This window comes from Paenibacillus sp. PsM32 (genome assembly GCF_030433815.1).
GTDB classification, from domain to species: domain Bacteria; phylum Bacillota; class Bacilli; order Paenibacillales; family Paenibacillaceae; genus Saccharibacillus; species Saccharibacillus kyungheensis.
In genome coordinates this window covers 1-57,671 of the sequence record NZ_JARUWY010000011.1, presented here as the reverse complement: position 1 = coordinate 57,671, position 57,671 = coordinate 1, and the positions used below count along the sequence as shown (strand labels likewise).

Sequence of the window (57,671 nt, the reverse complement as noted above, 5' to 3'; positions counted from 1 at the left end):
TAGTGGGCTGCCTTCCTTGACCTCATAGATAAATTGCGTAAGCTTTTCCTTCGTAAATCCCAGATATTCCAGCACATCTTCATGACTGCCCCCATACTTCGGCCACTGCTCATTCGGGGTAAACGAATACACCTGCTTATGGGGTAACAACAGACTAAGATAAGAACCGACACTGCCTGACTGACGATGTTCTTCAATAACAATAATTTGTGCTGCGCTATTTTCTATTTTTTTCAAATTTGAGATCAATGACTGTTTATCTACATAACACAGATGTAGATGGTTGAGATGGGGTTGCTCTTTTTTCAATTGGATCGCCATTTCAGTCGCTTGTTCACCGATAGAAATGAGGGCAATAGGTGCATCTTCGATCCATGCACCGTCTACAGTATATTGATCTCCTTGCGCAATCGAAGGTAGACTGTCAAATGACTCGTTACGAGAAAGCCGAATATAATACGGTTGCTCTGATATTGCCGCTTCCCGAATCACACGTCTTGTTTCTTCTTCTCCATGCGGACAAGCGATTTTAATATTTTGAAAAGTCTGAATCACAGCAATATCTTCTAATGAATGATGGGTTGTACCAAACCAGCCGCCTGATACACCGCCATAACAGCTCACAATATTGATATTTTTGTGCATATAACCCATTGCTAGCTTGATATTTTCGGCACAGCGCAAAGCAACAAACGGAGCAAACGTTGAAAAGAATGGCTTAAATCCACCTTCTGCCAGACCCGCACAGAGATCGACCGATGTCATTTCAGCAATCCCTAGATTGAAAAAGCGGTCAGGAAACTGCTGTGCAAATTGATGCTTTTTGCCGCCTAGATCGGCTTCAATAGCGACAATGGTCTGATCCTGTTCGGCAAGCAATGTCAGTTCATCTTTGTACGCATCTCTTCCTGAAAGACTCATCTTAACGCCTCCTTCCATTTGTAAGCTTGTGCTTTACTAATTTTGGCATAATGTGCGCTTGGATTGCCTTCCATCGCTTGGATTCCTTTACCTTTAATCGTATTCGCCAGAATAACAAGCGGTTGATCTCCTTTGGATTCCAAAGCTTGTGTAATCTGTTCGATATCATGACCATCAATCTCCTGTACATCAAATCCAAAAGCACGGAAGCGATCTTCCAGATGAATTAATGGGGAAATATCTTGCACCAGACCATCATTTTGTCCACCATTTACATCGATAATATAGATAAAGTTAGTAATCTGTTTGGAAGCAATCACTTGCATCGCTTCCCAGCAACTCCCTTCTTGAAGTTCACCATCCCCACTAATTACAATACTGAGTCCCGATTCTTGCTTGAGCTGTTGGGATAGCGCCCATCCTGCTCCATACGCTGGCCCATGTCCCAGACTCCCTGTCGCAAAAGAGATATGGGGAAGCAGATAATTAGGATGCCCTGTAAATAGCGAATCTTTGGCTCCATAGCTATCCGCAGGATTATCTTCGATCAGATCTAACACATATAACGTGCTATACAGCGCTGCCGCCGCATGCCCTTTACTCAAAATAATCTGGTTACGGTCATCTTTTCCATATAAAAAATAGCTAGTTAACAAAAGATCGATCACAGACAGACTGCCTCCGATATGACATCCTACTTCGGTTGCCGCAATATCTATAATCAGCTTGCGGGCTTGAATCGTATGTTCATGTAACTTGCTCTGTGTTAAGGGCATATACATTCTCCTTACTTTTCGAAGAGATCAAAGAAAACCATGTCTCAATGCTCTGACGTAATACTTTGCGACTTAACCGTACTTCTTCGATATCCAGAAATTCTTGATCGGTATGATCCAGGCTGGCATCTCCCGGCCCAAAAGCAACCATCGGAATATCTGTCCATGTAGTTGCCAGTGTATTCATATCACTGGTTCCTTTTTTCATCAAAAAGGTAAGTTTCTCAGCCAGTACTGTACTTGATCCACGTACAAAAGATTTGACCAATAGATCTTTGCGCGAATTCTGATACCCCGGTGTATTCCGCAAGATCTCTACAGTGCTATCCGCCCATTCTAATGAATGAATGTCCTCTATATATCCGGCACGAGCTTGAGGCGATATTCTAAAATTCAACGTCGCTGAAGCACTGTAATGACCTCCACTATTCTCTGCTTCAATATCTACGATGGCTGATAAATGATCATGATCATATTGAGCAATAATTTCTCGTAAATGAGTCGCCAATTGATACACTTTGTCGATCGAACTGACACTGTCTTTGCCTGCGGAATGCTGTTGCTTTTGCACAACATGTAATTGTAATTTGAGCAGGCCATAATAGCCGAGGGTTAGATTATGTGTTCCGCTGGGTTCACCGATAATTACCGCATCAGCCTGTACATGATCTCGCACATAAAATGCACCTGCGGAAGAAGAAACTTCTTCTTCCACTGCTCCGATCACGACTAAACGGGCATGATCGGGAACATCTATCGTGCGCAATACCTCTACAAAGTTGATCAGGCTTCCTTTGGCATCTACACTTCCCCGTCCAGAGACACGTTGCTCATGAACAGCGCTTTGCCAGACATAAGGAACCGTATCGATATGACCGAGTAGCAGTAACGTATGTTCACCACTACCTTTGGTCAACACAATATTGCCTGCTGGATCAATCTCTGCATCAATCTCAGCCGAACTGACTCTTTCTTGCAAAAATTGAGCAAGTACTGCTTCGTCTTTGGACACCGAAGGGATACTGATGGCTTGATGAAGCAGTTCAATATCTGGAGGAATATGTTGTCCCCTCCAGAACCATGTTTTTCCTGCTCCATACAGTGTATGAGGACCTGTGATTGCAATATCAGCGATCCCTTGATCGAGAGCAAGTTCTGCGGCTCTTAATTTCTGCTTCATTCTGCCTGTGACTACAATCTGTTCGGCTTGCGGATAAATATCACGGATCGTTGAAGACGGATTGGCAATATCGCTTAATATGCCTGCGGTGCTGGTTACAAAGCGCAAATGACTTGCTTCTAGCGCAATCGCTAAATGTGCCGCCAACATATCTGCATCAATATTGATATACTGCCCGATCTCTGGATCATAAATAGGAGGAGACAAGCAGACCACATCATACGTATGTAGCAGTTGAGTCAAAAGCTGTTGATTGGCTGATCCATAACTTCCATATAAGGAATCCCGTACAATCACTTTTTTGTCACCTTTACGTACTTTCAAAGGTTTACCTTGCTTGCCTTGTACCCATCCATGATCACCTGCACATTGAGTCAGCACCGATAATCCATAAGCTTGTAGCTGTTGTTGGACAGGTTCAAAAATATACTCTGCATACGCTTGTCTAATCGTATTCATCGCTTCTGGTGGACAATAGCGGACTTGATCACCATTATCTAGCGTCAGAAATTGGACTTCTTTTTGCAGATCAGCAAATTTGCGTTCGATGGCATCAGCTCCACCGCTAATGAGTAGGATTTTGGCTCCTTGTTTAGAAAGAGCCGCAATTTCTGCAAAAATCGTTTCACTTTTACCAATAGTGCTACTGCCTAACTTGATCACATGCAGATTGTTAATCACGGCCATAACCCCTCACTTTCGGTCGTCAAACCCGTTGACTCTGGAATTCCGTAGTAGATATTGGCTGCTTGAATCGCTTGTCCGGCAGCCCCTTTGATTAAGTTATCGATAGACACAAGACTCAGACATTTGCCATCTCGTACAACAAAGCCTGTTTCTGCATAGTTGGTTCCATGCACCGTTTTGATCATTGGTCCGGGTGAAGCTTGACCGGAGTAACGGATAAACGGCTTAGATTTATACGCTTGAAAAAAAGCTTTTTTTACATCGGATTCATCGACAGACGGTTTGAGTACTGAATAAGCGCTGACAAATATGCCACGTGCCACATCCAGACTGAACGCAGCAAATGAAATATCGACAGGATGTTCGCTGTATGTTTTGGCAATATGATCAATCTCAGGAAGATGACGATGCTCGAATCCTTTGTGCAATCTAAAATTATTAACGCGATCAGCATGCGTTTCTTTACTGCTTTTACCTGCTCCACTAGAGCCTGTTTTGGCATCAATAAAGACATGCCCTTCGATTAACGAATGAAGCACCAACGGATAGATCGCATAGATCGAAGCAACCGCCATACATCCAGGCAGATTGATGACTTTAGCATCGGGATCAACTGTCGATATTTCGGGAATATAATAATGACTTTCCGCTTGTACAGATGTTGCCAAAGACGCAGGATAGTAACGTTCCAACACGTTGTTATCCGTAAAACGATAATCACCACTAATATTAAAAATCTGCTTCGTATGATCCAGTACATCGGATAGGTGACGGGGCAAGATACCTGTTGGCAACGCCGAGAAAATAAAATCGCATTCGTCGGTGAGATCAGCCATTTTTTGATAGGTTAATTTCGGGTTCACTTTGCGATACAGAAAAGCTTTATGTGTTTTTTCGACCGGTATGCCTGCTTTGGATTCGGAAGAAATAAAAACCACTTCAAAATACGGATGAGCGCTCAATAAGCGGTATAATTCTCCACCGACAAATCCATTTCCACCCAGTATGCCTACTTTATACGTCTTCATCCTAAGCGGGCATCTCTTTCATAAGGTGGCTGAACATTCAGAGTACGCGCAAACGTAGCGATTTTTTCGATATTTTGATCCAACTTTTTGAATGCCAGCTCATAGGATAACAACTTTTCGTATTCGACAGGAGAGCGCAATTCCCGGCAAATCGCAAGTGTAGTATTCAGCATTTCCAGTGTATTGGGAAAGTGTTCTAATCCATAAGGTAATTCATCTTCTTGATATAGACTAAACGGATATTGATTACCGAATCCTTTTTGATTGATAAAAGGAAGATGACGAGGGATCGGCACATTTTGCCATTCTCTTGCAAACACGCCTTCTTCCATCAAAATCGTCTGAATCGCTTCTTTCACCTGATAAGGAGGAATTCCGGCAAAAGCAGGCAGATTCACATCGATCTGAAGACGGAACATATTGAAGCTGTGCTTATACCCTTCTGGAATATAAGGACCTTGAAATAAAGTGGTCTGATTCAATGTACGGATCAAATGTTGAGCATTGCGCTGACGAATCGCATCGTAATAAGGAAGTCGCTCCAATTGACTGATCCCGAACGCCGCTGCGATCCATGAGATATCATAATCGATCCCTGAATCTTGCAGAAAATTCAAAGCACGCTGATAATCTTCTTCTTTTTTGAAAAAGGCGATCCCGCCTTCGCCACCTACAGGGAAGTTTTTGTCTGCCATCAGACTTTGCCCTGCGGTATCGCCCAAAGAACCGCATAACTGACCATTGATCGAAGCGGAATGAGCATGAGAGGCATCTTCCACCAGCTTCAACTGATACTGATTGCAGATCTGCTGGATCGCTTCAATATTGGCAGGCAGACCGTGAACATGCACAGGCATAATCACTTTGGTACGTGGTGTAATCAATTTCTCAATCTGGGTCACATCCAGGCAATACGTCTGTGGATCAACATCAGCGAAGATAGGAATACCTTTGGCGGCAACGACAGCTTGAGCAGTTGCGATAAACGTAAAAGCAGGTAGAATCACTTCATCTCCTGGCTCTATCCCTGCGCCGATCAGTGCCAAATGTAGACTGGATGTGCCGCTCGCTGTCGAGATCGCATAATTAGCGCCTACATACTGACGGTATTGATCGGTAAATTCTTGAATCACTTCTTCCGGTTGCTTTTGAATCGAGATTAACATTTGTAGCACATCTTCTTTGGTAATATTCGGAAAAGTTGTTTTGCGACCTTCACGTGGCAACACCGCTCGACCGCCATCAATCGCTAATTCTTCATAAGCCCATGTTTCTTCAGGAATATCCAGTAAATAATGATTAAAATCAGTCTTCATCTTGTTTATCCCTCCGTAACAGTGACAGTTTCACACAAGCGCCTACCAGCGGACTGAGGCGATAATTAAATTGCACCCCAGGCTGAATTTCAAATTCTTGCTCGGTCTGTGTCCACATTGTTCTCAAGTCAAAGGCTCCAAATATTTTTAATCGTTCTGACTTTTTATACAGCGGTTCTTCATTGGTGAGTAGAGTAGCCACAGGGCCAAACGATAGTCCTGTAAAATTCACTACGATCGCTTTGTCCTGACTATGCTGCTTCAGCAATGTATCGATATCTTTTAGATTTTGCCAATCAATATCAATAACGGTGTACGCCTGATCTAATCCCTCAATCAATTCAATCCCTAACCATTGCGCAAATTTTCTTTCCTGCGAAGCCGCTGAATGAGCAAGTGTAGCCTGGCTACCATGCACAATATCCTGTCCCCAGAGCGCCCCATGAATAGCGGCTGTGAAGCTGTTGTATAATGTGACATACTTTTTACCAGACAGCTTGGATAATGTACTTTCTAAGCCTTTCAGTTCTTTTTCATTTTTTTCGATACTCATAATAATTCCGGTGTTAAGTACACGAGCTAATACAAACGAGATTGAAAAATAATCTTTTTGAGACACTTTTTGCGGTGCTTGTTCAGATATTTTGGCTAAAGACATTAATCATTCTCCTTTTACACAGCATCGATCACGATTATCAATAGATATAGATATGATCGTCATCGTATCTTTATGGTTATACTGATGATTTGACGTGTATCCATTCTGGCTGGACATTCAGGCAAGACTCAGCGATAGCTTTGGCAACATCCACTTTATGAATCAACCACGATTTGGCGAACTCTGGGTTCTGATTCACTTCACAGACCATATAGATATTACGGGTATGATCGTAAAATAAATCCAGTCCATAGATACCTTCTCCGATAGCATCAATCAGTTGTTTGCTGATTTCTTGTATCGGTTGACTCACCTTAATGACATCAATCTCGGCTCCCAGATGCGTATTGGTCAACCAATTATCGTTGGAGACACGTTTGAAAGCAACAATCGGTTGACGATCTACAATAACGACACGAATATCATAGTTCCCTTTATCTACATATTCCTGTACCAGTACCGGTAAAGCTTTACCTTGAGGGTCAAGCGATTCTCTAGCCGAGATCCATGCATCCAACGCAAATTTACTATTGATTAAAGTTACGCCTCTTCCCCATGATGAACTGACAGGCTTAATCACAAAGCGTCCATCAAATCGTTCCAGATATTCGTATAGCTTTTCAAACGTAAACGCAATCGCAAAGTCCGGTTGCGCGATTTGGTTTTGCTTAAAAATGATGGCTTGAAAAGCTTTATTGGTACAAATTTTGATCGCTTCATACGAGTTCAATGTTTTGACTCCGGCTAACTCAATATATTGCGCCCGCTCTAACGCTTTGCTCTGCGACAAGCAACGAATAAGAGCGACATCGTAACGCCGAATATTTTCGAGTTCTAATTGCATCGAGTCTGTACATACATCAACTTCTATTCCAGCCTGTAGCAAATAATCATAAATTCGACGCTCTTCTTCACGCATTTTGGTTACGCAAAACAGCAATTTTTTACGAGGATATGAATTTGACATTATTCACCCCAATCTTCTTCTACTTCCGGAGCAAACACTAGATTAGGTTGCTCATTGATCCATTGAAATTCATGTTCTTGCCCGCATTCCTGGCATTCTACAATTTCTCCAGTTACGGTCTGTTGATCCACTTCAACTTCGGCATTGCATGTTAAGCATTTGGCTGCACTCATTGTACACTCTCCTTAATATGTTGTAGTTGTTGATTGATTTGTTTGGCTTGATCCAGTGCAATATGGTCTTGCAAAATATCATCAGGCTTATTGCCAATCCCGATAAGATGACCTTGTAGATCAAGTTCTAGAAATTCAGCAATATATTCAAATTGTTGTACTATTGGCAACCCTTTGCGATAAGGATCATCGCCACCGACAATAATCAGAAATACTTTTTTGTGCTTAATCTTCGTTTGAAAATCCGGTACAATTCTCATGGATTCTGACCAGCGATCGATAAAAGCTTTGAGTTGAGCAGACAAACCATACCAATAAATGGGTGAACTAAAAACAACATAATCCGCTTCTAAAAAAGTAGGTAATAAACGATCATAATCATCACCTAAAGGTACAAATCCTTGCTCACTATGACGCTCATCCGTGATCAATTGAATCTGATAATCACGCAAAGCGATTTCTTCAAACGGTAGATCTTGTAACAAATATTTCGCCAGTGTAGAAGCATTCCCATCTTCTCTTGAGCTTCCATCAATATGCAGAAATTTCATAATTCCCTCCTTTGTTCAGATCATCATCACAGTAATTTTATCCTTCTAATCGATACTCAAAAAGGATAAATAGGATTTCCTAATTGCGACTATTCACAGTATCTTACTATGGTATATGTTTGTCAACTATTAATACTTTTTACTTTTTTTTACTTTATTTCATTGTTAATATAAGTTATTTCGCTTCTTTAATTCGGATAACAACGGTTTAAAGTCATCTATAAATAATGATAGATTTTTTCTATAATTGCTATTTTTGTCGGTTTATCAGTGAAATTGTAAAACAAAAAACAGTCTTCTCTATAGAAGACTGTTTACCTATGGAATATTCTATAAGACGATCTAATCTTAAATTCGTTTGGATTATTTTCCTAAAAACTCCCTTGTAAATCGAAGCCATTCGCGTGCGGCAAAGGAGAGATAGCGATCTTGATGCCAGATCATGCCTAGTTGCCAGGGGATCGAGGGGTTCACCAGTGGCAAGATGTGCACATGATCCCGGCTAATCTGCTGACAGATCGTTTCGGGTAACAAAGCGACTCCTAATCCTGCTCCCACCATTTCACTAATCAGATCCCATTGCGAACTTTCATAGATCACTTTCGGCTGGAAGCCTGCCCGTATACAAGCATCTATAATACGACCATGAAGTGTAAAATCCTCACTGAAAATAATAAATGAATCTTCTGCCAGTGCACTAAGTTCAGCGCAATCTTGCTGTGCAAATCGGTGATGATTAGGCACTAACAGATTCAGCTTTTCCTCAGTAAACGAAAAATGATTTAACACATTCTCGGTTACAGGCAATACGGTGACTCCAATATCCAGCGCACCATTGGCTACATCTTGCTCAACTTTTTTTCCACCATTTTCAAAAAGCTGGATCGTTACATCAGGATACAACTGATGGAACTTACCGATAATCTGCGGAAAAAATCGTGATCCGATCATCGGTGGTAATCCAATGCGCAGATGCCCTGTTTTGAGATTACGCAGATCGTCCAACTCAGAAGATAGATTTTGAAAAGACTTTACAATAATCCGAGCCTGATGCTGGATTACTTTGCCTGCATCGGTTAATTCCACTGTACGCCCGATCCGATTGAACAGCTTGGCGCCTAATTCATCTTCTAATGAACGAATCGTTTTGCTGATCGTTGGCTGTGTAATAAATAGCGCTTCTGCCGCTTTGGTAAAGCTTCCTAGTCTGGCGACTTCCATAAAATATTGTAAATGCCGAATATCCATGTCACTTTCCTCCTATAGACAGATGGAATACATTTCATGCCATATATGAATTTTACCTATGAAAGAAACAGATGTAAAATTTTCATATAAACAATCATTGGTAGTCAATTAAGAGAGAAGGTTTTATATAGATGAAGAATATCATGAAAGGAATACTTCAGGTTGCTGTGCTGATGGGATTTTCTGAACTGTTAAATGTGTTAGTGCGCTGGTTGCATCTACCTGTTCCGGGTAGCATTATCGGTATTGCGCTTGTATTTATACTGCTACAGACCAAAGTCATTAAGCTCGAATGGGTAGAAATTGGGGCGAACTGGTTGCTTGCTGAACTGTTATTATTCTTTATTCCTTCAGCGGTCGGTATTATGAATTATATCCCGATGTTAGAACATGATGGGGTACGGATTGTCGTTATTGTTATACTCAGCACCATATTAGTGATGGTCAGTTCAGGGTTACTTGCTGGAACGATGGCTAAGCGGAAGGAGCGTCACGCAGGATGAATACTATATTATTTTTATTACTAACATTGTTAATCTATATGGTCACCAAACGAATATATCGCCGTTTTCCGCGTGTCTATCTGTCTCCACTGTTGATTACACCGCTCGTTCTGGTGATTCTTTTGCTCACTATTCATGTACCATATACAGCTTATAATCAGGGTGGACAATGGTTATCCCGGTTATTACAGCCTGCTACAATCGCTTTTGCTATTCCTTTGTACAAAAATATTCAAACGCTTAAAAAGCATGCGGTTGAGATTGTATCCAGTGTTCTATTCGGTTCGATTGTAGCAGTGACTTCTTCTGCATTATTAGCGAAACTGTTGCATCTGGATAACGGTCTGATGAGCAGCATTATTCCGCGCTCGATTACAACACCAATTGCGATGAATGTGTCTCAAGCTATCGGCGGTGTTCCTACCGTAACAGCAGTATTTGTGATTATGACCGGATTGATCGGTACGATTGTAGGTCCTTTTATTGTAAAATGGTTACGAATCGATGGCGAGATTGCACGAGGAATTTTGTTCGGTACAGCAGCACATGGTACAGGAACTTCCAAAGCATTTGAGCTTAGTTCTTTAACCGGTACAATTTCTAGTATTTCGATGATTTTAGCAGCACTATTCACACTCGCCGCTACTCCTGTATTAATGATGATGATGCTACCTTAAAAGGTAGCTTTTTTTGTATTTTATATGTTTATAGTGTTATATTAATGATAGAAGTTTGAATCTATGTACAGATCGGTGTATGATAACAAAGTAAAGGCTACTTATTTTTTTTGTAACCTTCCTGTCAATCGATAAGCAGGATAAATTCGCTCAAAATGATTCCTAATATGAAGATAAACAATTATATATTTAAATGAATTTTTATACAATAATTTCAAATTTTATATTTCACTGTGTATTTGCTTTTACATTAAAAACACTCTATTTTGTTGAACTTTGCTATGAAAAATTTTATTTTCAAGTTAGAAAATAAGCATCTTAAACTGTTTTAATGCATAATTATGTAGTTAACTAAATATCAGAACTATATTTTTTATGTTAAATTTGTTCCTTATCTGTACATTCGATGTTACTATTACTGTATGCAAATCAGTTATTAGAAAGTAAGCACACTTACTTTTCTAATTACTTTTAATTTCTCTCTCATAAATTTGACCAAGCGGAGGAACTTCTCATGAAAAAAACCGGTATGGTCCGTCAGCTGGACAGTCTAGGACGAATCGTTATTCCGAAAGAAATACGGGACACTATGGAAATTGGTGTAAGCGATCCTATGGAATTCTTTATTACAGAAAAAGAAATTATTTTTCGGAAACATAAAGGAATTCAATGTATCTTTTGCGGAACATTTGACGATCTAATCTATTACAAAGATCAATTTATTTGTGGAGATTGTACAGAGCAAATGGGGGATGAATCTCAACATATCGCACTCGAAGATATGCCTAGTGCGCCAACACCTAATCGTAACTTACAATCTTCTTTACGCAAATCACGTAGTAAACGGGGGGAAATGCTGACTAAAGTGGAAGATACGATGAAAGCTAATCCAGAAGCGACGCAAAATGAATTGGCTCGTATTCTAGGTATTTCTCAAAGCCGTATCTGCCAGATCCAAAAAGAACTACGGGCAAAATAAATACCAAAACCCTCTCTGTAATCTAGAATGCAGAGAGGGTTTTTTATTGTGTTATATCGCTTATTACAAGTCTAACTACTACAAAAATGAACTGAGGATATAGATACATAACGAGCACTTATTGCTTCACCCAGTACTGACTTCCATCATCTAACCGATCCATAAATCCATACTCAATCATATAACGGCGTAATGTAACATAATCGGCATACGAACGCTTCAGAACCGCATTCACTTCTTTTTCTGTATACTTTGTACCCGGATTGAATCCGTTCATGAGATGACGTAAAATCACAATTTTGCGCTTTTCTTTACGCGGAAACTCTGATAATGGCCCATCTAATCCTTCTTTGAAATATTGCTTCAAAATGTCCTGACTTTCTTTCTCTGTTACTGCATAACGTTCATCCACCATCGTAGCGGTGCGATGTACAGATACCAATGGAGCTGGATCATTTTGCTGTTCTTCTAACAACTCCATAATCGCTAAAAATACTTTGGCTTGTTTTGTTTTCTCCCTTAATGCAAAGCGATGATTACGAATAGTCGATTTACTACCTCCGACTTCCGCTACAATTTCAGTATCTGAACGCCCTTGATAAAAAGATTGCACCATTCCACTTTGAATTTCTGTCATACCTGTCCACTTTTTATCCAGCTCTACCAAGTACGAAAACATCGACGTATGGTGTTGTTGAATATAGTGTTGCATATAACGTTCTGCTTCGTAAAAGACACCTTCTTCCTGGTAAATGACTCCTTTCTCACATACCATCCCATCGATCAGACAGATAAACCGACCTAATGAATGATTATCTTCTTCTAGCACATACCCTCGCTTCAAATCGGTTAATGAAGCTTGCCAGAACCGATCTGATATTTCTTGATTTTTTTCCATTGTCTAGTCTCCTTCTAGATAAATCTTATTTTCGTCTACTTATTACATAGATATTATATGATTACGTTTATATAAAAGCAAACATTATTTAGTTTTGTCTATATTTTTTTGTTTATGTATATTCAATAATTTTAGATCATTATCATTTATATCTATGTACACAATAAAAAAGCTACCTGTATACAACGAAGGTAGCTTTGCGGGATATATCACAAAATCATGTTAAAAGTATACTTAGGATCACCCTGAAATCTATTTGTTATTTGCCCATTCTGATATTTTTCACTGTTCGTTGTTCTAGCGAAAAATTGGAGTAGATTCTTTCTCCACCTTGACCTGTAGGCGCTTGTGGCAATAAGCCCACTTTTACTTGCTGATCGACAGGTAAATAAAAGAAACGCACCATATCAAATCGCACTCCATCTAATGAATAGTGAAAAGCAAAAGATTGTCCAACACGTGCGATCTGAAGCCATGCAGTATTGCCTTCTACATTATTTCCGTTGGCATCATCTGAGAATGTATTGGTGATTACACTGACGATAGAATGCGTATAAAAATCAGTATATTCAAAACATAATTTCGCCCAGAGATCTACATCTTGCATCACCATAATCGAAGCAGAGTCATATACATCTTGAAAATCATGTTCTACTTGAACACGCATCACAAAATCACCGGATACTTCAGTAAAAAAGAAAGGCGCATTCGTAAGCGATTCAGGCGTAATGCCTTCTTCCGATACCCCGCCATGGTTACAAAAGAAATCACTTTGTGCAGGTGCATGCAAAATCACCTTTTCTTCTTCAAAACGTATACTACTTTCATTCAGCCAATTGAAGTTGGCGAAATTGGTCTTTGGCATCGTAGTCTCCTTTTGATATGTATTGTTTTTCCATAGCATAAGATAGCATTGTCTATAGCTACTGTCACTGTATTTTTGTACACACAGCTCTTTATTCCCATGCTTATAATAACCAAAAAACACCGACACGATCATAGACGCAGATCGTGTCGGTGTTTATATACAGCAGATAAATCGAATAACAAATGAAGATGCTACATCCTAATATAGATATTAGCGGGTAATGGTATTCGCTACATTGCGAGCTCTTACCGGTTTGGATAATAGATAGAATAATGCAATTCCGAAAGCAACTACGATAATTCCGCCACCTACCCAAGCGTTGATAGCGATATTACCTGTATTTTTGATCAATACGCCACCCATCGCTGAACCGACAGCAATACCGATTTGTAATGCTGAGAAGTTAAAGCTTTGTTGGATATCAGAAGATTCCGGTGCATATTGAATCAAATAACTTTGTTGAGCCGGAGCAAGAGCCCAGCTTAGTGCTCCCCAGATAAACAATGCAATTGGGAAGATATACACGTATTGACTAGCCATTGGTAAAGTAAACATAATCACAGCGAATACGCTGACAACGAGCAAAATACTTTTTTTACTACCCAGACGATCTGATAATGCTCCACCGATCATCCCACCGCTTACAGCTGCAATTCCGAATACAAAGTATACGATACTGATCCAGTTCGAGTTAAGGCCCATCATCGTTTCAAGGAAAGGTGTAAGGTACGCATATAATGTATAGTGCCCTGCTAATGTAAGCATCGTTACGAGATGAGCACTAATGATTTTGATATCTTTGAGTGAAGCCAGTTGTTGCTTCAATGTCTGCATACGTTCTAAAGGAACATGATCCATAAACAGATGCACAACCACCATTGCGACTAATGTTAAAACAGCAATGGCTAAGAACAATACACGCCAGCCAAATGCTTCTTCAGCCAGTACGCCGAAAGGCAAGCCCAGTACGATCGAAGAACTAATACCCATAGAAATAATACCGATAACACGTGCCCGGTATTCGGGAGCAACGATTTTTACTGCAATCGTTAAAGACAGGGTTACAATCAGCGAACCACTTGCCGCTGTAATAATACGAGATAAGAACAAGACACCATACGTCGGGCTCCAAAAAGCAACCAGACTACCCAGTGTAAATACTAACATCGACCAGAGGTATAACTTTTTCCGTTCCACCTTAGCCGTTAATGCTAGTAATGTTGGTCCAGAGATCGCATAAACAAGCGCATAGATCATAATCAATTGCCCTGCTGTACTTACAGATACATTTAGATCAGAAGCGATCTGTGGCAATACACCACCGATAATCAACTCAATCAGACCAACCGTAAATGTAGCAATCGTCAATATTAAGACTTTGAAATTCATATCTATCTTCTCCTTTGTTCTTGATGTCAGCAAGTGACTTGCGTCTATTCCATCAGTGTCCATAGAAGTTTGAGCTCGTAAAGACGCAAAAAAATCCTGACTACAAAAGATGGGTGCGACGAGCACACTTAATTTTGTAATCAGGATTGTTCGGTTCCTGGTAGAGACCCTCAAACCATATTATTGAGGTTATACATTATACATCAATGAATTTTATTTAGTTAGGGTAAAGCTTACAAACCTATAACAACGTCTACTACTGTAATTGATTATGGAAGAAATTTCAACCCCTATTCTTTAAAATTAAGGCTTTTTTCAAGCTTTTTATGCAAAATATGATGAATAAACTTTATTTTATTGAATAATCCTGTACTTCTGGAAAATATTCGAGATTTTCCGTAAAATATAACCTTGACGATCAATTGTGCTCGTTATATGCTACATAATGAAATCGCATTCAAAAACTTATAACGTTATCGGCGTGTTACCATATAATGGGCATGAGCCAAGCAACGAATACCAGATGCTGTAGAACTTTCTACACGTTTATTATTCGTGACTTGGCTCTTTTTTGCGTGTTCGCTGTTGCTCGATGGAATAGATAAGCGAATAGGGATGTAAAGGAGGCTCACCACATTGAGTAAAGAAAGTATGTTGCTATCGATACAGCGAGTTGTCGGCAACAATATTGTGATGGCTTTTGATGAATCTACAGATATCGAATATGTATTGCTAGGTAAAGGGCTTGGTTTTGCCGCCAAAAATGAAACCACTCTTTCTACTGATGATGATCGTATTGAAAAGCGCTTCCGCTTGGAAGATCGAGAACAATTGATGAATCACCCCAGTTTTTTTGAAGATATCGACCATAAAGCGATGGAAGTCTCTGATCAGATTATCCAAATGATCGAACAGCGATTCAACAAAACATTGCATAACAAAATCTATCTGGCTTTGCCAAGTCATATCCAATTCACTGTGTATCGAGTGCGTCATCAGATGGAGATTACCAATCCTTTTCTATATGAGACTCAAGTCTGTTTTCCGCAAGAATACGAAGTGGCTTTACAAGCTTTGCAGATGATCTGTAGTGCTTTTGATATTAAAATTCCTGAAGACGAAGCAGGCTTTCTCACTTATCATATCCATTCGGCTGTCAGTCATGTGCCTGTAGGACAATTGGTCAAAATGTCTACTTTACTCGGTAAATTACAAGCGATGATCGAACAGGAAAAACAGATTACTTTTCAACAAGGAAGTATGAATCAAGTCCGCTTAATGATCCATCTACGCTTTTCGTTAGAACGGATTGTACAAGGATCATTAGTAGAAAATCTTCTCATTCAGCCGATACGAGAACAGTATGCCGAAGAATATATACTGGCGAATAAAATGAAAGTAGTAATGGAAAAAGAGCTAAATGTCTCGATTCCAGAAGATGAGGTTTGCTTTTTGACGATGCATCTTTATCGGCTTTTTCGTACGTATCAGCCTTAATCTGGCTGCTTATACGATGATAAGTCGCATACTTGCACAGCGAAGATATAGAATCCTTTTCTATTTTGGTTGTGCAGTAGGTATACATGATACATCTATCATATTTATTTAAGGGGGATTACCAATGTTAGGATTTTTGCAAAAGATTGGGCGTTCTTTAATGCTTCCAGTCGCTACACTTCCAGCAGCCGCTATTTTACAAGGTCTAGGATTGTTGAATTATGAGACTGATATTCCATTAGGATCAACAGTCGGAGGATTTATTAATCACTATATCACTCCATTTTTGACAGCAGGAGCAGGAGCCATTTTTAGTAATCTGGCACTTATCTTTGCAATCGGGGTAGCGATCGGAATTGCTCGTGATGCAGTAGCTGCGTTATCGGCAGTAATTTCGTATCTGATCTTAGTCAAAATATTAAGTATTGTACCTACGATATTCGGTTATATTGGCGATGATGTTAAATTAGACATGGGCGTACTCGGCGGAATACTGGTCGGATTATGGTCAGCATATCTATACCAACGCTTTTACAATATCAAATTGCCTGAATGGTTAGGGTTCTTCTCAGGTAAACGTTTTGTACCGATGGTTACTGCATTTACGACTATCATTCTTGCTACATTGTTCGGGATGATCTGGAGTCCTATTCAAGACGGGATCGCGATTTTTGGTACATGGGTTGTAGGGCTTGGCGGTATTGGTGCTTTTATATTCGGTATGGCGAACCGTTTGCTCGTTCCGATCGGACTGCATCATGTATTGAACTCGATCGCTTGGTTCCAGATTGGTGATTATACTAATGCTTCTGGTGAAGTGGTACATGGCGATCTAACACGCTTTTTCGCAGGCGATCCATCAGCAGGAATGTTTATGTCCGGATTCTTCCCAATTATGATGTTTGCTTTACCAGCGGCGGCGTTTGCAATTATTCATACCGCTCGTCCTGAAAAGCGTAAAGCTGTAGCTTCGATCTTTATCGGTTCTGCGATCGCTTCGTTTTTGACAGGGATTACCGAGCCATTAGAATTTGCATTTATGTTTGTAGCACCTGGATTATATCTGGTACATGCTATTTTGACAGGTCTATCTGGTCTGGTTATGTATTTGTTAAATGTTAAATTAGGATTCGGTTTCTCAGCTGGTCTCATTGATTATCTGGTAAATATGAAATTAGCTACCCATCCACTGGTTATGATTCCTGTAGGACTTGCTTTTGCAGTCATCTACTATACATTGTTCCGCTTCTTGATCGTGAAATTCAATCTCAAAACGCCAGGTCGTGAAGATGATGAACCTGTTGCTAATCTGGAAAAAACACCTTCAGATTCGTTGACACCTACTGCGGCGATTAGTGCACAGCCTGAAGTTAATGCAAATGATAGTCAAGCGGCTCAAGTATTGCATCAACTAGGAGGTTCACCAAATATCGAGAGTATCGACGCTTGTATTACTCGTCTGCGTCTGGTGGTCAAAGATGATCGTCAAGTCAATGATGCAGAACTTCGCAAGCTCGGAGCGGCTGGCATCATGCGACTCGGACAAGGCGCTGTACAGGTTATTTTCGGAACCAAATCCGATGCACTTAAAGATGAAATTAAAGACATTATGGGCGACCATTCATAACAGTTTGATCCAAATCATGCACAACAAAAAGCAGATATTCTCTTTGGGAGAGAGTATCTGCTTTTATTATTTTATATGAATTATTTGTCTCTACATTAATGAGTAGAATTAAGCTTCCTTCCTTGAATCGCTGTTACTTCACCTTTTACTTTTTGAATCGAAATGGTTCCAAACATACGGCTATCCATACTATTAGAACGGTTATCTCCTAATACAAAAAAATGATGTTGCGGAATTTTTTTATTTCCACCATTGTAATCGGTGATATTGTATACATGTCCTTCTGCTTTTGCTTTTTTTATAGCTGCTTGTATGTATGGCTCTTTAATAACTTTGTTGTTAATATACAACTGATCCCCTTTGATTTTTATCTTTTCACCGGGTAACCCAACAACACGTTTAACAAAGATCTTCTCATTTTCAGGCGATTGGAAAACAATAATATCTCCACGCTCAATATCTTTTTCGGTCGCTGTGACTACAGTTAAGCGATCTTCCGCATAAATATTCGGTTGCATAGCCGGACCTTCTGCGATATAAGACTGGCTTCCCCCTTGTAACAACATTGTAGATACTACAATATTCCATAACAACGAGCTCATCTCCAACACCTTCCTTTGATCTTATTCTGTCCTAAAATATCCTTTTCGTAAATACATATTAACTGCAAACTGACATAACCGACTATAAATAGGGTAATAGAGAGTTACTTATCTATATAAAGGAGTTCTTAGTATGCCTGAGAAATTTGATTATACGTTAGACTATACGAAGCTAGATCTACGCAAACAGCCTGAATTATATCGAGTCGGTAAAGGCGAGCAAGGTGTTTTAATGGTTGAGCCCTACAAAGGTGAAATTTTACCGCACTGGCGCTTCAAAACGCCTGAGATCGCTACCGAATCGTCCGAGAAAATCTATGCGATGTTTCTGAAATATAAAGAAAAAGACGATTTTATCGGGATGGATATGGCTCGTAAATTTCTACAAATGGGTTATACCCGTGCACGTCGTTACACCAATCACAAAGGTGGTCGCAAATATGATGAAAATGGCGAAATTCTTCCTTATACCGATGATCCGATCAAAGCCGAAGCCGCTCGCATTTTCAAAGTGAAATGGGATGAAGCCAAAGTCGATCCCGATTATATCCGTATGAAAAAAGAACATCAGCAGAAATACGGCTGATGTTCTTCTAAACGTTCATGATATGATGGAGTATAATTTCACACTAAAGGAAGCTGATTTTGTTGAAAATCAATGAATTGTCTAAGCGTCTGGGTATCTCAACACGCACAATCCGCTTTTACGAACAACATGGTCTATTGCCTTCAGTCCAGCGTGAACACAATCAGTATCGTATCTTCGGAGAAGAAGATATCTGGCGCTTACAGACGATTATAGCGCTTCGTGAAGCCGGTATGGCGATCAAGGAGATCAAGCAAGCGTTAGAACCGCAAGGATTACCAGATAGTCAGCGTCTGCGTTATTATCTGGAATTACAGCGTTCACTACTCACAACACAATGGCTAGAAATGAAACGCATGGCAGAAACGACCGAGCAAATGATACATCTATTGCAGACCCAGCAGACTTTGCCCATTCAAGAGATTTATCATCTGGCGGATCAAGCCAAACATTTACGTGAATTGCGCCAGAACTGGCAAGATCAGTGGGACTTCGATCAGCGTGCGATTACTCATGACCATGATGTGCATACTCGTCGTGAAGAATATCCTCATTATGAGCAAGCACTGACCTCTACAGCAACATTTATTCATGCTACAGCCGGTGAACATGGACTTGATCTCGGCATTGGTACAGGTAATCTAGCTGGCAAATTAGTAGCATCAGGTGTGCATATGTCTGGTGTCGATCAATCACAGGAAATGCTCAAGCAGTGCCAGCACAAATTCCCGATGATCGAGACAAGGATAGGCAATATGCTAGCGATTCCTTATCCAGATGATCATTTCCATTTTGTCGTATCTAGCTTTACATTCAGACATTTGAATCAACAACAGCAATTGTTAGCACTGACCGAGATCCATCGTGTACTGAAGCCACATGGACGACTTTGTTTGACAGACCGTCTGATTGTAGATCAAGCGGTTGTAGAAGATTCATTAATTGATTCATCTACTAATGATCTTGAACATCAATCTGCATATCATCAATGGCAACATCTTGCTTTGCAACAGTGGTTTGAAGAACATGGTTATATCACTAAATATCATACGATCGAGCAGGAAGTCGGCTGTGTGCTGGCGGTTTCTTTACATTAAGAAAGCATATCTGCCATATCTGTTGCCGCATCGCCGATTAATTTCAGTCCAAATGTCGATTGCAATACTTCCATCACACCGTCTGAAATAAATTCAGGTGGCTTCGGCCCAATCCGAATATCTTGAATTCCTAGACTGAATAAGCCAAGCAAAATCGCTACTGCTTTTTGTTCAAACCATGATAATACAATGCTGACAGGCAATTCAGCCATCGTACAACCGAATGCTTCAGCAAGTGCCATCGCTATTTTGACAGTGGAACCTGAATTATTACATTGCCCCAAGTCCATATAACGAGGAATGTCTGTGCCAGGTACTGTACCATAATCGATATCATTAAAGCGGAATTTACCACAAGAAGTCGTTAAGATGACGGTGTCTTGCGGAAGTGAGGTTGCAAGCTCACGATAATAATCTCCACCTTTACCCGGTGCATCACAACCTGCGATCACGAAGAAATGACGAATCTTTTTACTTTGAACAGCTTCAATAATCTCCGGTGCTAATCCCAACACATTGGCATGGTGATAGCCTGTGGTCATAACAGCATCAGATTGCATATGTGCTTCAGGTAAAGATAATGCTCTGGCGATTACTTCGCTGAAGTCCTCGGTCTCTATCTTAGTAACCCCTTCTAACCCTGTCACTCCATAAGTGAAAAAGCGATCTGCATAACTGCCTTTAATCGGCATTACACAATTGGTTGTCGCTAAGATAGCTCCGGGGAAATTTTCAAATAAACGGCGCTGATCATACCATGCTTTACCGATGTTGCCTTTAAGATGAGTGTACTTTTTGAGATGAGGGTACCCATGTGCTGGCAACATTTCCGAGTGAGTATAGATATTGATGCCCAGTCCTTCGGTCTGTTGTAATAAAGCTTCTAAAGCAAATAGATTGTGTCCTGTCACAACGATACATTTGCCTTCTACTTGATTCGAACTGACTGTCACTGGCTGAGGAATCCCAAAGCGATCGGTATGTGCTTGATCCAGTGTATCCATAATATGAAGAGTCGCTTGTCCGACTTGCAACGCCATATCGATATGTTCTTGTACATTAAAGTTGGAATTGGTTAACGTTAAATACAATGCTTCATGGGTGATGCGGTCAACTTCTGGATGAGTATATCCTAATTGACGAGCATGTGTAGCGTAAGCCGCTACCCCTTTGAGTCCAAAAATAATCGTATCTTGCAGACTGGCTACTGTCTCATTTTTCCCGCATACGCCGATCACTTTGCAACCACCTGTTGGTGTCTGTTCACATTGATAACAAAACATGATGTGTATCCCCCTTAGTTGTATGTTTCTTTGATTCAAGCATAGACGGATACCCAAAGGGGCAGGGTGATTGTAATCACTTTTTGCAAAATAATCACCAGATGTGACCAAGTGTGTATATACATAAAAATAGAATACAAAAAACCGTTTTAGCACTTTCTACAGAGTGTAGAAAAAGCACTAAAACGGTTTGTACGATATTGTTATCTTTTACCGATCCATCTTAATAATCATATTATACCGATGCAACAGCTGGAACATTGTCTAGTGATTCCGGTTCATCATGCTGAATAAGAGAATGTTTCTCCCATGCTCTGCTCTTCCAGCGGAAGTACATAATAACAGCACGTACCCATTCATCTGCCGCAATCGCTAACCAGATGCCTGCAAGCCCTAGATTCATTTTGAAAACAAATAGATATCCAAGTGGCAAGCTCATGCAGACCATCGAGATCAATCCCATATAGACAGGGAACTTGGCATCTCCTGACGCACGAAGTGAGTTAATAATCACAATATTACAGGTTCGTCCAGTCTCCAGTAAGAAGCTGAGCAATATGACCTGTGATGCCATTCGAATAATTTCAGGATTATCTGTGAACATACCGATCAATGGCACGCGGAAAATGATAATCAAAATATCCATTACCAGTGTAGCCGCCATCGCCCATTTCACACTGGACCATACCCGTTTGTACGCTTGGTCTTTCAGATTCGCTCCAACAAGACGACCGACAATAATCGCTGTTCCCATTCCGATCGCAATACTGAACAAATAGATAAAGGTCGAGATATTGTTAGCATACTGACGGGAAGCCATTGCTTCACTACCTAGATAAGTAACATAGAATACAAATACCAACTGACATAATTGGTAGGTTACTTGTTCTACCGCAGAAGGTACACCGATTTTCAAAATTTGCATAATATATTTCTTAGTCATACGGAAGTAATCTTTAATCTGAATACGTACTTCCATCACACGATACAATAACCAGAAGAAAATCACTGCACAGATTAGACGACTGACAATCGTAGAGATCGCTGCACCTTGTACACCCATTTGTGGCAGACCCCAGTGACCGAAGATCAACAGGTAGTTACCTACCACGTGAATCACGTTCATAAATACCGATACAAACATCGTTTCTTTGGTAAATCCATACGTACGAATCACTGCTGCTAATGTGTTGATCAATGCTTGTAAGAAAATCGCTCCACCAACAATCGCTATATAACTTTCAGCAAGTGCAAGAATCTCACCTTGCAAATGCATTTTCTCCATTAAATGTCCGCCCAACAAAAGGAATGTACCACTGAGCAACAATCCAACTGTTAAATTAAGCGTAATCGCTACTGCTGTAATACGACTAGCTTCTAACACTTTACGAGAACCTATATATTGTGCGACAACGATTGCTGCTCCGTTCCCGATCACTTCCAATACCAGTATTGCAATCGAGATAACCTGATTGGATGTTCCAACAGCAGCGACTGCATTATCCGATACATCACTTAACATTAAAGTATCAACAATTCCCATTAACATGAACAGAAATACTTCTAAAAAGATCGGCCATGTTAACCGGAAAAGGTTAAATTGTTTGTTAATTACTGCGTTGCTTTCATTGGTGGATGTCATAGCGCTCATGAAATCACCTTCCTTTTGTTCGTATTCGGGTGTTACTTATACAGGCTATCAGCCTGTTTATTTTCACGTTTTTACATAACGTTTTTCAAACAATTCCGACGGGTTCCTCTTAAACTCTTGGTATCTTAGCACACTATTTTTGCGAATGCACTACCTATTTTGAAATTTTCTGAAAATTTTACATGTTTTTTGATTCTAATTTGCTCAAAGTGGGTATTGTGAAGCTTTTCTCATGAAAAGGTATCATTTTCAATCATTTTACAGTATCGTTTTCACGCTATGATCAACAAAAAAGCATACGATACCTTGAATAATCACAAGGTCGTATGCTTGATTAGTTGTTTCTATTATTGTTGTACTAAAGTGACTCGAATCTGATTGTAACCTGGAGCTACCGAACGTGGATTGCCTTGAATAGAAACGCCAAATGCATCATCTTTGGTGCCAACCAGACTAAGTGCATCCGGCTGAATACGGTTATTGGATTCTACTACACCTTGCGCACCATAATAAGCTTGATATGCTTTTCCAAGTGTAACGAGATCCATTTGAGTTGCATAGATCATTAACAATTGCTTTTTATCGCCTGCTACCGATTCTCGTAAGCTAATCGATGTCGCATCGGATGGGAAAGGGAAATCCAGTGGCAAATATTTGGTCGTAATCAACGGTGTGTTGACTATGCTCAGTGCTGGATTCACAGGTACAATATTAGTTACTACTTCTGGAGCTGTGCCTGCGGCATCAATACGACCGCTATCATTCGGATTTAATGTTTCTATAGCAGGTGGCGGTGTGGTAGCAGATGGTGTAGATGTATTGATACTAGCTTTATCGGTTACGGTTGGAGTCGTCGTGGCAGTATTGGGAGTCGTTGAAGTGCTGTTTGAAGTGCCTGTTGAAGTGCTAGCAGGTTTGCTAGTAGCACCAGCATTAGACTTGGGTGTGATCAAAATTTTGTTGTTACTTGAATCATAATTCACATCTGTATTTAGTGCTTCACTGATTGAACGCACTGGTAAATAAGTCGTTCCTTGATACACAATCGGAGACAGCGATTCTCCATTGGGTCCAGTCGGCTTATACGCTTTACCACTGATTTCAATATTAAGATTATGATTAAGCGAAGCTGTAATACTTTCGAGTGTAGAACTTGCATAGACGCCAGCTGATCCTGTTAATGCCATAGCCGCTATATAAATAGGAATAATCCACTTCTTTTTAGACATAATTGTTCCCCTCCTGCTGATTACTAATGAAGTTAGTATTAGTAATATCGGTCAGCGGAAGAGAAACAATTATATGTTATAACTGGATTAAAATAGTTTTTATTAATATTATAGTTTCCAGATACTTTGGAGACGATACACTGTTACATTTATGATTTTAATTTCTCCATTTTTGCTATACAAACGCATACCGGTATCCTGTGAATCTGGCAAAATCAGATCAGAAAAAACAACCTGACCATCATTGGCAAATACTTCAACCGAAGAAGCATCGACAAAGATACGTAATTGGACTCGGCGATTGATCGGTTGTAGGATCGCAGATTGCCTTTTCGAAAATAATTCAGCAAAGCTGGTATTGCCTGACAACGATCGATCGATAAATAGTGACTGTTCTGCACTGTTATAGCCGATCTCTGTTTTGTGGTTATTGCCTTTACGCACTTCAAATCCCCAAGCTTGTGCAGGATAGGTTGCCGGCAATTCGATTTCAGCTTCAATCTCATAACTACCTGCTTGCAGATCAGCCAACACATTAGGCGACTGCTCTGAGATCACTTGATTCGTAATCGTCCGTAAAGGTGTGCGTAACGAAGACAGTTCAGTCAACGGTTTTTGGAATAAACGTAACCCTTCTGCTGTATTGCGTAATGATAATTCTCGCGGAATCGTCATTTCACCTTTCCATGCTGTTGTTGGGAAAGCAAATGGATAATCCCAATTGGTCATCCACGCCATCGTTATCCGTCGTCCATCCGGCACATGAGCAAATGACATTGCCGCATAAAACTCTTTTCCCCAGTCTACTTTTAATACTTTACCAGCTGGATTGCTATTGATAAATGTACCCGCAGAAGTGAGATCACCGATAAAGTATTCTGCATCTGAACCTGCTGTTTGCGGATTGGCTCCTGTGCTGATCATCAACACCCATTTGATATGCCCTTGATCGTCTGGTAAAGGAAATAGATCAGGGCATTCCCATACTCCACCTCGAATATAATCGCCATAGCCAAAATTATCTGTCCATGTCCAATCAATCAAATTGGTTGAAGTAAAAAAGCGAATATGATCTCCGCCAGACACCACCATCACCCAGCGTTGATTGGCTTCATCTCTTACTACTTTAGGATCACGGAAGTCCCATCCACCAGCTTCAGTAGCCGTATGACCTGGATTTTGGATAACGATCGGATGGTCTTGTGAATATTGCCATGTGCGTCCTTTATCTGTGCTGTAAGCTAATCCTATTTTCTGATTCCCATTAGGCGCATCAGGATCATAAGAAGTGTAGTAAGCAATCAATCCTTTCCCACCCGAAGAACCAAATAGACCGGAGGCATTCGTAGTATCAGCGATAGCCGATCCTGACCAGATATGCCCTAGGTTGTTCCATTTCAGAGCAAACGGAAGCCTTTTCCAGTGAACAAGATCTGTGCTTACCGAATGCCCCCATTGTCCTCCATCTTGATAAAACAAATGATATTCGCCTTCAAAATACACCATTCCATTTGGATCGCTGATCCAGTTACGTGAAGCAGAATAATGATATTGTGGACGATATTGTTCTGTATAATAATCGGCTGGTGCTGTAACAAACACATCTTGAAAAATAATCTGACCGCCTTGCGCAATCATACCGGTATACCCTTGGGTATAGCTGTTATCTGTTACTGTAATAGCGGCTGGTGTGTATCCATCGACAAAGACCTGAATACGATTTTGGATCATTCGAATTTCTAGATGATGATTACTGCTCGACTGATGCATATAATTTTGAGCAGATTTGGCGATCAGTGTTCCATCTCTTTTTCTCAACTCGACACTGATAGTATTGCCTTGATTGCGTAGATAAGCGATATAACCTGTAGTCGCTTTATCGTTAGCATGGAAAATCAGACCTGCTGTACTGCCCTGTCTATTGTCTGCAAACGAAATATCTGCTTCGGCGATCAGATCGGTTGAACGCAAATTGTATACTTTTATAGACTCTTGCGTTGCAGTGACAATCTTTCCAGAAATATGAGGCATCCATATCCCTGTAGTCAGTAAAGGGGTTTTTAGATTGGTATTGAGGTCGCTAAGAATAACATTTTGAAAAGTTACACTTCCATCCCATACATGCAAGCCCAAATACCCTGAATGATAGGTTGTATCTGTTACTTGCATCACAGGACGATACTGCTTATCCCAATAGACGCTTAACTGAGAGCCGCTGGCTTTGACTTTCAAATGATACGTCTGCCCAGCTTGAACGTCGACCTCATATGACTGTTGCAAAGTACTATTCGTTCCTGAAGCATCTCGAAGCTGAATCTGCCCGGATGTTGGCTTAATCTGTAACCAGTAACCAGCTCCTCCTTCAGCATCAGAGCGAAAAACAAGTGAAGCATCTGTCTGCATATCTTGAATAGTCACATTGGCTTCATAGACAAAATCAGCCGATAATGTCGTTGATATCGCACTGACATTTTCTTTGGTATCTGAAGTTAATACGATCCCTGCTGTACTGTCTCTCATCGTTCCTTTTCCTTTGATCATCCATGAGGAGATATTGGTTTTGGCCTGAGTAATCGTTACTGCACTACTTGATACAAGAGTAGCCTCTGGTGTTGCTGTCGCCTGTGCAGAAGTTATCCCTACCAGACTGAGACTGCATAATATCAGCATGATGACCGCTATCAATCTATACGTGAAGATAGATAAGATACCTGTATGCTTCATCTGTTCTTTCCTCTCTATGCGCCCATGATGATACGAGATTGTTGGATCAAGAAGGCATTAGCTGATAGATATGAAATGATGCCACTGGTAGATTTTGACCAAGTGATTGGATATCTAACCCCTGTGCATCATGATCTGGAAAAATAAGATCGGTGATCACGACTTGTCCATCATTAGCAAACAGTTCAATAGAAGAGCGATCTACATAGATACGTAGCTCAATCACCGATTGATCTTGATGCACGTTGGTTATATGTTTTCCTGCAAAGTCAGGGTGGAAATGATGATCTCCTGAATCGGTGCGATCAATATAAATTTCACCTTTATCTCCCTCATACCCGACAACAGTCGCTTGGTGCTGTGATGTACGTAATTTCAAAGCAAATTGACTATAAATATCAGCTGTCATATGAATCTCATAACTTTCCAACTGTAAAGTGTTCAGCTTGCTCTGAATGTCTGCGATAGTGACGTGTTCTAAAGACAGTATCGTGTTACGCATCGGGAGTAGCTCTTGTACAGGTTGTTGAATAAGGGTTATGCCTTGTGCTCGCTGTTCTAACGTAAGTTCGCGCGGTAGAGACATCGCCCCACGCCACAATTCGGTAGGTGTTAGATTGGCATATTTCCAATTGCTCATCCAGCCGATACATATACGCCGACCATCTTCAGCCGGAATATCTGACCAGCATACACCTGCATAATGATCTCGCCCATAATCAAGCCAGCGCACCTCATAAGAAGAAGCATCTGGTGTAAATGTAGTTCCATCAAAGTCTCCGATAAAATATTGAGTTCGCGACCCTTCGACATATTCATCACTGCTTCCAATACTGACTAACATCACCCATTTGGTGATTGCCGATTGACCATCGACCACTAACGGGAACAGATCAGGGCATTCCCATACCCCATCATGCGAACCTATCCCTTCTCCAAATTCACTAAGAAATGTCCACTCTTTCAAATTCGGTGAACGATACAAATGAACCGTTTGCCCGCAAGCCAGAATCATAATCCACTGTTCCGTAGCTTGATGCCAGAATACTTTGGGATCACGAAAATCGATCAGTTCCTTATGTTCTAATACAGGATTGCCCTGATATTTGATCCATGTTCGACCTGCATCCAGACTGTACGCTAGACTTTGTCTTTGCTGCGCACGATCCAATTCATGGTTATGATCATGATGGGTAAAGATAGCGACTAATCCAGCTTGCCCGCCAAAAAAGCCTGTAGAATCGTGCCAATCGACCACTGCACTGCCCGAGAAAATAGTACCGTACTCATCAGGTGCTAGTGCGATAGATTGTTCCTGCCAGTTCACCAGATCTGAACTGATGGCGTGTCCCCAATGCATCGGTCCCCATGTTGTTCCATCGGGATGGTATTGAAAAAAGAGATGATACTCATCATTAAAATAGACCAATCCATTCGGATCATTGATCCACCCTTGCTGAGGGGTAAAATGATATAGCGGTCGGTATTTTTCTTGTGATTGAATAATCATAATGATAAAGCTCCTTCGGTATCGTTATAGTCACTGTTAATGCTATTGCTGATTGCGGTCATATCCTGATTGTTTGATTTGTAGCCATTCTTGTAATCCCAAGCGATCTAATTCTTGTAGATATGCAGGCCATTCTTCATTCACTTTGCCATTTTGATACCATTCTGTACGTTTGCGTTGGACATAAGCGAACAGATCCGTTTCTATCGTCGATAAGCGATCTAACTCTTCAATCGAAAAGAATACTTTAGGATAAATATGATCAGCTTGCATATGCGGAACCATTACTTTCTTCATTAGTTTTAATCGTGCTGCCGCATCATCAGGCATTGTTGTGTATTTGCCGTAATACTCATTGAGAACTGCTAGCGGGCCAGCGATATTGGTTTTTTGACGTACTTCAACAGGCGCTGATCCTTCTAAAGAAAGATGTTCCAACATGCCTTTCTTTTTATCGAATTTGAAAATATTTTGCTCTTTAGTATCTCCGTACGTTCCCCAGTTATCTTGTACCGATTGTAGTGGCTCGTATAATTGATCGATCCATTTAGCTGTTGCTTCTAATTGTTGATTGGTACTGGTAATGACCATCTTACCGCGATCAAATCCCATTCCATTTGTACGGGTTACATTGATCTGTACATTTGGGCCAGCCAACGGATTCATCAATTCATAATCATCATTAGAACCGGTAATATTGGCTTTGTCCCATGTGAAATACAATCCGTAACGTTTGTCTTTTCCTTTTGCTAGATACGTATTCCAGTCTTGTTGAGAAGATTCCACATCAATCAGACCTTCTTGATACAAGCTATGAATATAATTGATCGCATCTTTGTATCCGTTATCCGATGCGGTAAAAACAACTTTGCCATCATTGGTAACGACAGTATGATCCCAGTTATCGCCGAGTCCAAATGATCCATACAAAAAGGTCAAATCTTCGCCACCTGGCTTATCGATAAACGATAGCGGAATTTCATCAGCTTCTCCGTTACCGTTCGGATCTTGCGTTTTGAAAGCGATCAATACTTGTTTTAACTCTTCTGTCGTTTTAGGCATTTTGAGCCCTAACTTTTTGAGCCATGCTTGATTGATCCATGGGAAATCATCTACCGATTGAATCGCTTCTTTACCTGTCCCTAATTCTTCAATCCATGGGAAAGAATAAATATGTCCATCTGGTGCTGTAATCATTTTTTTGTACTCAGGTGCTTTTTTTAATACTTTTTGAAAATTAGGCATATAGTTGTTGATCAGATCATCTACCGGAATAATCACGCCATCTTTAGCTAATTTGAGCAAATCGTAATCGCTATATCCAGCATCAAAGATACCATCTGGAAGATCACCACTCGCAACTGCCAAATTTCTTTTTTCCACAAACTGATCGGTCGTGTAATTTTTCCAGTTGATATGAATACCTGTTTTTTCTTCCAACCGTTTATTGATTAATTTATCGTTCGGATCAGCAGGAGCAAGCGCAGAACTTTGGGTCAAAAAATTCAAAGTCACTTTACCATTGGGATCGGTATTTTGATTGGATGCACCCGAGTTACAACCTGTTAAAAGTAGCGCTATTGTTAAGCCAAAGATAGACACTTTTTGGATCATTTTCATTATATTTGCCTCCATTACTGTATTGAGATGCCCTGCTTATTTAAGCGAACCGACCATAACACCTTTTTCAAAATACTTCTGGAAAAATGGATACATCACTAACAACGGCAGACTTGAAATCACAATCGAAGAATATTTGATCATTTCAGATAGACGCTTCAGCTCTGCCATTGCTAATTGATCACCGATCATACCGGGCATCGTCTGGTTCTGAATCAAAATAGAACGCAAAACTAATTGCAATGGATACAGCTTGGCATTATCCAGATAGATCATGGCATCAAAATAAGAATTCCATTGACCGACAAATGCATATAAAGCGATGACAAAAATAATAGGCTTGGACAGCGGCAATACGATACGGAAAAAGATCGTCCAATCGTTCGCTCCATCGACATTCGCGGCTTCTTTTAATTCATTTGGAATACCTTTGAAAAACGTACGTGCTAGAATAATATCCCAGACATTCACAATCCCCGGTAATAAGATCGCCCAGACTGTATCTAACATGCCTAGATTTTTAACTAACAAATACGTAGGAATCAATCCACCGCCAAAAAACATCGTGACTATAAACATGGTCATAAATAGATTGCGACCTTTTAATTCATTTACAGATAACGCATAACCTGCAAATACAGACACAATCACTGTTAAAATCGAAAAGCTAACCGAGTAAAACACAGAATTGATAAATCCGCGGGTCATCGCTTCATTGCCCAAAATTTTGCGATACCCTTCTAAGCTCCAACTGGATATATTAAATGAAATTCCTTTATTGAGTAGAGCGATCGGGTCCATAAAGGAAGCGATTACAATATAGATAAGCGGTACAACAATAATCAGTACTGAGAACGTCAGCAGAATATAATTTAAAATAATAATGAACCGATCCATACGTGAGGATGCCATATTCATCCGGTACACCTTCCTTAATAGAGGCCTTCGCCTTCATTGAGTTTTTTCACTACAAAGTTGACAGCTACTAATAAAAAGACGTTGATCACAGAATTAAATAATCCAACTGCCGCAGAATAAGAATAATCACCTGCTTGTAGCCCTACTTTGTACACATAGGTTGCAATAATCTCAGAGGAAGGTAAATTCATAGATGTCTGCATTAAGTATGCTTTTTCAAAACCTATCGACATAATGCCACCTGCCGCTAAAATAAACACGATCGCCATAATAGGTCGGATCGTTGGTAGATCAATATGCAGAATACGTTGTAGTAGATTGGCTCCATCCAGACTTGCCGCATGATGTAGCTCAGGATCAACGCCTGCCAAAGCCGCCACATAAATAATAGAAGACCATCCTGCACCCTGCCAGATCCCTGACAAAATATAGATCCATCTAAAATATTCGGGTTCTGACATAAACATCAGCGGTTGACCAAATATCGCACTGACCAATTGATTGATAGGACCGACAGGCGATAAAAAGATAAATAACATCCCGACAATAACAACAACAGAGATAAAGTTCGGTGCATACAACACCAGTTGTACATTTTTCTTTATTTTGGCTTGTCGGACTTGATTAAGCATTAGCGCTAGTACGATAGGAATAGGAAAGCTACAGATTAGACCTAGCAAGCTTAACGAAATCGTGTTGGTAAAAATATCTGTGAAATTCGGTGAATGTAAAAACTTTTCAAAATATTTAAGCCCGACCCAATCACTTCGCAAAATACCTTTGAGTGGACTGAAGTCTTTAAAAGCAATAATCGCTCCGTACATCGGAATATATTTAAATACGATCGTCAGTATAAGAGCCGGGGCTAACAACGCGTATAGAAAATAATGATTTTGCTTTTTTTTCAATGTTTTCCTGTGTATCGTTTCACCTTTTCCTGCTTTTATTTTCTGTCCTACTCCATCCACATGATTTCACTCCTTTAAGTCCTATTCTGTTTTTAAGAAAGGGCTTACATTTTGTAATACATGACTATGATTTACAATTTAACAAACAATTTGTTCATTCGTCAATACGTTTTGTAAAAATATTATTTTACATTTGCATTTAATTAATTGACATTAATTCATTGAATAAAGATAATAAATGTACATTATGCACAAATTTAAGTTTACATTTGTAAAATCAGTTTGCTATTCAATGCGAATTATTATACATTTAATACAAATAACGAATACCCAATATAGACCTGATAACGAATCGTTTCTTTTGAAAATATGTGATGATTAAAGGTGGACAAACGATCATGAAGAAAGAAAAAGTGACTATTCAGGATATTGCAGACGCTCTAAATATATCCCGCAATACCGCTTCCAAAGCGATCAATGGCAATACAACGATCCCGATTGAAACACGAAATAAAGTCATTCAAAAAGCAGCCGAATTAAAATATAAACAATTTGCTTATGTAGAATCTGACTATTTAATGCCCAAGTCTACCGGTAATGTCGCTCTGTTAACGTCAAGTCTGCCTAACAATTCGCATTTTGGTTCTTTTCTAATTAGTGGATTTGAAAAGCGAATGAGTATGGAAGGATATACAATCTCTATTCATATTGTGCGTGAAGCAGATATTCAGTCCCTAACGTTACCTAACAATTTTGAAGCTTCCAAAATGGATGGTATTATTTGTATAGAACTATTTGATAGCGATTACAGTAAAAAGATCACCAGTCTGGGATTGCCTACGATCTTTATTGACTGTGCAGTCGATCTACCTTCGCCTTCATTACAAGCCGATTTACTCCTTATGGAAAATGAACATAGTGTATACGAAATGACCAAAACGTTAATACAACAAGGCCATCAACGAATAGGCTTTGTAGGCGATTATAATCACTGTAAAAGCTTTAACGAACGCTGGATCGGCTTCAATCGAGCTTTGGTAGAAGCAGGGATTGCTTTGGATCGAGCTTGTTGTATTTTGGGTAAAGATAGAGAATTTTTCGAGGAAAAAGATTGGATCGATCGTCACTTCAAAGCGATGTCTCACAAACCTTCTGCTTTTGTATGTACGAATGATTTTGTCGCTGTTCATCTTATACAAGTACTCAAAGCCAATCAAATAAAAATACCGGAAGACATATCGGTCTGTGCTTTTGATGATGCTTCAGAATCTAGGATTGTCGATCCTCCTTTAACTACAGTGCATATCTTTAGTACTGATATGGGAATCAATGCCGCAGAAACATTGTTAGCTCGTATCAAAAATCCGAATCGTCCGTATCAAATATCGCATGTACAGACTCATCCTATTTTTCGTGAATCTTCGGCTGTCCTGCATCAATCATCGCTTCCATCTCAATCCTAAGCAAAAAGCTTGCAACGACCCTTTGAACAAGGATCAGTGCAAGCTTTTTTGGTTATTCTGTATTCAAATCTAATCTGTATCACAATCAATCAGCAGAAGCAGGTTGTTCTGTCCATGTGAAATTGATCTGATTGTAATTCGGTTGATTTGGTAATGGATTGCCTTGAATCGAAATTCCGTAACTTCCTTCTACTTCTCCTACAATACTTAATGAATCCGAATCAATAATCGAGTTGGTCTCATTTAATCCTTGTCCCTCAAAATAGGTCTGATAAGCGTTGCCCAAAGTCACCAAATCTTCCTGGGTAGTATAAATAATAAACGATTGCTTTTCTCCATTACCAGCCAGATCTTCATTCACACTTGTGGCATGCGCATCCGATGGAAACGGAATATCTTGCGGTAAATATTTGGTTGGAAATACCTGTGTCGTCATCGTAATCGGTGCAGTATTCATACTTGTATTCGTAGAGGTTGTGCTGGTTGTTCCATTTGAAGTACTGGTTGGTGCTGTAGAATTGATAACCACTTGATTAGCTGTAGCATCATATTTGACTCCCACTTGAAGGGCATCTGCTATAGAACGGACAGGAAGATACGTTGTACCTTGATACGTGATCGGTGCCAATGTCTGTCCATTGGCTGTTGGCGTATACGCACTTCCATTGACTTGAATCGAAAGACCGTTATTAAGATAAGCACTTATCGATTGCAAATTAGCTCCTGCATAGACTCCTGTGGATCCAATCAGTGTAGCTCCTGCTATACAAGCGGTAACGATCCATTTACGTGAAATCATTCATATCCTCCTTATGATATATAACGTTATATATCATATCGGACAATCAGCTTTACCTAATTATATGTTATATATGGTTTTTTTAACCATTTTCTAAAAAGACGATTATTGTTGCTATACAACATTACATTCAAGCTTATTCTTCTCGATTGCGTTGGTGTCGCTCAATCTGTTCTCTCATATGACGATCATATCCATTTTGGTGCATCCACACACTATTATTAACTTGTGCAATCTGCCCGATCCCAAATAAAATGCTGATCACCAGAAAAATTAAACCGTAGGCATACATAAAATATCCCATATAAAAGCACGTTATAATTCCGATAAAAACAATGACGGATAATCCCCATAATATCCGGCGCATGACTTTTTTCATATAGTTCTCCTTGCTATTTTTGTATGATCTCTTAATGTCTTATATACGAAGATAGAAGTAGGATGGGTTCAAAATATTGCTTTGTATATTTTTACTTATAAAATTTGTTTAAAATAGGTGATGACTTTTTACAAAGCTAGAGTATAATGATATACGCTTGCCTAAAAAGCTAGCTTAAACAAGCATTATTTGCTGTGCTTGATTCGTAGGAAATGCGTGTATATAAAACGTAAATTGATTAGTCTTTCTAAATGCTAAAATTCTAAATTTCAAGAAATGAAGGTGTGCACAAGATGTTGGGTAAGTTCAAGCGTATATTAATCGGAAGGCCGATGAAGTCAGCAGAACTTGAAGCTGAAAAATTAGGTCGGCTTAAAGCACTAGCAATTCTTTCTTCCGATGCGCTATCCTCGGTGGCATACGGAACAGAGCAAATTTTGCTAGTCCTCATGGTTGCTGGATTTGCTGCTTTGTGGTATTCGGTTCCAATCTCGATCGCGGTGCTTGGTTTGTTGGTTATTTTAATTATTTCGTATCGCCAAACGATTTTTGCGTATCCAGCAGGTGGTGGTGCGTACATTGTAGCCAAGGATAATATCGGTAAAGCCCCCAGCTTAATAGCCGGTGGATCGTTACTTGTTGATTATATCCTAACTGTAGCCGTAAGTTCATCCGCCGGAACAGATGCAATTACTTCTGCTTTTCCAGTATTGCATGATCACCGGGTTCTGATCGCGCTTGTGATGATCGTATTCTTAACGATTATGAATCTACGTGGTGTAACTGAATCTGCATCTGTACTCGCTATTCCTATTTATTTATTTGTTATCGCTATTTTTGTACTGATTATTACAGGAGTTATTCGTTACTTTACAGGCGGAATCGAAGCCGCTGCTCCGCAATTTGATAGTACAGTCTCGAATGTAAGTCTATTCTTATTGCTCAAAGCATTTAGCTCGGGTTGTTCGGCACTGACAGGGGTAGAAGCTGTATCTAATGCTATTCCTAACTTCCGTAAGCCTGCTGAGAAAAATGCAGCCGCTACGCTTCTAATGATGGGTATTATTTTGGGTGCCATGTTTATCGGAATTACATTGCTTGCTTACTGGTATGGTATTCATCCAAGTGCAACCGAAACGGTTATTTCTCAAATTGCCCGAATGACGTTTGGTCATGGGACACTGTATTATGTGATTCAAGGTGTAACTGCACTGATTCTATTCCTTGCAGCCAATACAGCGTACTCTGCGTTCCCGCTACTTGCGTTTATGTTAGCAAAAGATAAATATATGCCACATATGTTTATGGTACGTGGTGATCGTCTAGGTTTCTCTAACGGTATTATTATTTTGAGTCTATTATCTGCTTTGTTAGTTATTGTATTTAAAGGAGACACTGAGAATCTTATTCCACTGTATGCGGTTGGTGTATTTATTCCGTTTACCTTATCACAATTAGGGATGATGATTCGCTGGATTCGTCTCAAGCCATCGAACTGGGGATTGAAGTTAACGATTAACACTGTTGGTATGTTAACCACATTATCGATCACATTGATCTTTATTTTCACCAAGTTCTCGCAAGTATGGGTTATCTTTCTGTTCTTACCGTTCGTGGTATACATTTTCTACAAAATCTATACGCATTATGAAAATACAGCAGAACAATTACGTATCGATATCAAAGTCGATAAGCCTGAAGTCAAAGGAAATACGATTATTATTCCAGTCGCCGGCATTACACGTGTAGTGATGAACACGATCAGCTATGCGAAGACGTTATCTCCTAATGTCGTTGCTGTCTATGTTGGTTTCGATGATGAAGCGATTCATAAGATGGAGCAGAAATGGGAAGAATGGAATCCAGGTGTACGTCTGATTGTACTGAAATCACGTTACCGCAGTATTCTAGGGCCTTTACGTCGCTTTATTGATACCGTTGAATGGAAAACATCAGCAACCGATCATATTACCGTCTTGATTCCGCAATTTGTCACTCATCACTGGTGGGAAACGATTTTGCATAATCAGACCAGTCTATTGATGCGTGCTTATCTTATTAACTACAAAGACGTTGTTGTTGCGACTGTTCCATACCATTTGAATAAATAGACTGTACAATGGTTGAGCGACTCCGCTACATGATCGATATTGTTCTTATCGTCGCTTGTTGTCAATCGATATCTGGAATAACCGCTCGGGCGGTACATATCGATTGACAAAGGCGATCGCTTCGCTCTTTCAGAATAATATCGCTCCCTCCGCTTTGAGGGTCTTTGCAACAAGTATTTTATCTTCTATTTGGGTAGAGTAGACGTTAAAAAATAAAACATCTAAAGAGCTCAAAATAAAAAGAGGTAGATCCCTTAGACGGGTTCTGCCTCTTTTTTGGGTTTATTGAAGTTCCAATTGACTAGAAATATGCCGAGAAATACAAAAACACCCCCGATATAGACGTACCATTGGACTTGTTCGCCGAGTAGTAACCAGCCGGAGAGTACGCCGAAGAATGGCGCTAGAAACAGAAAAGCACTGGTCTGAGCAGCATCGCCTTTACCCAGTACATAAAACCACCCTGCAAATTGAACGATAGAAGCCATAATAGCTAACCATAATAAAATGCCTGTAGAGATTAGATTCCATTCAAAACGTGGCTGTTCCAGTACAAGACTAAGTAGTAACAATAGGATTCCACCACATAACATCTGATAAGCAGTCAGTACCCAGACATTACATATGCCTGACCAGCGCTTCATCAGTAGAGTAGCGATCGCCCATGAGCATGCTCCTACCACTCCTAGAATCGTGCCTGACTTTAATTGCATATGAAGCCCCATTGTGATGGCTACACCGAGTACACCTAGGACTACACCGAGCCATTGTGTCCAACGGTAACGAGCACGTAAAAGCAATGAACCGAACACAACCACTAGCAATGGATTGGTAAATATTAAAATAGAACATTCGCCAGCAGTAATCGTACGTAGACTGAGAAATGTACATGCCATTACGCCTGTTGTCTGTAGTGTACCTATAATAGCTATTTTTCCCCAATCTATTGAACGTTTCGGTACAGGCAAGCCTCGCATTGATACGATCAAGGTCATTAATCCACCTGCTATCAGAAATCGTAACGATACTAGAAATAAAGACGAACTGTAATGTAAGCCTATTTTACCGACAGCAAAAGAAGAACCCATCAAAAAAGTAGTCAGCAGAATAATCAATAAAAAGGCAATTGGATGGATTTTCACGCGGTTTCTTCCTTTCTGCGCTATAAAATATGCTATTCTGTTACCTTATTTTCATTTTTTTCTACATCATGTATCTTCTCCACCCACACCATATACCAATTCGGTGTAGCCTCATAATCGATATCGGTATAGATGCGATGAGTGGCTTCTCTGATCGTCTGTAATCGAAGCAATTGAAAAGCTAATGTTTCTGCCATTTTAGGATCATGGCTACGGTAGCCATCATAACATTTGCCGATTTCATTATACGCTCCACTACTGATCCATTCGTATGCTTCTCGCTGCGTTTCAAACGCTACGGTTTCGTCTGCCCAGCGAATCCAATCGGCTTTATATTTAGGTGGTTGATAAAAAGGTGAAGCTTGATTCATACGAATTTCTTCGCGGTAATGATAGCCTTGATCTGCTGGTTTGGGAGGTTGATCCGATGGGTTCATAGGTGTCTCCTTTCTAAGATATATCTTTTAGAATTTGAATTTTATGGCATTTTACGATGACTATCCTGTTACTTTGCCATGACTATATTGTTGTTTTACAAGTGACTGTAATCTATTGAATAATGTCTCTAGACGATATGTTCTCGTCCATTCAATCTATATATTTCTGGAGGCAAACTATGATGAAAAATACAAAAACAATCAAAATCATGCTCACTTCTGTTATGGCTTTATCGCTTACGATCCCTGCATTATCATCTGTTTCTGCACAAGCCAATACGACTACCAAGTCTATTTCTACCCAGGCAACAACCAAGACGAAAGTAGACAAACTCACGCCTGAACAAGAAAAAAGTCTGGTTGATATTGCTGGATTTGATAATGTAAAACAATTTACTGGATTTTATAACAATCTTCGTCGTTCTGTCGCTAAAAATGATAAAGAAGCGGTAGCTAATCGTATCTCTTACCCTTTGTCAGTCTATAGCAATAATCACCAACGCAAAATTTTGAACAAAAAACAATTTATTGCTGAATACGATACAATTATGACTGCGAAAACGAAAAAAGCATTAGCCGACCAACGCTTAGATAAATTATTTATTCGTGATCAAGGTGTAATGGTTGGTAGTGGCGAAATGTGGATAGCTATGTTAGATCATAAACCAGGTGTATATACTATTAATCAAAAGTTACATGATTAATCATCCATAGAAAAGCTTTGCCTATAAGAAGCATATTTCTATACTTAACGAAGCTAGCTATAAATAGCTCTAAATTAAGATCCTTCTTTTACTTTGTTATTATTTTACGTTATTGTTATTTTATAAGTCATTATCATGTAGCCCCTAAATGAAGTTAGCGTATTGTCATGATCTTTTGAATATATTAGTCTCTAGGAGGTATGAATAATGAATATCAAAAAAGGAATAACAATCGTGATGACTTCTGTATTAGCTGGATCTATTGCTATCCCTGCTCTGTCTGTATCAGCACAAGCGGATACAACTACAGCACCTGTCTCTACCGTCGCTTCTACTGAATCTACTGCTACCACCAAAGCAAAAGTAGACAAACTCACTGCCGAGCAGGAAAAACGACTGGTGAGTGTAGCTGGATTTGATAATGTTAAACAGTTCACTGGATTTTATGCCAATCTGCGTCGTGCAGTAGCCAATGGAAATAAAGAAGCGGTAGCGAATCGTATTTCTTACCCGCTAGTGATCAATAGCAATAACAAAAAAAGAAGTATTCTTAATCAGTCTCAATTTATAAAAGAATACAATACGATTATGACTGCTAAAGTTAAAAAAGCATTAGCCAACCAACGTCTCGATAAATTGTTTATACGTGATATGGGTGTCATGATTGGCGATGGCGAGATTTGGATCGCTCCGATGAATAATAAGCCTGGCATTTATGCAATTAATCAATAATCATTTTATGTAATCTGTACACAGAAAGACCTCCTAGCAGATGGAGGTCTTTTCTTTGTATACACTTTAATTTTTATAGACTTTGATGATCCGAGTATTTTTGTCTTTGGTTGCTTTTGAAGCTTGACTTGCAAATAACGAACGCAATGTCTCAATATTCGTTAAAATGACACCGATCAGAATAATCATAGCTCCTAATCCCATTATCCAATTTAGTGGTTCTTTATAGATCAACCATCCAAGTACAAGAGCAATCACAGGCGAAATGTATAACCATGTCGATGGAAATACAGGATTAGTCCGCGAGATCAACCAGTAGAATAACGTATGCCCTCCCATAGATCCCAACACGATCAAATACACCATTGAGCCTATCGCCGCTGAATTGAACATCGTTTCGATATGTATTTGACTATGCTCGGTAATCAAAGACAGCACCAATAACATCCAACCACCATGTATCATCTGAGCTGCATTTTGCGCAATCGGTGAACTCCCTTGTAATTTAGAAACTACCTGCTTGGAATACACAGCTCCTGCTGCATAGCCAAATTCCCCTAATACGACAACCAGACAAGCAATTACCCATAGTGCATGATACTGACCGGATAACCCCGGTAACATCAGCAAAGCGACACCGACTAATCCAATCAGCGCTCCAATAAATGAAATGCTTGGTGCTTTATCTTTCAATATCACTGCTCGAATCACTAAAATAATAGCTGGAGCCGTAGCAGACAGAACAGCACCTACACCGGACGTAATATATTGTTCAGCCCAGTATAACGCTGCAAAAGTAAAAAAGGTTAGACCTGACCCTATAAATAGTGTTTCTTTACGTAATAATAAAGAGAAGCTTACCTTTTTACGTGCATACATCCAGATCATTAAGATCAATCCAGCGAGTAGAAACCGAACTCCTGCGGAAAAGAAAGGCGGTAATCCTGCATCGACCCCGATCTTGATCGCTAGAAAGGTTGTTCCAAAAATCAAACACATCATTGCATAACCCAGTAATACCATCTTCCATTCCTCCTCTGTGTTCTGTTATTGTAAAGGAACATCAATAGAACAGATGGAATGCCACAGAACAGATGATACGATACAGGGATATATAAGCGTTACACTAGATACACTTTCTACTCTTGATTGAACTTAATAATCTATGATCTGCTATAGACTCAGAAAGGAATGTGGATATGACAAATAAACCGCTGATTGAACCGCAAAAAAAACAGTCCCATCTTACAGTCGATTCATCATCCTATAAGTCACAAAGTAAACATTCTTTTCAAACCGTTTATACCTATATTCAAACACGTATCCAGCGTGGAGACTGGCAAGCTCATGCCAAATTACCTTCGGTTCGTCAGCTAGCAGAAGATACAGGAATGCACCGTTTAACGATTTTCAAAGCGTATCAACATCTCAAAGAAGATGGTCATGTCTATGCTCGTGATAAATCCGGCTATTATGTGCAACCGCCTGCTCTGCAAGTCTTAACCAATGAAGCGGAATTAGGTCTGCCTTTATTTCAAGGAAATCTAGGCGATCTGCATCGAATAGAAGCTACTTATCAATTCTCCAAAGCGCTTATTACACCGAATCTATTACCAAATCATTATTTTGCTGAATACGTCAAACAAGTATTCGATCTGTATCCCAAGTTGTTAGGTACATATGCTACCGCACAAGGCGATCTGGAGCTCAGAGAGATGCTTCAACGCTACTTTACCGATACCGCGCAGTTTCATGTACATGCCGATGAAATCTTGATTACAACAGGTGCTCAACAAGCGATATCGCTCATCGCAGAAGTATGGATACGTCCGGGTGATCATGTGCTGATTGAAACCCCTGCTTATGCTAGTGCTTTGGATGTTTTTGAGCAAAAAGGAGCCAAATTGGTTCCGATCACTATTGATGCTAACGGTTATGATCTTGTTCAGATCAAAGAGGCGATGAAAAAGTACAAACCTCGCTTCTTTTACCTTAATCCTACATTTCACAATCCGACAGGTGTCTGTATATCAGCAGAACAACGCAAACAGCTAGTCGATCTAGCCGCTCAATATGAATGTTTATTGATAGAAGACGATACTTGCCATGATATTTATTTTGATCAAAAGCCGCCGCTTCCGCTATTTGCTTATGATACTGAAGGATACACGATCTATATTCGTAGCTTTAGCAAATATGTGTCTCCAGGACTGCGGATGGCTTGTATTGTAGCTAGACCGGAGTGGTTTACTCCTTTACTTGCTGCCAAGTCACTTGCAGATGGCGGTACACCGTTGCTGAATCAGAAAGTGTTTTTGCTGTATTTCACATCTAGTCGTCTGCAACAACATATTGAAAAGCTACGAATCGCTTTACGGATTCGCTTAGAAATTATGGAAGAAGAACTCTCTTCAACCGGCTGGTATTATGAAACCCCTCAAGGCGGATTCAACCTCTGGGTTCGATTGCCTGATTATCTATCTGTTCCTGAATTACTGGCTCGTTGTCTCAAACAATCGATTTCTTTTGTGCCTGGATCACTATTTGATCGTAACGATACATCACAGCAATATATCCGTCTTTGCTTTTCATTTGCCAGTGAGCATGAGATTCGGCAAGGTATTCAGCAGTTAGTATCCATCGCCAAAGAAATGGAATCTACTTGATCTGAATCGCAGAGCGATACGGTTCATCTAACTCTAGTTGGAAAGAATGGGCTTGTAATCTGCCTTGCTGATACTGATACACTGTAGTGAGTTCACCCAAAATATTCATCATACCGACTTGAACAGAACCTGCAACGACCAGTTGTCCATTTTCGATTTTGTATTGACGAACCGCACCTATTTGTAGTCCATTTGCTACCGAATCTGTAGGGTCTTGTAGGATAGAAGTCGGCAAAATCATCTGTTTTTGGTTCCATGTTATATCCATCTGTTGCTTATTTATCTGTGTTTGAAAAGAAGTATTCCAGCTTTGCTGTGCATCTTCTACAGGAATCAACGTACCATCTTGCCGATAAACTTTGACTTCTGTTCTGTCTATGCCGGTGCCATATCCGTTCGTTAGAACAACGATCACTTCCGGTTCACCATCACCATCCAAATCTGTAGAATACAGTTGCGGTGCATATGCTGGATTCACGACTTGTACACCATCTAACAAACCAGTAAATGTAGGTGCATGGATAGACATATTTTCGTACGTACCATCCGATTTTTCTCTGCCACGAATCGTAATATGAAGATCAGGATCGCTTGCAATTACTTTTGCATCTTCCATAATGTTAAATAGGTTGGATTGAGCGATCGGAAAATCTAATTGTTCTATATTAACAGTGTTCACCATTAAAGGTTCACCATTTTCAGTGACTTGTTGGTTAGAATGAAACTTTGATGCGGATACCGTTTCTAGTGAAAGAGCACATAAAATAATAGTGATCATCAACCATTTTGTAGCGTTTTTCTTTATATTCAAAAGGAGTGCCTCCTTGATCGTTCGATATTCATTTTTATAGTAAACGTAAATTCAATTCCAACGTGTGTCATGCTAGCTTCTATTACATGCTAAGCCTTAATCGATGTAATTACCAGAAAAAAATGCTGTTCACAGCAAGTTCCTTACAAATAAGTAGCAAATCATCACTTTTACTTTAGATTACCTACAATAACGGAGGAATAAACATGATTACACTCAGAGAAATGAAAATTGAAGATTATAATGAAATTATTGAGCTTTGGGAGCATACTGAAGGTATGTGGTTAAGCGAAGCCGATTCATTACCTCATATTCAAACATATTTAGAGCGTAATCCTTATTGTTCGTTTATAGCGGAAGAACAGCTAGATAACCAGACGACTGTTCTAGCAGGAACATTACTCGCCGGTCATGATGGTAGGCGTGGATATATGTATCATCTGGCAGTCGATCCTGCATATCGAGGACAACGAATTGCGACACAATTGATTGAAAAAGCAATGAAAGGCTTAACTGATGCCGGAATCGATAAATGCCATATTTTCGTAATGGCAACAAATGTGGAAGGTCAACACTTCTGGGTAGCAAACGGTTGGGAAAAACGAGATAGTTTTTACGTCTTTTCAAAAGATGTTCCACAACACTAGAATGTTCCACATGAAACATTTTGCAAAACAGCGCTATTTTTGACTGATTTGCAGGAAATATAATTAGCCCTACTGGCTTAAAGGATGGACGACGATTGGATCAACAACATGCAAGTCCGCAATATATTTATACGTACTCTCACCGTCAGGATGAACATTCACTTTGTTATCTGGAAATGAGAGCATTTTTTGGACAGGAAACCGATCAATTTATTCTTAAAAGTGATATCGCTGTTATGCCTAGCCGTAGCCCGTTTATCAAAGAACGCATTGAAGTATTGTACGAAGGCGATACGTTAGAAGAAATATATACTCAGGCAGAACAGATCGATATGCTTGATCAAACATTCAAAGTTGTTTTTGTCAAAATCAACGATCTGGATCAAGATCACAAAATTGAGTATCAAGAACGATTAAGTATTGAACGCGAAATAGGGATGCGTATTCATGGAGAAGCCGATGTGAAGCATCCTCAACATACGTACGGCATTGTTCCTTTTGGTGGACGCTGGTATTTGGGTCATTATTTTAAAAATGAAGCTGTCTGGTTCCACAATATGCGCAAACCGCAAAATTACTCTATTGCTCTCAATACCCGTCTTGCTAGAGCGGCTGCTAATATTTTGGTTCCCAATCCTGTAGGGATCAAAGCTATCGATCCTTGCTGTGGCATCGGCACTGTACTGGTAGAAGCATTATCTATGGATATCGATATTGTCGGACGCGATATCAATCCGCATATTGCACAAGGAGCACGAGCTAATATTAAGCATTTCGGCTTAAAAGGGGAAGTAACTTTAGGCGATATTGCAGATATTACAGAACATTATGATGCGGCAATTGTTGATATGCCTTACAATTTATTTTCAACTACTACTCCTGAAGAACAATTAAGTATTCTACAACATGCTCGCCGAATCGCTGATAAAGTAGTCGTGATCACAATTGAGAATATCGATGAAATGATAGCAACCGCTGGATTCTCGATTACAGATCGTGGAGAAGCGAAAAAAGGAGCTAAAGGCGTATTTTCCCGTCAGATTCTTGTCTGTCATTGATAAGTAAGGAACACAGTACAAACCAAAAAAGCATCTGTAGCAGAAATGTCTACAGATGCTTTTTCATTTATCCTAATCTTGATATTTTGTATTACATAGATATCTCAATTCAATTTTAGAAGCTTATCAAGTTGATTGCAAAGCACGCTTGCGGAATATCCAAGTTAAAGATACTTCTAAAAATAAGTAAATTAATAATCCGATAACAACTGAACTAACGGTAGACCATTGTGGATGATATACCAGAGCAATATAAGCAAATGCAGCTACAAACACGATCCATAATACACGAAGAAATGTTCTCCATCCTTTGGTAAGCAATTCATTTCGGGCAGGTTCAATAACAAGTATTCCTGCTAATAGTAAAGCAAATGTTAATTGGATAGATTGTCCAAACGATTGTGTATCGATCCACATCACTACCCAAAAAGAAACTAAATAGATACTGTAATAGAGTAGGCATCTATTAATATTAGCTCGCATACTCTCTGTATCTTCACGATAATAATATCTTACAATACTGCGAATAACAGATGTACTGCCTACAATACATATACATGCACCTATAAAAATACTGGATTTATCTTCACTTTGTAGATAAATACGGGTGTATATTAACGCCATAACTATACCTGCAATGATTAAAATCAGACTTGTTTTGAATTGAGGTCTGATATGCATGAGTTCCTCCTCATTATTCGTTTACATTGTGTTCATTAGCCACTTCATTTGTTTTGCGTTCAATATGCTCATCTTCGCCTAAATAAAAGCGTCGAATCGGATTGATATCATCATCTAGTTCATACACAAGTGGAATACCTGTCGGAATATTAAGCTCGGTTAATGTTTTTTCATCAATATCTTCTAAATATTTAATTAAAGCACGTAAAGTGTTGCCATGAGCGGCTATTAAAATATGTTCTTTTTTCTGAATCAAAGGCACAATACAGTCATGCCAGAACTCTCCAACACGTTCTACTGTATCTTTGAGACTTTCGCCATATGGAATCTGATCGTCTGGAATCTCGTTGTACCGTACTTCATGACGTGGACTACGTGGATCATTTTTTTCCAATAAAGGAGGACGAACCGTAAGACTTCTGCGCCAGAGTTGAAGTTGTTCTTCTCCATATTTCTCAGCAGTATCGATTTTACTTAATCCTTGCAAAGCTCCATAATGACGCTCATTTAATTTCCATGACTTCTGTTCAGGAATCCATAGCAAATCCAGTTCGTCGAGTATGTAGTGCATAGTCTGAATCGAACGTTTTAACACTGAAGAAAAAGCAAGATCAAATGTATATCCTGCTTCTTTTATTAATTGTCCAGCTATTCTTGCTTCTTCTATTCCACGATCACTAAGCGCTACATCGGTCCATCCTGTAAACAAATTCTGTTGATTATATACACTTTCTCCATGACGAACAAGAATAATTTTGTACATTAGTCTCTACTCCTTTTTCTTTACTTCTTCTAATGGAGAAGTATCTATACTCTTTAACCCACATTATGCTTTTACGTAACCATTTGCAACTAACGCTCAATTGACTGCATTTTACTGTACACCCTTCTGAATAGAAAATGCTAAAATACAAATGAGGTATGATGTTAGACAAGATATTGTAAGATGAGGGGGCACTATACGATGATACCGCCTAATATGACAGAGCAAGTGATACATACACGTACTAAATTACGCAAAGAAACATTAATCTCGGTGCTGGATGAATTTGATAGTAAAATTATGACGTTGAGCCCACCCAAAAGAGCAGAGAAATATCGCAAAATGAGCACGTCTGCTTTTTCTTTTTTCCGCGGAAGTTCGTATTTGTTTTACTTTGATGCGACTCGCCATTACTTTCCTTATCATACTTCTACCGAACGCCCTACATGGATTCAAGGGGATTTGCATTTCGAAAATTTTGGTGCTTTTCGTAATGAATCGAAGCAGATTGTGTATGATGTCAATGATTTTGATGAAGGGTATATCGGTTCGTATCTGTATGATGTGCTACGCATGTCGGTCAGTATCGCATTAGTTGGACGACAGCTTCAATATACCGATGAGCAACAATTGCACCTATTAGAGCATTATGTTAAAGGTTATCATAAACAAATCTCTTGTTTTGTAGAAGACAAAGACGATCCCGCCAAATTTGTTATGAATGAAAACAAAGCTAAAGGCCCTGTACGCAAATTGTTACGGAAGTTAGAAAAACGCCGTAACGGGCATTTCCTAGAAAAAGTTACTGCGGTTATGCAAAGTGATCGTGTTTTTCAAGAAACTGCTGAATTGGTCACTCCTTCTGAACAAGAACATACATTATTAGAGCAAGCATGGGATTTTTATCAACAGACTTTAGTCTGTCATCAAGGCGAAGCAGATCATTATCGGATCAAAGATATTGCGATTAAGCATGGTTCCGGTACCGCTTCAATCGGGCTGGATCGGTATTATGTATTGATCGAAGGTGGGCTACGAGGAGCGGGTGAAGATGATGCTGTATTGGAAGTAAAAGAAGTACGTACTCCTGTGCCTGCTTATTTTCTACCTTATGCCGATTCATTCTGGCAGACATTTAGCCATCAAGGTAAGCGTGTAACTACAACACAACAAGCGATGCATCACAAAGCCGATCCTTATCTTGGTTTTCTGACGTTAGACGGTCGAGATTTCTATGTGCGAGAACGTTCGCCTTACAAAAAGCGTCTAAAATTAGAAGATATCGAAACGATAGAAGATATGGAAAGTGTACTCAGTACAATGGCTAAATTAACTGCCAAAATGCATGCACGTGCTGATGCCGATGTGAACAAAGGCATTCTACCGTATCATAGTGAAAAAGAAATTCTAAAAGCGATGGGACGCAAACCCGACGCATTTGTACAACATATTTCACGTTGGGCGTTCGCTTATGCCGATCAAGTCGAGAAAGATTATGCGATTTTCTGTGAATGGACGCAGACATTTCAAACTCAATAAAAGATCACTTTAGCTACCAATAAACAGGGACAGTTCATCGTAACGATAGATCTGTCCCTGTTTTACTTTTTCGTTCTATTTCAGCGATATCAGTAGAATGGTTATGAATAGATCACTCGACCTGCATCACTTAATACATATTGAGTATCCAGATACGCTCTACTTTCCGATACAAGACGACGTACACGCTCGATATCCACGCCTACCAACTGACCATGTTGCTTCATCAGACGACCGCCAACGAATACAGTATCTACATTCGATGGATTAGTGAATTGAACTACGGCTCCAATAGGATCGATAACCGGAAATAGATTCAAATCTGTATTCAGATCAGAAGTGCTAATCATGATTATATCCGCTTGTTTGCCCGGTGTTAATTGACCAATTTGAGAATCTAATTGCAATGCTTTGGCTCCACCTACTGTAGCGAACTCAAGCACTTGCTGAGATAATAGATTCAATTCACCCGGCATATTACCACTGTTCAGAATCTCTTCATTGACTCGTGCCCGTTCTGCTTGCAACATAAATTTCATTTGCGCAAATAAATCGCCACCGGTCGAAGTCACTACATCTACGCCCAGTGAAGGCATTCCACCTTGTTCTAAGAAAAATCCGGTTGCAGGATATCCATGTCCCATCATCATTTCGACTTCCGGTGTTACCGATAATGATGCCCCTGCATCTGCTAGCATTTTATATTCTTCCGTCATCATTTTATTGCCATGTACCATATTGAGATCGGGTCCAAGTAATCCTGCTTCATATAGCTTGGTAACTGAGTGATCAACAGCTCCCCAGTTGCCGAATCCGATATGCATCGAACAGATCGCTTCCAGTTGACGGGCAATACCGATTTCAGTAACCGTAGTATCCCAATGGCTAAATTCAGGCCCACGTATCGCTAGCCCCATCGTTAACAATTGATCTTGCGAAGTAAAATATTGCTTTTTGACGCGCTCGGCATCAGAGATCACCAAGCGACTATCTCGATTCCAGTATTCTGTCTCGCCCGGTACACCAAGAGCAAATACAGAACGTATCCCTGCTTCTTGTAATCCCCGAATCAATTCGTCGGTATGTTCTGGAGAATAAGGCATACTCCAATCCAGTACTGTTGTGACACCAGCATGAAGCGCTTCTAAAGAGCCAAGCAAGTTGGCGATATAACTGTCTTGAGGACGTAACCGACTTCCCAACCCACCATAATATAAATTTTGCAAATAGACAGGCAGTGACCAATTGGTTCCTGCTGTACGTACTAGCGATTCCCACATATGCCGATGAGTATCTACTAAGCCCGGCATAATAATATGTTCTGACGCATCAATAATATGATAAGCGGATTCATCAAGTTGTAGATTATTTCCTATAGCTTCAATCGTTGAACCGTTAATCACTACATCTGCTTTCTTTACATTACCAATTGCATGATCCATAGACAACACAGTTCCACTTTTTAAAATATAGCCCTTTTTCTTCATCTTTAATTCCTCCTTTTTCCTTTTTTAAGAATAAATAGATGTTACTTATTTATCATAACTCATTATCCTAGTTAACTCAATAAAAGGAAGTTACTTAACTTTATAAAGCATTTGATTTCTAATTTATTTGATACGAATGCACAAGCTTGCTATAACGGCTACCGTAAGCACTAATGCACTATATATAAAGGACTGAGTATGATGTAAAGACAGTATATAGACTGACCAAATTGGTGCTACACTTGTGCCTGCAAAAAGGAAAAAAGTATATACAGAAACAGCAATTCCGCGATAACTCCCTCCCAATTGTCCAACTAAAGCCACTAAAGAAGGCACAGCAATCGCAATACCTGCGACAAAAATGACGCTACATATAACGATTAATACTAAGTGATGTAGCCAGCCCATCATCAATAGGCTTATAATTCCTAGTCCAAGTCCCAAAAGCAACGTATTTCGTACCCCTATTTTACGAGAAATCGTCCCTGAAAATGGTGAACATATCATTCCTAAAATCCCTATCATTCGAATCCATAACATTTGCAAAGGTGTTACCCCAAAAACATCACTTTGCAAATTATTTCCTAGTATTATGTACATTACAATAAAAGAAAATAACAAAAGGAAGGCGATGATATACGTAAATATCAGATTTCTTTGCCTAATAACAATCGTTAATTGCTTAAGATAAGACCAGATGTCGAGGTCAGGTTGTTGAATACTATCTTGGGTTAATCCTATTTTAAGCCAAAGTATTGTCAATATATAAAGAACTCCAAATAGTATAAATATCAGATTCCATCCGTAATACGTACTGATCCAGCTTGAAATGACCTGTCCTAAAATTCCTGCGATCAGGAAGCCTGTACTAATAAACCCGATAGTAGTTACTTTACGATGATTAGGAAATATAGCTACAACATAGGCAAGTGCTACAGGTGAAAAAGAAGCTGCCGCTAATCCTTGTACACTTCTGAGTAGCAATAAAATCACAAAATGATGAGTATATCCGATCAACATCGTAATCAATGCCAATGCACACAAACCGATAGTCATTACCTTTTTACGACCATATTTATCAGCTAGAGCACCATAAAATAAACAACCAATTGCAAAGCCTAATGAAAATAAACTACCTGTTAATCCTGCTTGAGCAGAACTAATATTGAATTGTGTGATAAATGTAGAACTTAAAGGAATAGTAAGATACAGACTACACATAATGACCATGCCTGTCCAACATAATAAGATAGTCATTTTAGAATAATTCACTTCGGCAAGAGTTGAATTTTTATTATTGATTTTCATAGGTAAAGCTCCATTCTTTTCATATAGTTAGATAATCTAATTACTTTACTAAAAAAATTTACCTCCCTATTTGGAATCTTTTCTCTATCTGGTTATGCAATTTATCTATAACTTTAGATAATATTTGCTGTTCATCTTCGTTTAGATCTTCTACCAATGAAGCACATGCAGACCAAAATACAGGTAATACACGTTGAACAAACATTTTACCTGAGGTGGATAACTTAACATAAATTTTCCGACCATCTTCCGCACTGGACTCGCGTATAATCCAACCCTTTTTTTCTACACTATTCAAAAGTGCTGTGACTGATGCTCTACGGATATTTAAACGTTCAGCAATAGCAGATGGAGTGACTTTTTCACTATTTTCATGTAATTGAATCAGTAGTAATAAATCAAGCTTACTTTCTGTGATATCATAATCAGCAATTTCATTATCGACGATATCAAGAATATGATCACTTGTCCAAAGCATTAATAGACCTAATTGAGCAGAAGCAATCGAGGTACCCGCTTCAGCTGTCTGTTCGCACAGCTTGTCGTAAGGTTCTTTACCTAACTTAGGTAATTGATGATTATGTACAGACTGCTCATTAAAATGTTTGCGAACCATATATCCTACCTACTTTCCTTAATAATTAGATTATCTAACTATATTATACGTAGAAACGTAAATTAAGCAATACCTATCTTAACTACAATTAGATACTAGATAAATAATATGGATATGATCAAAAAAATCCTTAAATGTATACCTGTAAGATCAAGGATACATTTAAGGATTCGAATAACTCATTTTATTTCACTGAACCGCGTGTAACACCACTAATAATCCATTTTTGAGCAAAGAGATAAATAATAATCATCGGCAACATCGCTAATAGATACGATGCAAATGCTAGATTATAATCGGTATTGAATTGCCCCTGGAAAATGTACTGCACTAGCGGTAAGGTGTACATGTTCTGATCACTAATAATAATCAAAGGTAATAGGAAATCATTATATGTCGATAAACACACCAGTATTCCGACGGTTGCATTGATCGGAGCCATCAGCGGGAAAATGATACGCCAGAATGTTCCCCATGTGGTTGCTCCATCTACCGTTGCCGCTTCTTCAAGCACTGCTGGAATAGAGCGAATATAACCTACATATACAAATACATTAAATGCTAGAGCATATACCGTATGCAAAATAGTCAATCCCACGAGATTGGTCATATGTAGCGCAGATGTTAATTTAACAATCGGCAACATAATAATCGGAAAAGGAATAAACATCGCACTGACAAAGTAAAAGTATAATCCTTTAAAAAATTTACGATCCATATTACGTCCAATTGCATAAGCAACCATCGAGTTGGTCAGCAATGTAAGTACTACTGTCGCTGTCGTTACCAGTGCACTGTTACGAAAAGCCTGGAAAAAGTTAGTCAGCTCTATCGCACTGGCAAAGTTATCAAACCGCCATGTAGTCGGTAATCCAAATAGAGATTGCGACATCTGTTGCGGATCTTTCAAAGCAATCGTAATCGCCATATATAATGGGAAAAGAACGATAATAGTGCCGATTGCTACAAGAATATTTACTGTCCAATTGGTACGTTTATGTGTTTCCATTACATATCCATCTCCCTTCTTTGCAGGAATCGAATTTGAAGAATAGAGATAACTGCGATCACGATAAAGTAAATCACCGAGTTCGCTGATTGATAAGCAAATTCTCCACCTTCAAATCCACCTGTATAGATCAAGAATGAGATCGATTGAGTGGCACGACCAGGCCCACCATTGGTCAAAGCGACGATTTGGTCAAACACCATCAACGCATTTTTCATCGCTAATACCATATTGATCGTAAAAAATGGAGCAATCAATGGGAATGTAATACTCCAAAATTCACGCCATTTGCCAGCGCCATCCAGACTGGATGCTTCATACAGATCATGCGAAATCGTCTGTAAGCCCGCTAGATACAGAATCGTATTTAATGCGATACCTTGCCATACCGCAACAATCACGATACCGATCCAAGCCAGACTGTCATTTCCAAGAATATTCGTGGACAACCAGTTGATCCCCAGTGTCTGTCCCCAGACGGTAAATACATTAGAGAACAAATAGTTAAATATGTAACCCACAATCAATACACTAAGAATATTAGGCAAGAAATATACGCCTCTAAAAAAATTACGGAATTTGATACGAGAATTGAGTCCTACTGCAATCAATAAGCTGAAGATATTAATAAAAATCGTAACCACAACTGCATATTTGATCGTAAACCAGTAAGCTTCACCTACTACATTATCGGTAAACAAACTGACGTAATTACGAATACCTACAAAATCATATTCTTTACCAAACCCATTCCAGTTCGTAAATGAATAAAAAACCCCTTGAATCGCAGGTAAAGTTAGAAATAAGAAAAATAACAATACCGCAGGAATCGTCATCCAATAATAAGTTGCCATGCGTTTGCTAGACATCGTATCACTCCTTCCATATATCGATTAGCTTGCTCTGCGTGCCGCTACTTTATCCCACTCTTTATCCAGTGTACTGAGGAACCCATTGATATCTTTGTTTTGCAAAAAGGCTTGTACCGTTGGATTCAATTGCACCGCACTTGGAATATAGTGATCGACAAAATCGACAATTTTACCCTGTTCAAAATAAGGCAGTAATTCCGCTACACTGCTGTCTTTTTGCTGTACTCCACTAACCGCAGAAAATAAATTTTGTTGGTCGATATATTGTTGACTGTTTTCCGGTTTCAATAAGAACGCGATAAATTCTTTCGCTTGTTCTGGATATTCTGTCTGACTGGAAATCGCCAGTAATGTATCAATACCAGCCGTCAGTTTATTTTTGGATTCGTCATTGCTACCAGGTAACGGGAAAAATCCTAATTGAATATCTGGATTCACTTTGCGAATCTCAGAGATCGCCCAGCTTCCTTGAATATACATCGCTGCTTCTCCGTTCGCGAACGCACGATTACCATCCGAATATGCTTTACCAAAGTTATCATTGTGACCGTAATTAAGTAATTCTAATTGCTTTTTAGCCACTTCTTGATAACCAGCTACAAACGTTGTATTCCCTTCACGACGCTCTTTGTAAAAGTCTGTTCCGACCAACGTGCCTCCCATATCGTTAAAAGGAAGATTCGTTTGCCAGTCGTCTTTGTACGTAAAGTAAAAAGGAATTGTTCCTTCTGCTTTCGCCTTTTTCGCTGTCGCTATCAGCTCATCCCATGTTTTGGGTACAGTCAGGTTCAGTTTTTTGAAAATGTCTTTGTTATAGATGATACCGCTTGCATTTAAAGCAAAAGGAACTCCTGTTACTTCTTGCATCCCGGTCACATCCTGTAGCATTTGTGCATATTTAGGATCAATATTTTGCAATAATTTATCGCCAGTTAGATCCATAAAAATATCACTTTGCGCGAGTAACGAATATGTATCTGTAGCCCCCAAGCCAACAATATCAGGAATATCGTTTTTGACGACTCTTGTTTTGAGCACTGTCTCTGCATCCGGTGGATTTACTTGTGAGACATGAATATTCGGATGTTCTTGATTGAATTTGGCAATCAATTCATCGAAGCTAGCTTTGGCTTCCGGCTTATTCTGGAAAAACTCCAATTGCACTACGCCATCTTTACTGCCGCTATTGCTCATACTGCAAGCCGATAATAATCCAACCAGCAACAGCCCGATCAGCAATATACTCCCCCATCTTTTCATCTAACCATCCCCTCCATTGTTCCTTTTACTTGTATAAACAATATAAACAAAAAATACCCTATTCCGACAAAAAGGAAACGATTACAACAAATTTTTACCCTACTTTTACATTTCAAAAGTTCAAAATCTATAAATTCCAAAAAATATTTTTCCATTTTTGACACCTTTTCTTATCAAATACAGTATGTAGATATATAAAAATAGTTATAAAGATGGAGAGTATTTCAAAATTAATCAGAATTGAAGTTGTATTTGCCTCCATTTTTTAAACTTTATAGATAAAAAGATATAGATTCGTACTTTTTAGGTACATATCTTTTTATTTCAATAGATTTGCACTGATCCTATACAGTGTTGGAGGTCATACGTATGAATATAACTACTGAACAAAATCCAATTATCCATTCTTTTTTGAGTATACAAAGTAATAAGCAACTTTTGGAACAAGCGATGTATTATCCTACAGCTCAAAATAAGCAAAAACTCAATCAAGCGTTTCAGCTTTTCTTTTTAGAAGCTCGTTTTACGTCTTATATTGCTTCTCTTATTCATTTCAGCGCTATTAACTATGATAAGAAAAACCGTCTATATAAAGATCGATATCAATTAATCGTAGATCAAAATAGAGATTCAGATCATGCTTCTGCTTCTATTTTTCCTGCTGATACCGATACATATCATTTTGTAGAACAAAGTTGGCAGCAAGTGATGACAGAAAAACGGATGTACGAAGCTATTGAGCAATTGACCAGTCGCGAGCAATCTATTCTTTGTTATCTTTATATCTATGAAATGACTGAGAAAGAAATTTCTACTAAGCTTCAAGTGACACAACAAGCTATTTCCAAAACAAAACGATTAGCACTTAAAAAATTACAAACGTATCTTCAATGTTTAGAATGACTATCAGTATATAAAAGGTACGTGAGGAGGAATCACGATGGCACATGCTCTACTATCCTTAATTCAAAAAGCTAAAAATGAAGATGAAGAAGCTATTTTATTTTTAATCAACAAATTTTCACCCAAAATTATGAGATCACTACAACAAACGACTTATCAAGAACAAGAAGATTTACGTCAGGAAATTCATCTCAAAATTATTGAAGCAGTGCGCAAATATGATCTGGAGCAGATACCGGATATTTGGAATTTTATTAATCCGGATGATTTTTCAGCCCGAACGCTGTCTTCGTAAATCATTTTATCGCAAACAAAAAAGCCAGAGTAAACTTACACTCTAGCTTGTGTTTATAACTATTATTCATGTTAGCCGATAGATTTAGGCGAAAGTGGCTCTGTGTAAAAAGTAAGACGGTTTTTACCAGAACGTTTGGATTGATACAATGCCTGATCTGCCATACGGATAATTTCGATCGGGTTGTCACTATCATACGGATAGACAGCTCCGCCGATACTACAGCCGATATTTACTTTTTCGTATTCTACAATAAATGGTTTGTTCAGACTGCGAATAATATCATTCGCATAGGCAACTGTATCTTTCTGGATATCCAATTGAGCTGGATCGGTATGCAGAACGACTAGAAATTCGTCGCCACCCAGACGCACTGTAATATCTTTTTCACGCGTGAGATGACATAGACGCTGAGCTACTTTTTGTAATAACATATCGCCGCTCTGGTGTCCTAGTGTATCGTTGACCTTTTTGAATCCATCCAAATCAATATAGAGGAACGACAAGCATGGCTGTTGTTCAGGATTTTCAAAAGCTTCTTCCAAATACATTTCTAACGCATTCCGATTCGGCAGACCTGTTAGATGATCATAATGTGCTAGACTTTGCATATTATCCAGTTCTACTTCTTTTTGACTGAGCGACGTTACCATCGTCTGCAAAGAAAAGGATAATAATTCAATATCATTAAAACTTTTGTGAGCCGGTATTTCAATATTTTCTCCAGATGCTAAGCGATCAGCAGTGCGTGTCAATGCACGAATAGGTAACGAAATGCGCTCTGCTAACCACCAACCAATCAGTGCAAATAGAACAGCAGCCGCTATCGTAATCCAGATATTAAAGTTCATCAATTCAGATACAGATGCTAATGCTGTAGATTCAGGTTGTCGTACAATAACAGTCCACCCTAGCCCTGGATAATCCAAGTATCCATCTCCATAGGCATACCCTGTTAAGTATGTATTGCCGTCCGGCCACTTTTCCAATTCCCAACCATCTTTTTGTAATTGGGCTTTCTCTATACTTTTCAAAGGTAAAGGCTTGCCTACCATATCACGCGGTCCTAATAAAACAGTCTGATCCTTTTTACTTACAATCAGCATATCGACATCCTGGTCTGCCCATTTGTTTGGTAATAAGACACTTTCTTGCACTTCTTTCGCCCATGCCCAACTCATATGTGCAGCCAGTACACCAATCGTTTGGTTCTGACTGTTGCGAATCGGTAGACTCACATCAACGAACTGTAACGGTTCTCCGCTCGGATTTGGTAACAATTTGGCAAGTAATACAGCATCATGCACATCACCGATAAATTTGCCTTGAATCCCTTGTTGAAATACAGGACGCTCCGACAAGTCTTTGCCTAATAAAATGCCATCTGTTGCTGCTAGTACTTTTCCTTTAGTATCCGTATATCCGATCCATGAAAAAGATGGAAAATGGGATTGCAGTTGATCTAGCATTTGTTGAATATTTCCGATGTTTTGATTATTTTCAAAAACAGGCAAGCTCCCCAATAATTCTACTTCACCTGATCTGGACCACATAAAATTATCTAACTTATCTGCTGTCTGATAAGCTGTTCCTGCTAGAGATTCCCCAATCTCATTTTTGATGCTTTTTGAAGAATAGTAACTAATCGTTGTGCTCAGTACAAAAGACAGTAACAACGACAATGCAATAAATGTAACAATTAACGCAGTTCTCAATTTGACAGACACCGACATTTCCCCCGAAAATTCGACTTTTATTTTAATATCGGTTTCTGGTAACAGAGAGATTAATTATTTTTTATTCCTATTAAATGTTGCAACAATTATATATTTAAAAATACATATAGAAAAAGACTAACAGTTAATGGTCATAGCCCCGTCAAGTAGACACTTAAAAAGTACGTTTTTAAACGGCGGCC

55 protein-coding genes and 1 riboswitch (2 of these 56 only partly in view) are annotated in these 57,671 nt (G+C 39.3%); of the genes, 17 read left to right on the top strand and 38 right to left on the bottom strand.

What is annotated here, in order from left to right; all coding sequences use genetic code 11:
• A protein-coding gene (locus tag QCD85_RS18700; protein ID WP_301263534.1) for an MFS transporter crosses the window boundary here: on the bottom strand, position 1 shows a 1-nt sliver of it. It extends 1,235 nt beyond the left edge of the window; only 1 of the gene's 1,236 nt is visible here; its start codon straddles the left edge of the window (only 1 of its three bases is visible, at position 1); its stop codon lies beyond the left edge, outside the window.
• Positions 1–921, bottom strand: the 5' portion of a protein-coding gene (locus QCD85_RS18695) for a transketolase family protein (RefSeq protein ID WP_301263533.1). It extends 18 nt beyond the left edge of the window; only the first 921 of its 939 coding nucleotides appear in the window; it begins with the start codon at positions 919–921; the stop codon falls past the left edge of the window. The genes QCD85_RS18700 and QCD85_RS18695 overlap by 19 nt, the downstream gene beginning before the upstream one ends.
• Positions 918–1,697 (bottom strand): 1-deoxy-D-xylulose-5-phosphate synthase N-terminal domain-containing protein, encoded by a 780-nt coding sequence (locus tag QCD85_RS18690; protein ID WP_274171619.1) that lies wholly within the window; start codon positions 1,695–1,697, stop codon positions 918–920. Before QCD85_RS18690 ends, QCD85_RS18695 begins: the two co-directional genes overlap by 4 nt.
• Complete coding sequence (locus QCD85_RS18685) at positions 1,669–3,564, bottom strand: M20/M25/M40 family metallo-hydrolase (protein WP_301263532.1); 1,896 nt, start codon at positions 3,562–3,564, stop codon at positions 1,669–1,671. The genes QCD85_RS18690 and QCD85_RS18685 overlap by 29 nt, the downstream gene beginning before the upstream one ends.
• Positions 3,555–4,592, bottom strand: coding sequence for an N-acetyl-gamma-glutamyl-phosphate reductase (gene argC, locus QCD85_RS18680; RefSeq protein ID WP_301263531.1), 1,038 nt, complete (start codon positions 4,590–4,592; stop codon positions 3,555–3,557). The genes QCD85_RS18685 and argC overlap by 10 nt, the downstream gene beginning before the upstream one ends.
• Entirely contained in the window at positions 4,589–5,908 is a 1,320-nt protein-coding gene (locus tag QCD85_RS18675) for a DegT/DnrJ/EryC1/StrS aminotransferase family protein (protein ID WP_301263530.1), read from the bottom strand. The genes argC and QCD85_RS18675 overlap by 4 nt, the downstream gene beginning before the upstream one ends.
• Positions 5,898–6,566 carry a degT/DnrJ/EryC1/StrS aminotransferase gene (locus QCD85_RS18670; protein ID WP_301263529.1) on the bottom strand — a complete coding sequence of 223 codons (669 nt, stop codon included), beginning with the start codon at positions 6,564–6,566 and terminating at the stop codon, positions 5,898–5,900. Before QCD85_RS18670 ends, QCD85_RS18675 begins: the two co-directional genes overlap by 11 nt.
• A 76-nt stretch (positions 6,567–6,642) precedes the next feature.
• Entirely contained in the window at positions 6,643–7,533 is an 891-nt protein-coding gene (locus QCD85_RS18665) for an ATP-grasp domain-containing protein (RefSeq protein ID WP_273613947.1), read from the bottom strand.
• Positions 7,533–7,706 (bottom strand): lysine biosynthesis protein LysW, encoded by a 174-nt coding sequence (locus tag QCD85_RS18660; protein ID WP_273613948.1) that lies wholly within the window; start codon positions 7,704–7,706, stop codon positions 7,533–7,535. The genes QCD85_RS18665 and QCD85_RS18660 overlap by 1 nt, the downstream gene beginning before the upstream one ends.
• On the bottom strand, positions 7,703–8,257 hold the full coding sequence (locus QCD85_RS18655) for a flavodoxin family protein (protein ID WP_301263528.1): 555 nt from the start codon (positions 8,255–8,257) through the stop codon (positions 7,703–7,705). Before QCD85_RS18655 ends, QCD85_RS18660 begins: the two co-directional genes overlap by 4 nt.
• Positions 8,258–8,620: 363 nt before the next feature.
• Positions 8,621–9,505: a cidABC operon transcriptional activator CidR gene (gene cidR / locus QCD85_RS18650; protein WP_273613950.1), complete on the bottom strand. Its 885-nt coding sequence runs from the start codon at positions 9,503–9,505 to the stop codon at positions 8,621–8,623.
• Positions 9,506–9,636: 131 nt separating this feature from the next.
• Between cidR and QCD85_RS18645 the strand changes: the two genes are divergently transcribed.
• The 3 genes from QCD85_RS18645 (at position 9,637) to QCD85_RS18635 (ending at position 11,664) form a co-directional block, all read left to right on the top strand.
• Positions 9,637–10,008 carry a CidA/LrgA family protein gene (locus tag QCD85_RS18645; RefSeq protein WP_301263527.1) on the top strand — a complete coding sequence of 124 codons (372 nt, stop codon included), beginning with the start codon at positions 9,637–9,639 and terminating at the stop codon, positions 10,006–10,008.
• A complete protein-coding gene (locus QCD85_RS18640) occupies positions 10,005–10,685 on the top strand; it encodes a CidB/LrgB family autolysis modulator (protein ID WP_274171612.1) in 681 nt (226 codons plus the stop codon). Before QCD85_RS18645 ends, QCD85_RS18640 begins: the two co-directional genes overlap by 4 nt.
• Before the next feature lie 514 nt (positions 10,686–11,199).
• Positions 11,200–11,664 carry an AbrB/MazE/SpoVT family DNA-binding domain-containing protein gene (locus QCD85_RS18635; RefSeq protein WP_273613952.1) on the top strand — a complete coding sequence of 155 codons (465 nt, stop codon included), beginning with the start codon at positions 11,200–11,202 and terminating at the stop codon, positions 11,662–11,664.
• A 118-nt stretch (positions 11,665–11,782) separates the two neighbouring features.
• Here QCD85_RS18635 and QCD85_RS18630 read toward each other — a convergent pair whose 3' ends face one another.
• From QCD85_RS18630 to QCD85_RS18620, 3 genes are all read right to left on the bottom strand, one after another.
• Positions 11,783–12,562 (bottom strand): DUF2087 domain-containing protein, encoded by a 780-nt coding sequence (locus QCD85_RS18630; RefSeq protein ID WP_301263526.1) that lies wholly within the window; start codon positions 12,560–12,562, stop codon positions 11,783–11,785.
• 259 nt (positions 12,563–12,821) lie between these two features.
• Positions 12,822–13,427, bottom strand: a complete 606-nt coding sequence (locus QCD85_RS18625) for a DUF1349 domain-containing protein (protein WP_274171610.1) — start codon at positions 13,425–13,427, stop codon at positions 12,822–12,824.
• A 213-nt stretch (positions 13,428–13,640) separates the two neighbouring features.
• Complete coding sequence (locus QCD85_RS18620; RefSeq protein ID WP_273613955.1) at positions 13,641–14,819, bottom strand: MFS transporter; 1,179 nt, start codon at positions 14,817–14,819, stop codon at positions 13,641–13,643.
• 117 nt (positions 14,820–14,936) lie between these two features.
• A riboswitch (purine riboswitch) is annotated at positions 14,937–15,036 on the bottom strand.
• 419 nt (positions 15,037–15,455) lie between these two features.
• Between QCD85_RS18620 and QCD85_RS18615 the strand changes: the two genes are divergently transcribed.
• A complete protein-coding gene (locus QCD85_RS18615) occupies positions 15,456–16,316 on the top strand; it encodes a BglG family transcription antiterminator (RefSeq protein ID WP_274171607.1) in 861 nt (286 codons plus the stop codon).
• Between the two features lie 124 nt (positions 16,317–16,440).
• Positions 16,441–17,943, top strand: a complete 1,503-nt coding sequence (nagE, locus tag QCD85_RS18610) for an N-acetylglucosamine-specific PTS transporter subunit IIBC (protein WP_301263525.1) — start codon at positions 16,441–16,443, stop codon at positions 17,941–17,943.
• 95 nt (positions 17,944–18,038) lie between these two features.
• Here the strand turns inward: nagE and lepB are convergent, their stop codons facing one another.
• On the bottom strand, positions 18,039–18,545 hold the full coding sequence (gene lepB, locus QCD85_RS18605; RefSeq protein ID WP_301263524.1) for a signal peptidase I: 507 nt from the start codon (positions 18,543–18,545) through the stop codon (positions 18,039–18,041).
• A gap of 133 nt (positions 18,546–18,678) precedes the next feature.
• Here lepB and QCD85_RS18600 point away from each other — a divergent pair, with 133 nt between their 5' ends.
• Entirely contained in the window at positions 18,679–19,131 is a 453-nt protein-coding gene (locus tag QCD85_RS18600; protein WP_301263523.1) for a DUF4385 domain-containing protein, read from the top strand.
• A gap of 59 nt (positions 19,132–19,190) precedes the next feature.
• Positions 19,191–20,228: a MerR family transcriptional regulator gene (locus QCD85_RS18595; protein WP_301263522.1), complete on the top strand. Its 1,038-nt coding sequence runs from the start codon at positions 19,191–19,193 to the stop codon at positions 20,226–20,228.
• Here QCD85_RS18595 and hcp read toward each other — a convergent pair.
• The 8 genes from hcp to QCD85_RS18555 form a co-directional block, all read right to left on the bottom strand.
• Complete coding sequence (gene hcp, locus QCD85_RS18590; RefSeq protein WP_301263521.1) at positions 20,225–21,511, bottom strand: hydroxylamine reductase; 1,287 nt, start codon at positions 21,509–21,511, stop codon at positions 20,225–20,227. The two genes, QCD85_RS18595 and hcp, sit on opposite strands and share 4 nt — an antisense overlap.
• Positions 21,512–21,746: 235 nt before the next feature.
• Entirely contained in the window at positions 21,747–23,162 is a 1,416-nt protein-coding gene (locus QCD85_RS18585; protein ID WP_273613960.1) for an MATE family efflux transporter, read from the bottom strand.
• Between the two features lie 347 nt (positions 23,163–23,509).
• Positions 23,510–24,391 carry a stalk domain-containing protein gene (locus QCD85_RS18580; protein WP_301263520.1) on the bottom strand — a complete coding sequence of 294 codons (882 nt, stop codon included), beginning with the start codon at positions 24,389–24,391 and terminating at the stop codon, positions 23,510–23,512.
• A gap of 108 nt (positions 24,392–24,499) precedes the next feature.
• Entirely contained in the window at positions 24,500–27,115 is a 2,616-nt protein-coding gene (locus QCD85_RS18575; protein ID WP_301263519.1) for a glycoside hydrolase family 32 protein, read from the bottom strand.
• Between the two features lie 46 nt (positions 27,116–27,161).
• The gene (locus QCD85_RS18570) at positions 27,162–28,625 is read right to left on the bottom strand and encodes a glycoside hydrolase family 32 protein (protein WP_301263518.1); all 1,464 of its coding nucleotides are present in this window, start codon (positions 28,623–28,625) and stop codon (positions 27,162–27,164) included.
• 42 nt (positions 28,626–28,667) lie between these two features.
• Entirely contained in the window at positions 28,668–30,245 is a 1,578-nt protein-coding gene (locus QCD85_RS18565; protein ID WP_301263517.1) for an ABC transporter substrate-binding protein, read from the bottom strand.
• 36 nt (positions 30,246–30,281) lie between these two features.
• Complete coding sequence (locus QCD85_RS18560) at positions 30,282–31,163, bottom strand: carbohydrate ABC transporter permease (protein WP_274171592.1); 882 nt, start codon at positions 31,161–31,163, stop codon at positions 30,282–30,284.
• 14 nt (positions 31,164–31,177) lie between these two features.
• On the bottom strand, positions 31,178–32,110 hold the full coding sequence (locus QCD85_RS18555; RefSeq protein WP_420540676.1) for an ABC transporter permease: 933 nt from the start codon (positions 32,108–32,110) through the stop codon (positions 31,178–31,180).
• 359 nt (positions 32,111–32,469) lie between these two features.
• Here QCD85_RS18555 and QCD85_RS18550 point away from each other — a divergent pair, with 359 nt between their 5' ends.
• Entirely contained in the window at positions 32,470–33,534 is a 1,065-nt protein-coding gene (locus tag QCD85_RS18550; protein WP_301263516.1) for a LacI family DNA-binding transcriptional regulator, read from the top strand.
• Positions 33,535–33,619: 85 nt separating this feature from the next.
• On the opposite strand, the gene QCD85_RS18545 is transcribed toward QCD85_RS18550, so the two are convergent.
• Positions 33,620–34,333: a stalk domain-containing protein gene (locus tag QCD85_RS18545; RefSeq protein WP_301263515.1), complete on the bottom strand. Its 714-nt coding sequence runs from the start codon at positions 34,331–34,333 to the stop codon at positions 33,620–33,622.
• 136 nt (positions 34,334–34,469) lie between these two features.
• Positions 34,470–34,712 carry a hypothetical protein gene (locus tag QCD85_RS18540; RefSeq protein ID WP_301263514.1) on the bottom strand — a complete coding sequence of 81 codons (243 nt, stop codon included), beginning with the start codon at positions 34,710–34,712 and terminating at the stop codon, positions 34,470–34,472.
• Between the two features lie 293 nt (positions 34,713–35,005).
• Here QCD85_RS18540 and QCD85_RS18535 point away from each other — a divergent pair, with 293 nt between their 5' ends.
• Entirely contained in the window at positions 35,006–36,823 is a 1,818-nt protein-coding gene (locus QCD85_RS18535) for an APC family permease (RefSeq protein WP_301263513.1), read from the top strand.
• A gap of 254 nt (positions 36,824–37,077) precedes the next feature.
• Here QCD85_RS18535 and QCD85_RS18530 read toward each other — a convergent pair whose 3' ends face one another.
• Both QCD85_RS18530 and QCD85_RS18525 read right to left on the bottom strand, forming a co-directional pair.
• Positions 37,078–37,959, bottom strand: coding sequence for a DMT family transporter (locus QCD85_RS18530; protein WP_301263593.1), 882 nt, complete (start codon positions 37,957–37,959; stop codon positions 37,078–37,080).
• Between the two features lie 38 nt (positions 37,960–37,997).
• On the bottom strand, positions 37,998–38,402 hold the full coding sequence (locus tag QCD85_RS18525; protein ID WP_301263512.1) for a hypothetical protein: 405 nt from the start codon (positions 38,400–38,402) through the stop codon (positions 37,998–38,000).
• Between the two features lie 179 nt (positions 38,403–38,581).
• Between QCD85_RS18525 and QCD85_RS18520 the strand changes: the two genes are divergently transcribed.
• Together QCD85_RS18520 and QCD85_RS18515 are read left to right on the top strand one after the other, a co-directional pair.
• Complete coding sequence (locus QCD85_RS18520; RefSeq protein ID WP_301263511.1) at positions 38,582–39,106, top strand: hypothetical protein; 525 nt, start codon at positions 38,582–38,584, stop codon at positions 39,104–39,106.
• Between the two features lie 207 nt (positions 39,107–39,313).
• Positions 39,314–39,838, top strand: a complete 525-nt coding sequence (locus tag QCD85_RS18515; protein WP_273613972.1) for a hypothetical protein — start codon at positions 39,314–39,316, stop codon at positions 39,836–39,838.
• Positions 39,839–39,904: 66 nt separating this feature from the next.
• Here QCD85_RS18515 and QCD85_RS18510 read toward each other — a convergent pair whose 3' ends face one another.
• On the bottom strand, positions 39,905–40,861 hold the full coding sequence (locus tag QCD85_RS18510; RefSeq protein WP_301263510.1) for a DMT family transporter: 957 nt from the start codon (positions 40,859–40,861) through the stop codon (positions 39,905–39,907).
• A 176-nt stretch (positions 40,862–41,037) separates the two neighbouring features.
• On the opposite strand from QCD85_RS18510, the gene QCD85_RS18505 reads away from it, so the two are divergent.
• Complete coding sequence (locus QCD85_RS18505) at positions 41,038–42,504, top strand: aminotransferase-like domain-containing protein (RefSeq protein ID WP_301263509.1); 1,467 nt, start codon at positions 41,038–41,040, stop codon at positions 42,502–42,504.
• Here QCD85_RS18505 and QCD85_RS18500 read toward each other — a convergent pair.
• A complete protein-coding gene (locus QCD85_RS18500) occupies positions 42,497–43,315 on the bottom strand; it encodes a hypothetical protein (protein ID WP_301263508.1) in 819 nt (272 codons plus the stop codon). The genes QCD85_RS18505 and QCD85_RS18500 overlap by 8 nt on opposite strands.
• A gap of 206 nt (positions 43,316–43,521) precedes the next feature.
• Here QCD85_RS18500 and QCD85_RS18495 point away from each other — a divergent pair, with 206 nt between their 5' ends.
• Positions 43,522–43,962: a GNAT family N-acetyltransferase gene (locus QCD85_RS18495; protein ID WP_301263507.1), complete on the top strand. Its 441-nt coding sequence runs from the start codon at positions 43,522–43,524 to the stop codon at positions 43,960–43,962.
• A gap of 95 nt (positions 43,963–44,057) precedes the next feature.
• Complete coding sequence (locus QCD85_RS18490) at positions 44,058–45,020, top strand: TRM11 family SAM-dependent methyltransferase (RefSeq protein ID WP_301263506.1); 963 nt, start codon at positions 44,058–44,060, stop codon at positions 45,018–45,020.
• Positions 45,021–45,146: 126 nt separating this feature from the next.
• Here QCD85_RS18490 and QCD85_RS18485 read toward each other — a convergent pair whose 3' ends face one another.
• Together QCD85_RS18485 and gpmA are read right to left on the bottom strand one after the other, a co-directional pair.
• A complete protein-coding gene (locus tag QCD85_RS18485; RefSeq protein ID WP_301263505.1) occupies positions 45,147–45,701 on the bottom strand; it encodes a hypothetical protein in 555 nt (184 codons plus the stop codon).
• 13 nt (positions 45,702–45,714) lie between these two features.
• The gene (gpmA, locus tag QCD85_RS18480; protein ID WP_301263504.1) at positions 45,715–46,464 is read right to left on the bottom strand and encodes a 2,3-diphosphoglycerate-dependent phosphoglycerate mutase; all 750 of its coding nucleotides are present in this window, start codon (positions 46,462–46,464) and stop codon (positions 45,715–45,717) included.
• Positions 46,465–46,665: 201 nt separating this feature from the next.
• Here gpmA and QCD85_RS18475 point away from each other — a divergent pair, with 201 nt between their 5' ends.
• The gene (locus QCD85_RS18475) at positions 46,666–48,003 is read left to right on the top strand and encodes a DUF2252 domain-containing protein (protein ID WP_301263503.1); all 1,338 of its coding nucleotides are present in this window, start codon (positions 46,666–46,668) and stop codon (positions 48,001–48,003) included.
• Between the two features lie 101 nt (positions 48,004–48,104).
• Here QCD85_RS18475 and QCD85_RS18470 read toward each other — a convergent pair whose 3' ends face one another.
• The 6 genes from QCD85_RS18470 to QCD85_RS18445 all read right to left on the bottom strand — a co-directional run bounded on the left by QCD85_RS18470 (position 48,105) and on the right by QCD85_RS18445 (position 54,555).
• The gene (locus QCD85_RS18470; RefSeq protein WP_301263502.1) at positions 48,105–49,490 is read right to left on the bottom strand and encodes an amidohydrolase family protein; all 1,386 of its coding nucleotides are present in this window, start codon (positions 49,488–49,490) and stop codon (positions 48,105–48,107) included.
• Positions 49,491–49,613: 123 nt separating this feature from the next.
• Positions 49,614–50,798 carry an MFS transporter gene (locus QCD85_RS18465; protein ID WP_301263501.1) on the bottom strand — a complete coding sequence of 395 codons (1,185 nt, stop codon included), beginning with the start codon at positions 50,796–50,798 and terminating at the stop codon, positions 49,614–49,616.
• 58 nt (positions 50,799–50,856) lie between these two features.
• Complete coding sequence (locus tag QCD85_RS18460) at positions 50,857–51,414, bottom strand: MarR family winged helix-turn-helix transcriptional regulator (RefSeq protein WP_301263500.1); 558 nt, start codon at positions 51,412–51,414, stop codon at positions 50,857–50,859.
• Positions 51,415–51,598: 184 nt separating this feature from the next.
• On the bottom strand, positions 51,599–52,423 hold the full coding sequence (locus QCD85_RS18455; RefSeq protein ID WP_204826067.1) for a carbohydrate ABC transporter permease: 825 nt from the start codon (positions 52,421–52,423) through the stop codon (positions 51,599–51,601).
• Entirely contained in the window at positions 52,423–53,292 is an 870-nt protein-coding gene (locus tag QCD85_RS18450) for a carbohydrate ABC transporter permease (RefSeq protein ID WP_274171577.1), read from the bottom strand. Before QCD85_RS18450 ends, QCD85_RS18455 begins: the two co-directional genes overlap by 1 nt.
• Positions 53,293–53,316: 24 nt before the next feature.
• Complete coding sequence (locus QCD85_RS18445) at positions 53,317–54,555, bottom strand: ABC transporter substrate-binding protein (RefSeq protein WP_301263499.1); 1,239 nt, start codon at positions 54,553–54,555, stop codon at positions 53,317–53,319.
• A 369-nt stretch (positions 54,556–54,924) separates the two neighbouring features.
• Here QCD85_RS18445 and QCD85_RS18440 point away from each other — a divergent pair, with 369 nt between their 5' ends.
• The gene (locus tag QCD85_RS18440; protein ID WP_274171575.1) at positions 54,925–55,458 is read left to right on the top strand and encodes a sigma-70 family RNA polymerase sigma factor; all 534 of its coding nucleotides are present in this window, start codon (positions 54,925–54,927) and stop codon (positions 55,456–55,458) included.
• Between the two features lie 37 nt (positions 55,459–55,495).
• Positions 55,496–55,753 carry a helix-turn-helix domain-containing protein gene (locus QCD85_RS18435; protein ID WP_301263498.1) on the top strand — a complete coding sequence of 86 codons (258 nt, stop codon included), beginning with the start codon at positions 55,496–55,498 and terminating at the stop codon, positions 55,751–55,753.
• A gap of 71 nt (positions 55,754–55,824) precedes the next feature.
• On the opposite strand, the gene QCD85_RS18430 is transcribed toward QCD85_RS18435, so the two are convergent.
• Entirely contained in the window at positions 55,825–57,480 is a 1,656-nt protein-coding gene (locus tag QCD85_RS18430) for a diguanylate cyclase domain-containing protein (protein WP_301263497.1), read from the bottom strand.
• Positions 57,481–57,671: the final 191 nt, after the last annotated feature.

What these genes read in the sequence shown, in the direction of transcription:
- QCD85_RS18575 (WP_301263519.1), bottom strand. Translation starts at nt 27,115, where the DNA reads ATGAAGCATACAGGTATCTTATCTATCTTCACGTATAGATTGATAGCG.
- QCD85_RS18645 (WP_301263527.1), top strand. Translation starts at nt 9,637, where the DNA reads ATGAAGAATATCATGAAAGGAATACTTCAGGTTGCTGTGCTGATGGGA.
- QCD85_RS18485 (WP_301263505.1), bottom strand. Translation starts at nt 45,701, where the DNA reads ATGCATATCAGACCTCAATTCAAAACAAGTCTGATTTTAATCATTGCA.
- QCD85_RS18440 (WP_274171575.1), top strand. Translation starts at nt 54,925, where the DNA reads ATGAATATAACTACTGAACAAAATCCAATTATCCATTCTTTTTTGAGT.
- QCD85_RS18445 (WP_301263499.1), bottom strand. Translation starts at nt 54,555, where the DNA reads ATGAAAAGATGGGGGAGTATATTGCTGATCGGGCTGTTGCTGGTTGGA.
- QCD85_RS18580 (WP_301263520.1), bottom strand. Translation starts at nt 24,391, where the DNA reads ATGTCTAAAAAGAAGTGGATTATTCCTATTTATATAGCGGCTATGGCA.
- QCD85_RS18565 (WP_301263517.1), bottom strand. Translation starts at nt 30,245, where the DNA reads ATGAAAATGATCCAAAAAGTGTCTATCTTTGGCTTAACAATAGCGCTA.
- lepB (WP_301263524.1), bottom strand. Translation starts at nt 18,545, where the DNA reads ATGAGCTCGTTGTTATGGAATATTGTAGTATCTACAATGTTGTTACAA.
- QCD85_RS18495 (WP_301263507.1), top strand. Translation starts at nt 43,522, where the DNA reads ATGATTACACTCAGAGAAATGAAAATTGAAGATTATAATGAAATTATT.
- QCD85_RS18625 (WP_274171610.1), bottom strand. Translation starts at nt 13,427, where the DNA reads ATGCCAAAGACCAATTTCGCCAACTTCAATTGGCTGAATGAAAGTAGT.
- QCD85_RS18690 (WP_274171619.1), bottom strand. Translation starts at nt 1,697, where the DNA reads ATGCCCTTAACACAGAGCAAGTTACATGAACATACGATTCAAGCCCGC.
- QCD85_RS18665 (WP_273613947.1), bottom strand. Translation starts at nt 7,533, where the DNA reads ATGTCAAATTCATATCCTCGTAAAAAATTGCTGTTTTGCGTAACCAAA.
- QCD85_RS18550 (WP_301263516.1), top strand. Translation starts at nt 32,470, where the DNA reads ATGAAGAAAGAAAAAGTGACTATTCAGGATATTGCAGACGCTCTAAAT.
- QCD85_RS18455 (WP_204826067.1), bottom strand. Translation starts at nt 52,423, where the DNA reads ATGGAAACACATAAACGTACCAATTGGACAGTAAATATTCTTGTAGCA.
- QCD85_RS18515 (WP_273613972.1), top strand. Translation starts at nt 39,314, where the DNA reads ATGAATATCAAAAAAGGAATAACAATCGTGATGACTTCTGTATTAGCT.
- QCD85_RS18460 (WP_301263500.1), bottom strand. Translation starts at nt 51,414, where the DNA reads ATGGTTCGCAAACATTTTAATGAGCAGTCTGTACATAATCATCAATTA.
- QCD85_RS18435 (WP_301263498.1), top strand. Translation starts at nt 55,496, where the DNA reads ATGGCACATGCTCTACTATCCTTAATTCAAAAAGCTAAAAATGAAGAT.
- QCD85_RS18660 (WP_273613948.1), bottom strand. Translation starts at nt 7,706, where the DNA reads ATGAGTGCAGCCAAATGCTTAACATGCAATGCCGAAGTTGAAGTGGAT.
- QCD85_RS18675 (WP_301263530.1), bottom strand. Translation starts at nt 5,908, where the DNA reads ATGAAGACTGATTTTAATCATTATTTACTGGATATTCCTGAAGAAACA.
- QCD85_RS18510 (WP_301263510.1), bottom strand. Translation starts at nt 40,861, where the DNA reads ATGGTATTACTGGGTTATGCAATGATGTGTTTGATTTTTGGAACAACC.
- QCD85_RS18560 (WP_274171592.1), bottom strand. Translation starts at nt 31,163, where the DNA reads ATGAATATGGCATCCTCACGTATGGATCGGTTCATTATTATTTTAAAT.
- cidR (WP_273613950.1), bottom strand. Translation starts at nt 9,505, where the DNA reads ATGGATATTCGGCATTTACAATATTTTATGGAAGTCGCCAGACTAGGA.
- QCD85_RS18475 (WP_301263503.1), top strand. Translation starts at nt 46,666, where the DNA reads ATGATACCGCCTAATATGACAGAGCAAGTGATACATACACGTACTAAA.
- QCD85_RS18465 (WP_301263501.1), bottom strand. Translation starts at nt 50,798, where the DNA reads ATGAAAATCAATAATAAAAATTCAACTCTTGCCGAAGTGAATTATTCT.
- QCD85_RS18450 (WP_274171577.1), bottom strand. Translation starts at nt 53,292, where the DNA reads ATGTCTAGCAAACGCATGGCAACTTATTATTGGATGACGATTCCTGCG.
- QCD85_RS18630 (WP_301263526.1), bottom strand. Translation starts at nt 12,562, where the DNA reads ATGGAAAAAAATCAAGAAATATCAGATCGGTTCTGGCAAGCTTCATTA.
- QCD85_RS18505 (WP_301263509.1), top strand. Translation starts at nt 41,038, where the DNA reads ATGACAAATAAACCGCTGATTGAACCGCAAAAAAAACAGTCCCATCTT.
- QCD85_RS18635 (WP_273613952.1), top strand. Translation starts at nt 11,200, where the DNA reads ATGAAAAAAACCGGTATGGTCCGTCAGCTGGACAGTCTAGGACGAATC.
- QCD85_RS18520 (WP_301263511.1), top strand. Translation starts at nt 38,582, where the DNA reads ATGATGAAAAATACAAAAACAATCAAAATCATGCTCACTTCTGTTATG.
- QCD85_RS18470 (WP_301263502.1), bottom strand. Translation starts at nt 49,490, where the DNA reads ATGAAGAAAAAGGGCTATATTTTAAAAAGTGGAACTGTGTTGTCTATG.
- argC (WP_301263531.1), bottom strand. Translation starts at nt 4,592, where the DNA reads ATGAAGACGTATAAAGTAGGCATACTGGGTGGAAATGGATTTGTCGGT.
- hcp (WP_301263521.1), bottom strand. Translation starts at nt 21,511, where the DNA reads ATGTTTTGTTATCAATGTGAACAGACACCAACAGGTGGTTGCAAAGTG.
- QCD85_RS18655 (WP_301263528.1), bottom strand. Translation starts at nt 8,257, where the DNA reads ATGAAATTTCTGCATATTGATGGAAGCTCAAGAGAAGATGGGAATGCT.
- QCD85_RS18600 (WP_301263523.1), top strand. Translation starts at nt 18,679, where the DNA reads ATGCCTGAGAAATTTGATTATACGTTAGACTATACGAAGCTAGATCTA.
- QCD85_RS18570 (WP_301263518.1), bottom strand. Translation starts at nt 28,625, where the DNA reads ATGATTATTCAATCACAAGAAAAATACCGACCGCTATATCATTTTACC.
- QCD85_RS18540 (WP_301263514.1), bottom strand. Translation starts at nt 34,712, where the DNA reads ATGAAAAAAGTCATGCGCCGGATATTATGGGGATTATCCGTCATTGTT.
- gpmA (WP_301263504.1), bottom strand. Translation starts at nt 46,464, where the DNA reads ATGTACAAAATTATTCTTGTTCGTCATGGAGAAAGTGTATATAATCAA.
- QCD85_RS18585 (WP_273613960.1), bottom strand. Translation starts at nt 23,162, where the DNA reads ATGAGCGCTATGACATCCACCAATGAAAGCAACGCAGTAATTAACAAA.
- QCD85_RS18525 (WP_301263512.1), bottom strand. Translation starts at nt 38,402, where the DNA reads ATGAACCCATCGGATCAACCTCCCAAACCAGCAGATCAAGGCTATCAT.
- QCD85_RS18685 (WP_301263532.1), bottom strand. Translation starts at nt 3,564, where the DNA reads ATGGCCGTGATTAACAATCTGCATGTGATCAAGTTAGGCAGTAGCACT.
- QCD85_RS18620 (WP_273613955.1), bottom strand. Translation starts at nt 14,819, where the DNA reads ATGAATTTCAAAGTCTTAATATTGACGATTGCTACATTTACGGTTGGT.
- nagE (WP_301263525.1), top strand. Translation starts at nt 16,441, where the DNA reads ATGTTAGGATTTTTGCAAAAGATTGGGCGTTCTTTAATGCTTCCAGTC.
- QCD85_RS18670 (WP_301263529.1), bottom strand. Translation starts at nt 6,566, where the DNA reads ATGTCTTTAGCCAAAATATCTGAACAAGCACCGCAAAAAGTGTCTCAA.
- QCD85_RS18640 (WP_274171612.1), top strand. Translation starts at nt 10,005, where the DNA reads ATGAATACTATATTATTTTTATTACTAACATTGTTAATCTATATGGTC.
- QCD85_RS18535 (WP_301263513.1), top strand. Translation starts at nt 35,006, where the DNA reads ATGTTGGGTAAGTTCAAGCGTATATTAATCGGAAGGCCGATGAAGTCA.
- QCD85_RS18545 (WP_301263515.1), bottom strand. Translation starts at nt 34,333, where the DNA reads ATGATTTCACGTAAATGGATCGTTACCGCTTGTATAGCAGGAGCTACA.